Here is a 57,671-nt window from a genome sequence, read left to right on the forward strand (position 1 = left end):
TTCCAGCAGATCGTTTATCGCCTGCTGGGCGATCTGTTCAAGGCGATCGACGATCTCGACATCACGCCCGATGAAATCTGGGCCGGCGTCAATTATCTGAACAAGCTGGGCCAGGATGGCGAAGCGGCGCTGCTCGCGGCGGGCCTCGGTCTGGAAAAATACCTCGATATCCGCATGGATGCGGAAGACAAGGCAGTGGGTCTGGACGGCGGCACGCCGCGTACCATCGAAGGCCCGTTGTACGTGGCGGGCGCGCCTGTGCGCGAAAGCCTCTCGAAGATCGACCTCGATGAAGACGCAGGCGCGGGTCCGCTTGTGATTCGCGGCACGGTCAAGGGCACGGACGGCAAGCCGGTCGCGAATGCCATCGTCGAATGCTGGCACGCCAATTCGAAAGGCTTTTATTCGCACTTCGACCCGACCGGCGCGCAAACCGATTTCAACCTGCGCGGCGCGGTCAAGACGGGTGCTGACGGCACCTACGAATTCCGCACGCTCATGCCCGTGGGCTACGGCTGCCCGCCGCACGGCGCGACGCAGCAACTGCTCAACGGTCTGGGCCGTCACGGCAATCGCCCGGCGCATGTACACTTCTTCGTCACGAGCGGCGATCATCGCAAGCTCACGACGCAGTTCAATATCGAAGGCGATCCGCTGATCTGGGATGATTTTGCCTATGCCACGCGCGAGGAACTGATCCCGCCCGTCGTCGAGAAAACCGGCGGCGCGGCGCTCGGCCTCAAGAACGACGCGTACAAGCACATTGAATTCGACTTCACGCTGACGCCCCTGCTGCAAGGCAAGGACAACCAGATCGTCCAGCGTCCGCGCGCAGCGGCCGAGGCTACCGCCACGGCTTAAGCGTCCCGCACGGCGGCAGCCGCTCCGCGCTGCCGCCACCCCCGATTCCCCCGCGAGAACCGTTCGCCACCGATGCATGCGTCCCGTGCAGGGATCGGTGTATGCACAGGGAGAGGAAACATGTCCGCCATCAACGATCACGCCAACCAACTCGATCATCTGCTGGCCACCGCCGTGCAGGACGACAGGCAAGCCGGTATTTTCCGTTGCCGTCGCGATATCTTCACCAACGCCGAGTTGTTCGAACTGGAGATGAAGCACATCTTCGAGAGCAACTGGGTATATCTGGCGCACGAAAGTCAGATCCCGAACAACAACGATTACTACACGACGTGGATTGGCCGCCAGCCTGTCGTCATCACGCGGGACAAGACCGGCGAGCTGAACGCCGTAATCAATGCCTGCGCACACAAGGGCGCGATGCTGTGCCGTCGCAAGCACGGCAACAAGGGCAGCTTCACGTGCCCGTTCCATGGCTGGACCTTCTCGAACACGGGCAAATTGCTCAAGGTGAAGGACGAAAAAACCACCGAATATCCGGTGCAGTTCAACACGCACGGTTCGCATGACCTGAAGAAGGTTGCGCGCTTCCAGAACTATCGCGGCTTCCTGTTCGGCAGCCTCAATGCCGACGCGATGCCGCTCGAAGACTATCTCGGCGAAGCGCGCGTGATTATCGACCAGATCGTCGATCAGGCGCCCGGTGGACTTGAAGTGCTGCGCGGCAATTCCTCGTATGTGTACGAGGGCAACTGGAAAATGCAGATGGAGAACGGTTGCGACGGCTATCACGTCAGCACCGTGCACTGGAATTACGCCGCCACGATGGGCCGCCGCAAGGAAGAGGGCACCAAGGCCGTCGATGCGAATAGCTGGAGCAAGTCGGTCGCGGGCGTCTACGGCTTCGAACACGGCCACATTCTGCTGTGGACCGAAACGATGAATCCCGAAGTACGTCCGGTCTACCAGCAGCGTGACGAAATCAAGGCGCGCGTGGGCGAGGTGGCGGCCGATTTCATCGTCAACCAGACGCGCAATCTGTGCCTCTATCCGAACGTGTTCCTGATGGACCAGTTCAGCACGCAGATCCGCGTGGTGCGTCCGATCAGCGTCGACAGGACCGAAGTGTCGATTTTCTGCTTCGCGCCGAAGGGTGAGAGCGCAACGGATCGCGCCACGCGTATCCGCCAGTACGAAGACTTCTTCAACGTCTCGGGCATGGGCACCGCTGACGATCTGGAAGAATTTCGCGCCTGCCAGAACGGCTATGCGGGCATCACGGCGATGTGGAACGACCTCTCGCGCGGCGCGCCGCTGTGGGTTGACGGCCCCGACGAGAACGCGAAGAAGATGGGCCTCAAGCCGCTCATTTCGGGCGAGCGCAGCGAGGACGAAGGTCTTTTCGTGTGCCAGCACGAGTACTGGGTGCGTGTGATGCAAGACGCGCTGAAGAAGGAACGTGAGGAGAACGTAGCATGAGCGCCGATTATCAAACCCTGTGCGCCGTGCTCTATCGCGAGGCGCGCCTGCTCGACGATCGTCAGTGGGACGAGTGGCTCACCTGCTACACCGAAGACGTCACCTACTGGATGCCGGCCTGGGACGACGACGATCAGCTCACCGACGACCATGAAAGCCAGATCTCGCTGATGTATTACCCGGATCGCGGCGGTCTGGAAGACCGTGTGTTCCGCATCAAGACGGAGCGCAGCGGCGCGTCCACGCCCGAGCCGCGCACGAGTCACAACGTCACCAACGTGGAAGTGCTGGCTACGCGCAATAACGAAGTGGATCTGCGCTACAACTTCCAGACGCTCAATCATCGCTATCGTACGACCGATTTCTTTTACGGCACGATGTTCGTCACGTTGCGCCAGGTCGAAGGTCAGTGGCTGATTGCCTACAAAAAGATCGTGCTGAAAAACGACTATATCCGGCAGGTTCTCGACGTTTATCACGTTTAAATCAGATTTAACGTCGAACGCATCACTATCAGGTAGTTGGAGGAGGTCCCCATGTCCAGTTTCAATATTGCGCTGAATTTCGAGGACGGCGTCACGCGCTTCATCGAATGCAAGGCCGGCGAGAAAGTTCTCGACGCGGCTTTTCGTGCCCGCATCAATCTGCCGATGGATTGCTCCGACGGCGTGTGCGGCACCTGCAAATGCAAGGCCGAAAGCGGCAGCTATGATCTTGGCGACGACTATATCGAAGACGCGTTGAGCGACGATGAAAAAGACAGCGGCCTCGTGCTCACGTGCCAGATGGTGCCGCAAAGCGATTGCGTGATTGCGGTGCCGGCGTCGTCGGCGGTGTGCAAGACGGGGCAGAGCAAGTGCGCCGCGACGGTCGCGAAGATCGAATTGCATAACGACGCAGCGGTTGTGCTGGAACTGGACGTCGATACCAATGCGCCGGTATTTCTGCCGGGTCAGTACGTCAATATCGACGTGCCCGGCAGCGGCCAGCATCGGTCGTATTCGTTTTCGTCGGCACCGGGCGACTCGAAGCTCAGCTTCCTCATCAAGAAGATCCCCGGCGGCGTGATGAGCACGTGGCTCGAAGCCGCGCAGACCGGTGACAAGCTCGAACTGATCGGGCCGCTTGGCAGCTTCTATCTGCGCGACGTGCAGCGCCCGCTGCTGTTCCTCGCGGGCGGCACGGGTCTGGCGCCGTTCCTGTCGATGCTCGAAGTGCTCGCGCGCGCGAACTCGCAGCAGAAGGTGCATCTGATCTATGGCGTGACGCGCGATCTCGATCTCGTGCAGGTCGAGGCGATCGAAGCCTATACGGCGAAGCTGGCCGGGTTCAGCTTCAGCACCGTGGTGGCGGACGAAACATCGAATCATCCGCGCAAGGGCTGGGTCACGCAGCACATTCCCGCCGATGCGCTCAACGACGGCGACGTCGACGTCTATTTGTGCGGGCCGCCGCCGATGGTCGATGCGGTGCGCAAGCACTTCGACGATAACGGTGTGAAGCCCAACAGCTTCCACTACGAGAAGTTCACTCCCAACGTCGTTCAGAAGGCGGCATGAGCATGCAACGATTCTCAGGCAAGGTCCTGGTCGTGACCGGCGCGGCCCAGGGCATCGGCCGCGGCGTGGCGCTGCGCGCGGCCGCGGAAGGCGGCAAGGTACTGTTCGTCGATCGCGCCGACTTCGTCGCTGAAGTCGCTGCGCAGGCGAGCGGCGATCACACCGCGGGCTTCGTCGCCGACCTCGAAACCTACGAAGGCGCGCGCGCTGCGATGGCCTTTGCAGCGGAGAAGTTTGGCGGCATCGACATTCTGATTAACGGCGTGGGCGGGGCGATTCGCATGCGTCCGTTCGCGGAGTTCGAGCCCGAGCAGATCGACGCGGAAATCCGCCGCTCGCTGATGCCCACGCTCTATACCTGCCACGCGGTATTGCCGCATCTGCTGGCGCGCGGCGGCGGCACGATCGTCAATATCTCGTCGAATGCCACGCGCGGGATTCGGCGCGTGCCGTATTCAGCGGCCAAGGGCGGGGTGAACGCCATCACGCAGGCGCTGGCGATGGAATACGCGGAGCACAATATCCGCGTCGTGGCGACAGCGCCGGGCGGCACCAGCGCGCCGCCGCGCCGCGTGCCGCGCAATGCCGCGGGCGACAGCGAGCAGGAAAAGGCGTGGATGAGCGAGGCCGTTAATCAGGTTACCGAATCAACGTTCTTCAAGCGCTATGGCAGTATCGACGAGCAGGTCGCGCCGATTCTGTTCCTCGCTTCGGATGAGGCGAGCTATATCACCGGATCGATATTGCCCGTCGCGGGCGGAGATACGGGTTGAAAAGCGCGGCCTGAAAGCGCGTAAAAATCAGCCCTTTTTCGCGTGCGACTCGCGATCCGTCGGGGTGTGATACTCCATGCCCTCCTCGTCGTACAGGTCGTAAATCAGTTGCAGCATGCGCTGAAGATCTTCGGACTCGTCGAGCATGCGCATGCTCATGATGATCGGCGACACCAGGTTGGCGTCGTCGAGATCCTTGTAAAGCACGTCGTCGCGCTTGAGGCCATAGACGCTCTTCGGCACGATAGAAATGCCTTCGCCCGCCGCCACCAGCCCCAGCGCCACCTGCAATTCACGCGTTTCCAGCAGGCGGCCCGGTTTGAGCGCGCGGTCGTGAAAGGCCGCCAGCACCTGGTCCGCGTAGCTCGGGCGCGGCGACTTCGGGAAAATGATCAGCGTTTCGTTAGTCAGGTCGTGCAGCGACAGCACCGTCTTCGCGTCGCCCAGCACATGGCCCAGCGGCAGCGCCACGATCATGCGCTCCTCGCGCAGCACCACGCGGCGGATGCTGGGATCTTCCAGACGAATCCGCCCGAAGCCCACGTCGATGCGGCCCTCCTTGAGCGCCTTGATCTGGTCCATCGTGGACATTTCGTTCAGGCTTAACTCGACTTCGGCGTTCTGCTGACGATAGCGCCGGATGATCTTCGGCAGCATCCCATACAGCGTCGAGCCGACAAAACCCACGCAGAGATTGCGCTCGATCTTGCCGACCCGGCGTGTCATCGATTCGAGTTCGGCGGTTTGCGCAAGCAGTTGCAAGGCGTGCTGATAGAAGAAGCGCCCCGTGTCGGTGAGCTTGAGCGGGCGCGCATTGCGCTCGAAAAGCTGCACGCTCAGGATCTCCTCCAGTTGCTGGATCTGCCGGCTCAGGGGCGGCTGCGCGATATGCAGCCGCTGCGCCGCGCGCGTGAAGCTGCGTTCTTCGGCGACCGCCACGAAGTAGCGAAGATGGCGCAACTCCATATTCCAACCTCTGGGATATTGACTCGTTAAAAAAGCGCGCTAAAGCACATCTCATTATACCTTCGAGGCATGAAGCGATGCCTCGGTTCTTTCCTGATAATAGTTGAAAGTTTCAACTATTTGGCTATACTCCCGTGCGTCGCCGGCCAGGCTTGAACTGTCAGCTGGCTTTTTCGATGGGGGTGTGCGCTTGTCCACTGGTCGGCATCCCGGCTTTCTCGCCTTCAGGCTCGATCTCGCGAGCGCGCTGCTCAGCGAGCGCGCCAACGCGATCTATCGTGAACGCTGGGGTCTCGACGTGCGGGCGCTGCGTGTGCTGCGGCTCGTCTGCGCGGAAGCGGGCATCACGCCGAAGACCGTTTCGCAGCGCGCGCTGATCGAAAAGACGCTGCTGTCGAAAACGCTCGCTGAACTCGAAGCGCGCGGCCTGATCGTGCGCGACACGCGCGCACTGGATCGCCGCAGCGTTGCGCTGAGCGGCACGCCCGAAGGCGTCGACGTGGCGCAGGCATCGGCGAAAGTCGGAGTCGATCTCGAAGGCGAACTGGCCGCTGCGCTGACGGCCAGCGAGCGCAAGACGCTCGACCGGCTGCTCGAAAAGCTTTCGGACAGCCTGCTCGATGGTGCAGTCTGAAGCGAGCGCTCGACGCACACAGCCCCCAATCTTCAAGGAGTCACCCATGACCAGATTGATCGATACGCTCGGCCCCGCGATTGGCGCGCTGCGGCCCGAACTCGAAGCGATGCGCTGCGCGGCGGCCGCATGGCTCGGCCGCGAGGCCGCAAAAGAACCGATGAGCGAGGCGGCGTGAGCATGGCACTGGGCGCGCACGTCGGCGCGCATGTGAACGCCCACACGGCGTATACGGCGCTCGATCTCATCGGCACGTTTGCCTTTGCGATCTCGGGCGCCGTGGCGGCGCGGCAGCGGCGGCTGGACCTGTTTGGCATTCTCGTCGTCACCTTCATGGTGGCGTGCGGCGGGGGCATCGTGCGCGATGTCTGTATCGGCGCGATTCCGCCTGCAGGACTGTCGAACTGGGCCTACATGGCGGTGACGGTGCTCGCGGCGCTGCTCACCATCGTCGCCTATCCGCAGGTACGGCGGCTGCGGCATCCGGTGCTGTTCTTCGACGCGATTGGCCTCGGTCTCTTCGCGGTCTCGGGTGCGCAGAAGACGTGGATCTGGACCGATAGCGCGGAGACGGCCATCGTGCTCGGCATGGTCAGCGCGGTGGGCGGCGGCGTGCTGCGCGACATCCTGCTCTCGCGCGTGCCCGCGATCCTGGAGCGCGAGATTTACGCATCGGCGGCGCTGCTGGGCGCGGCGCTCGAGGTCGGGCTGACCTATATGGACTGGTCGACGTTCTGGACTCCGTGGGTCGCGACGATCGGCTGCGTGACGCTGCGCCTGGCGTCGCTGTATTTCGGCTGGCGTCTGCCGGTGTTCGCGACGCGCGAAATCAGGAAGAAAGCGCCCGCACCGGAACAGACGGTTCAGGCAGCCGAGGAGGCGCGGCGCGAGGGGCAATAGGCGTGCCGCGTAACGCTCCTTAGAACGTGATATCCGCTGTTCGCACGGCGGTGATGCGCGGGCCGAAGCTGCGCATGCTCGACAGCGTCTGATTGTGATGCTCGCGGATCATGGCCGCCGTGGCGTGCGGCTTGTCGTGGGTCGTGGGTCGTGTGCGCGTCGGCGACGAGCGTCACCGTGAAGCCATTGGCGGCGGCGCGGCGCGTCGTCGTATCGACGCAGAACTCGCTGGCGTAGCCGCAGATCACCACATGCTGGATCGCAAGCTGCGTGAGCGTCGCGCCCAGCGCCGTATTCAGGTACGAGTCGGGCGTGCGCTTGCTGACGAAATAATCGCGGTCTTGCGCCTGCGCGGCATCGGCGATTTGCCAGGCCTCGCTACCGGGCACGAGTGTGTCGTCCTCATGCTGCACGAAGATCACGGGCACCCGTGCCGCGCGGGCGCGTTGCGTCAACTCGCGCACATTGGCGCTCACGCTTGCGGCGTCCCCCGGCAGCGGATCGGTGGCGACAAGGCCCTTCTGGAAGTCGATGACGAGCAATGCAATAGTCATAACGCGGGTCCTGAGGAAAAAGCGATTCTATCCGCTCGCCTTTTCCTGAAATAGCGCCAGTCCCACGAGACTTACGATGCCACAACCCATCACATACCACGCGGGCGCATAGAAGCTGCCCGTCGCGCGCCAGAGCGCGCCCACGGCGAGCTGCGCGAAGCCGCCGAACAGCGTCACGCCCACGGCATAGATGATGCCCAGCGAAGTCGCGCGCACTTCGGGGCGCAGCGCTTCCAGAATCATCAGGAAGCCGGCGGGGCTGGTGAGCGTCATCAGGCCGATCAGCACGATGACCACGACGAGCACCGTGCCGACAGCCGGTCTTGCCGCGATTGCGGCGAACGCGGGAAAGAGCAGGGCCAGCGAGACGACAGACCCGGCGGCGAGCAGGGACTTGCGGCGCGGCAAACGATCCGCCAGCTTGCCCGCGAAGGGCGAGCCGACGAGCAGCACCAGACCCGCCGCGCAACCGCTCGCCGATGCGGCGGCGCCCGGCATATGCAGCGTGAGCGCCAGAAACGCGGGCAGGAAGAACACGATGGTGTACATCGTGCCGGTGCCGCCGATCACCAGCATCGTGCCCGCCACGATCAGGCGCAGCGGCAGCTTGCGGCGCACGGGTGCGGCCTGGACTTCGGCATGCGCTTGCGCGGGCAAGGTATCGTCCAGCCGCGCGCGCAGGAAAAACCCCAGCGGGCCGATCGCGAGACCAATCAGAAACGGCACGCGCCAGCCCCACGCAATCAGTTGCTCATGCGAGAGCGACTTCGACAGCAGCAGCGCGATCAACGCGCCCGCGAGCGCCGCGCCGCCCTGGCTCGCCATTTGCCAGCTCACCAGCAGGCCGCGCCGGCCCTCGCGGCCCGCCTCCATCAGCAGCGTGGTGGCCGCGCCCACTTCGCCGCCCGCCGAGAAACCTTGCAACAGACGGCCGAGCACGATCAGCGCGGGCGCGGCGAGGCCGATCTGCGCGTAGGTGGGCGCCAGGCCGATCAGGCCGGTGCCCAGCGCCATCAGCAATACGGTGAGGATGAGCGCGGGCTTGCGTCCCGCGCGATCCGCATACGCGCCGATCACGACGCCACCCAGCGGACGCACGACGAAGCCCACGCCGAAGGTGGCAAGCGATATCATCAGCGAGGAGAACGCGTCGTGTGCCGGAAAAAATAACTGGCCGATGAGCGCCGAGAAGAAGCTGTAGACGGTGAAATCGAAGAATTCCAGACCGTTGCCGAGCGCAGCGGCCAGCACCATCGTGCGGCTCGTGCGGTGCTTGTGGGCAGGCGTGGCGCCCTGGGTTGCTGCGCGTTCGTGTGCGACATTCATGCGGATGCCTCGATTGCTGTGGAGCGGGTTGTCAAGCCATGGCGGCGTGGGCGAAGCGTGCGCTGTGACAGGCGGCGGCCTGCTTCGCCTGCGTGCTTACTGGCTGCCCTTGATGCCTTCGTCGTCGCGAATCACGAGTTTGGTCGTGACCGACTGCACGCCATTCACGCCTTGCGCCACCGACGCGGCCAGCTCGATCTGGCTTTCACTGGCGACCACGCCTGACAGCGTGACGACGCCATCGCGCGCCCGCACGCGGATGAAGCTCGATTTCAGCCCCTGCTTGCGCGCGGCCTTGAGCGCGTGGCGCACGTTGACGGCGAGGGCGCGGTCCGCGCCCGACGATGCCGCAACCGGCGGCGTGGCGCGTTGTATGCCTGGTTGTACGCCTGGCTGTATGCCTGGCTGGGTGCCGGATACGGCGCTGGCATTGCTGCTGCCCTGTGCGTGCGCGCTCAGGCTCACGGCCACGCATAGCGCGGCGGCAACCAGGCGCAGTGGCCCGCGCGAATTCGCCTTGATCGTATTGATGCTCATCGCCTTGTCTCCCTGGTCGAAGCGAATGGTGTTCAGAATTTGTGATACATGCCCACGAGCACGAGGTGCGGCGACTGATACATCTGCGTGCCGTTGGTGCCGGTATAGCTGTTGCTGAGGTTATCGACGGTCGGCTGCTGCGACGGATAGCGGCCATAAGCCGGCGTCGTGCCCGTGTTGTGGATCACCGCGCCACGGACGTAGAGGGCCGTGCGCTTCGAAAGGTTGTAGTCGTAGCCCAGCGTGAGGCCATACGAATGGCTGCCCGTGCCGGCCACGTCGCGATACGCCAGTTCCATGCGGAAGTCATTTCGCTGCAGATAGCGATAAAGGCCGCCCAGCGTATAGAGCGAGGCGACGCGGTCGCCGTCCAGGCGCGGCGCAAGAAAGCTGTAGCCCGCCGAGAGCACGTAATGCCCGGCGTCGTAGAGCAGGCCCGCCGCGAAGTTATCGGTGCGCACGTACTGCGAGGTGGTGAGCGCGTTCAGGCCGTAGTTGCCCAGATAGCTCAGGGTGCCGAACAGATGGCCGTCGAAGTAGTTCAGCGCGGCGGCGCGCGTGACGATGGTGGGCGCGCTGGAACTGTTGTCGTGCAGCGCCAGGGCCACCTGGGCATTGAGCGGCCCGAACCACGGCGACGAATAGCTGATCGCATTCGACAGACGGCTGGCCTCGAAGCTCGCGCCGGGGCCGAGATCATAGGTCCACGCCGTCATATAGGCGACGGTGGAGACGGTGCCCACCTGGCCGAACACGTCGATGAAGAGCGGCACGCCCACATCGTCCTGCAAGCCCAGCTTCAGTTCGCCGGTTTTGGCCGAGCCGATGCTCACCCACGCCTCGCGATTGAAGAGCGTATTGGCGGTGCCCAACTGGCCGTTCGCGGCATTAAAGCCGTTTTCCAGATCGAAGCGCACACGATAGCCCCCGCCCAGATCCTCGACGCCATACAGGCCGATCTTCGACGTCCACTCCCCGCCGCTTTGCTGCACGAACGCCGTCTGCGCGCCCTTGGTGAAACCGATCGACTGGTCCACCGCGCCGTAGAGGCGCACGCCCGGCGAGTACGCGCCGGTAGTCGCGTACGGCACGCCCTGGAAATAGTCTTCGAGAAAGAGATTCGAAGCCTGGGCCTGCGCGCCGAACGAGGCGCCGCTCACGACGGTTGCGCACGCAACGAGGCGCGCACCGTGCGCAATGCGTGTTTGCCGCGGGGCGCGGCGGTTTGCGCGTGTGCCGTCGCTCGGGATAGGAGGCGTGATGCTGCTTGCTGACATTTATGGACTCTTTAGGTTGGTCAGAAACTGCGGAGAGGGCGGCGCGCGAGGCCTTTGATGGCGCCTGCGGCGCGTCGCGTCCCGGTCTCATGAGGACGCCACGCGCGCGGATCGGGGTATCGGCTGCGTCAGTCCAGGCGTAGATAACGCTCGACGAGCGCGACGAACCACGCCGCGCCATAGGGCAGCGCATCGTCGTTGAAGTCATAGCCGGGGTTATGCACCGAACAACCGCCGAAGCTGCCCACGCCATTGCCGAGCAGCACGTAGCAGCCCGGCAGCTTCTCGGTCATCCAGGAGAAGTCCTCGCTGCCCATCACGGCGTCGGGCATCATCGTCAGGCCCGCCTGCCCGACCAGCGATTCCATGGCTTCGATGGCGAGATCGGTCGCCTTGCGCTCGTTCACGAGCGGGCGCGAGATCGCCTGGTATTCCACCGTGGCCGTCGCGCCGTAGGACTGCGCCTGCGTTTGCGCGATGCTGCGGATGCGCGACTCCAGCAGATCGCGCGTTTCGCTGTCGAGCGCGCGCACGGAAAGCTGCAGCGTCGCGCTTTCCGGAATCACGTTGCCGGCCTTGCCCGCGTGAATCGCGCCTACCGTCACCACGGCGGCGCGTGTCGGCTCGACGTTGCGCGCCACGATGCTTTGCAACGCCATCACGATGCTTGCGGACGCAACGATTGGATCGCAGCCGAGTTGCGGCATTGCGCCATGCGCGCCGCGCCCGGTGACGGTGATGGTGGCGGTGTCGGAGGAGGCCAGCATGCAGCCGTGGCGCACCGCGAAATGGCCCACCGGCAGGCCCGGCGCGTTGTGCAGCGCGAACACCTGGTCGCACGGGAAGCGCTCGAACAGACCGTCGGCGATCATGCGCGACGCGCCGCCCAGGCCTTCCTCGGCGGGCTGGAAGATCACGTTGAGCGTGCCGTCGAAGGCGGCATCGGTCGCGAGGTAGTGGGCTGCCGCCAGCAGCGTGGCCGTATGGCCGTCGTGGCCGCAGGCGTGCATGGTCTGCGCAACGGTGCTGGCGTAGGGCAGGCCGGTGTTTTCCTGGATCGGCAGCGCGTCCATGTCCGCGCGCAGGCCGATGGCGCGTTCGCCCGTGCCGCGCCGGATACGCCCCACGACGCCCGTGCCGCCGACGCCTGTTGTCACCTCATAGCCCCATTCGGCGAGCTTTTGCGCGACGAGCGTGGAGGTGCGCGTTTCGGCGAAACCCAGTTCGGGATGCGCGTGGATGTCGTGGCGGATCTGCACGTAGGGCGCGCGGCGCTCGCGAAGGGTGTCGACGAGCGCGGCGCGGGCGGCGGCTGGGGTTTCGACGGCGGTTTCGGGCGAGTTGGTGTTCGGCGTGGCGTGGGATTGCGTCATGTCTGGGTTCTCTTGACTGGCCGTACGGGCGACGGCATCTGGAGTCACAGACTAAGGACGATCGGTCAAAATAAAAAAGCAAAAATGCGTATGTCGATAACCGCTGGTAATATCCACCGCATCATGAAAATCCGCTTATGAAGATCCACCAACTGCGCGCGCTGGTCGAAATCGCCGCGACCGGCAGCATCAATGGCGCGGCGCGGCGTCTGCACGTGACCCAGCCGGCCATCACCAAGGCCGTGCGCGATCTGGAGGACGAGTGCGGCGTGCGCCTCTTTGAGCGTAATCCCTGGGGTGTCGTGCCGACCGCCGAGGGCGCCGCGTTGCTCCAGCGCGCCCGCACCGTGGTGCGCGAACTCGAACGCGCCGAGGAAGACCTCGCGCACCTCAAGGGTCAGCGCACGGGCAAGCTCGTGATCGGCGTGACGCCGATCGCGGGCACGGCGGGACTGGCCGAGGCCTTTGTCGATTTCCGCCGCCACTGGCCGCAGGTGAGCGTCGAATTCCGCGAACTGGGCTTCAACCAGTTGCGCGAGAGCCTGAGCAACCGCACGCTCGACCTCGCTTTCGCGGCGTTTCCGGGCAACCCCGGCGACGAGTCGGGCACGATCCGGCGGCTGTTCGCCTTCGAGTCCGTGTTCGTGACGCGCGCCAACGGCGCGTTCGCCCAGGCGACCTCGCTCGCGCAGTTGCAGGACGCCGAGTGGATCCACACCGACGCCACCGACAGCTACCCGGCCAATATCCGTGCGATGTTCGAGCACGCCGGGCTTGCACCGCCCCAACGCATCACGCGCTGTACCTCGTACGGCCTGCTTTACGGCCTCGCGCTCAATAACGACGCCGTGTTCGCGTGGACGCGCCATACCCTGGAGGCGGCGGAGTTGGGCCGCGCGTTCGTCGAGCTGAATCTGCCGGTGCACCCGCCCGCTTTGCAGCTGTATCTCTTCGCGCCGCCCGAGGCGCAGATCACCCGGCCCGCTGAATATTTCGTCGATTGCATTCTCGCGGTGGCCGCCGAGCGCGCCCGCAAGGGCCACGGCGGCACGGCCTTAACCGGCGGTTGATCCCCCACAACTGAAGTCACGGGTTCCAGGCGCATCGCACGGCTATCGTTGCTGGTCGGTCACGCGGGCCGGACTCGTTGCGCCCGCAAGCACGTCGAGGTGCGCGGCTTCGGTGCCCGGCATCGCGCTCGCGTTGAAGATGGACGCGGTGAGCCTGGTCGCCCGTCCCGTCATCGAAACGCGGCGCGAGCGGGTGGAACTGCCGTTCTTTCCCGAGCCGCCCGCGCTGCGTTGGCGGCCGCGCTGAAATAAAAAAGTAAGGTGCGGAACGTGCTACCCCTGCAAGCCGGGTAGCGACTTGATCCATCGGCTCAGGGAATCGGGCATAACCCCGTGCGGGTTTTGCCCGATTGCGTAAAGATGGATGCGATTTTTGCCCCGGACTGCTATAGTCCGACCCCGTTGCGACCAGCCAGAAAGCACCATTCCAGATGACGCGCTATATTTTTCGGGCGTTATGTGTTTCTGCGGTACGCATCGAATAAAGCGGTGCCGCCGGGCACAGCGCGGAGCATCCCCAGCGGAGCGGGTTGAGTCGCCCCGTGACATTGCTTTCGCCACGGCCTTTTTTGGGACAACCGAACCTGGCTTCACGGACTGCAAAGGCGCTCAGTGCGCAGCGAAGCCACGCAAGTGGCCTCAGGCGGCCCGGCCGGCACGGACAACGAAAGAAGAATCCACCTGGGAGCTGACGTGAAAAATCAACTGGGCGCCATCGTCCTGCTAGCAGCCAGCACCGCCGCCTCGGCGCAATCGAGCGTGACACTCTACGGCCGCGTCGACGGCGGTGTCGAATATCTGAATCACATTGCCAACGGCAACGGCGGCACTTCGAGCCGCTGGAGCGCGGAAGGCGGCGACTGGGGCACCAGCATGCTGGGCTTCAAGGGCACCGAGGATCTGGGCGGCGGCACCACGGCGCTGTTCGACCTCGAAACCGCGCTGCAGATCATGAACGGCACCTCGGGCGGCGGCAAGCTGTTCTCGCGCCGCGCCTATGTCGGGCTGAAAAACGATACGTGGGGCCAACTGCAGGCCGGCCGCAATCTCTTCATCGACAGCGACGGCGTGTGGGAATTCGACCCGTTCGTGCAGCAGGCGGTGTCGTCGGCGTCGCTCGTGCGTGGTCGCAACTGGCAGCAGACCAGCAATAACGTCGAGTACCACAGCCCCGTGTGGCACGGTCTCGACGTGCAAGGCCAGTACGCCTTCGGCAACCAGACGAGCGGCTTCAACAATGGCGCCGACGGCGACTTTGGCCGCTCGGACGGCATCATGCTGACGTACCACTCGCCGCTCTTCGACGTGCGCGGCATCTACGACGAGCTGCGCGATTCCAGCGGCCGTTTCTCCAACATCTTCACGGCTTCGCGCGAGTACTTCGCGGGCGGCAACCTGCGCCTGGACAAGTGGAAGATCCAGGCGGCCTACACGCACTACTCGGCGCCCGATTCGCCGATGGGCGTGGCCGACAGCGCCGATCACTACTGGCTTGGCGCGACCTATCAGGCTACGCCCAAGTGGGCCGTCACGGCAGCGGGCTTCTACATTCACGTGGGCGAGGGCAGCGGCGACGCTTCGCACGATCCGGGCAGCCACGCCATGCTGTACGCGCTCGGCACCACCTATAACCTGAGCAAGCGCACCTTCCTGTACGGCACGGTCGCTTACGTGGACAACAGCAAGAACGGCAACTTCTCGGTGTTCGCGACGCCGCGCGATTCCAGCTCGCCGACCAGCCCGAACGTGGGCGAGTCGCAGACCGGCGCGTACGTCGGGATGATGCACGTCTTCTAAAGCTTTTAGAGCTTCAAAAGCAACTGGCTTTTTCGCGGAGCGTTTTCCGCATAGCCGGCCACTGCGGGCGTAGCGCAGCGGCTGGACGACTCGCCGGCGTTCGCGCCGGCGCGCCTCGCCGCAGGCATCGTGTGACAGGCGATGTAGGCGGCGTCCTCAAAAGAAGGTTGAGATCATCATGTCCAGATCAAGAGAATCATCATCGTCGCCGGGGTTCATCGGCGTCATCACCCTGCTATTTATTGCGCTTACATCGCTCTTTTTGCTGATAGGCGGGGCGTATTTGCTCTCGCTCGGCGGCTCGGCGTATTACGTCGTGACCGGCGTCGTGCTGCTGGCTGTCACGTGGCTGCTCTACCGTCGCAGTCCCACCGCGCTCGTGCTCTACGCGCTCGTGCTCGTGGGCACCGCCATCTGGTCGCTGTGGGAGTCGGGTCCCGACTTCTGGGCGCTCGCGCCCCGTTCGGGCGTGCTCGTCGTGTTCGGCGTGTGGCTGCTGCTGCTCGTGAGCTGGCGTCTCGAAGCGCCGCGCAAGCTGGGCGTGCAGTCGCTCGTCGGCGCGCTCGTGATCTGGGCCGGCGTGCTCGTGTATGCCTGCTTCAATGATCCGCAGACCGTCAACGGCACGATCGCGTCGTCCACGGGTTCGCTCGCGGCCAACGCGCAAGGCATCGACGCCTCGGACTGGCCCGCTTACGGCCGTACCCAGGAAGGCACGCGCTACGCGCCGCTGCAGCAGATCACGCCGGATAACGTCAAGAACCTGCAGGTGGCCTGGACGTTCCGCACGGGCGACATGAAAGGCCCGAACGATCCGGTCGAAATCACCAACGAAGTCACGCCGATCAAGATCGGCAATCTGCTCTACCTGTGCTCGCCGCACCAGAAGCTCTTCGCGCTCGACGCGCAGAGCGGCGCGCTCAAGTGGACCTTCGATCCGAAGCTCAAGACCGATCCGTCGTTCCAGCACGTGACCTGCCGCGGCGTGTCGTATGTCGACCTGTCGGCGAACGCCGCAGCGCCGGCCACGGCGGCTCCGGCTAGCGATGCTGCTGCCGCGGCTTCGGACGCGGCTGCTTCGGCACCGGTTGCCGCTGCCAGCGACGCGGCCGCATCGGCCGCCACGGCTGCGGCTTCCGCCACGCCGGCCAGCGACGCTGCGGCTCCGGTCGCCGCGACGACGACGGGCGCCTGCTCGCGCCGTATCTATCTGCCGGTCAACGACGGCCACCTGTACGCGCTCGACGCGCTGACGGGCGAGCGCTGCGCGGGCTTCGCCAACAACGGCGATCTCGATCTGCAGCACGCGATGCCGGTCACGACGGCGGGCATGTACGAGCCGACGTCGCCGCCGATCGTCACCGGCAAGGTGATCATCGTCGCGGGCGCGGTTGAGGATAACTTCTCGAACCGCGAACCGTCGGGCGTGATCCGCGGCTTCGACGTGCGCACGGGCGAACTCCTGTGGGCATTCGATCCGGGCGCGAAGGACCCGAACCACATCCCGGGCCCGGGCGAGCACTACACGTGGAACTCGCCGAACTCGTGGGCGCCGGCCGCCTACGATGCGAAGCTCGACATCGTCTATCTGCCGATGGGCGTGCGCACCCCGGACATCTGGGGCGGCGACCGCACGCCGGAGATGGAGCGCTATGCGAGCGGCCTGCTCGCGCTGCACGCAACGACCGGCAAGCTGGCCTGGTTCTACCAGACCGCTCACCATGACCTCTGGGACATGGACATGCCGTCGCAGCCGACGCTCGCCGACATCACGACCAAGGACGGCAAGACGGTGCCGGTCGTGTACGGCCCGGCCAAGACCGGCAATCTGTTCGTGCTCGACCGCCGTACCGGCGAAACCGTCGTGCCCGCGCCCGAACTGCCGGTGCCGCAAGGCGCGGCGCCTGGCGACCGCACGTCGCCGACGCAGCCGTTCTCGGACCTCACGTTCCGTCCGAAGAACCTCCTCACGGACAAGGACATGTGGGGCGCGACGATGTACGACCAACTGGTCTGCCGCGTGATGTTCCACAAGCTGCGCTATGAAGGCACCTTCACGCCGCCGTCGCTGCAAGGCACGCTGGTGTTCCCGGGCAACCTGGGCATGTTCGAGTGGGGCGGCATTGCGCTCGACACCGATCGTCAGATCGCCATCGCCAACCCGATCGCGCTGCCGTTCGTGTCGCGTCTGATCCCGCGCGGTCCGGGCAATCCGCAGGAACCGGAAGCGGGCGCCAAGGGCAGCGGCACGGAATCGGGCATCCAGCCGCAGTACGGCGTGCCGTACGGCGTGACGCTGAACCCGTTCCTCTCGCCGTTCGGCCTGCCGTGCAAGCAGCCGGCATGGGGCTACATCGCCGGTATCGACCTGAAGACCAACGAGATCGTCTGGAAGAAGCGTATCGGCACGGTGCGTGACAGCTCGCCGATCCCACTGCCGTTCAAGATGGGCATGCCGATGCTGGGCGGCCCGATGATCACGGCCGGCGGTGTGGCGTTCATCGGCGCGACCGCGGACAACTTCATCCGCGCGTTCGACGTGAACAACGGCAAGCAACTCTGGGAAGCCCGCCTGCCGGCAGGCGGCCAGGCCACGCCGATGAGCTACTCGATCAACGGCAAGCAGTACGTCGTGATCGCGGCTGGCGGCCACGGCTCGTTCGGCACCAAGCTCGGCGACTACGTGATCGCTTACGCGCTGCCGAACTAGGGCGCGTTGATGTAAAACACCGTGCGCCGCGAGCGAGTTCTGTGCCTCGCGACGCACGGTACAACACCGGAAGCGGCATGCCTGGCATGCCGCTTTTTTTGTCCGCTTTTTCCTGTTCTCGACATGAGCCAACTCTCCAACGCGAGCCGTGTCTCGCGCCGTTCCGGCGCAGGCTGGCGCAAGGCGCGCGACGCTTCGCGCGTGGCGCTGACCGCGCTGGCGGCCCATGCCATCGGCGCACATGCGCAAAGCTCGGTCACGCTGTATGGCGCGCTCGACACGAGCATCGAAATCACCAATCCTGGCTCGGGCTACGTCGCGCGCATGGACTCGGGCGCGTATCGCGGCTCGCGCGTGGGCCTGCGCGGCGCGGAAGATATCGGCAACGGGCTGAAGATCCTGTTCGATCTGGAAAATGGCTTCAGCTCCGGCAACGGCACACTGGCCGTGAGCAACACGATCTTCAACCGCCAGGCGTGGATCGGCCTCGGCACGCCGTACGGCACGCTGCGCATGGGCCGCCAGTATTCGCCCATCTATATTCCGTTCAAGGGCGGACTGGACGCGTTCGGCGCCGGCACGATTGCCTCGGGCCTCGACAATCTCTCGAAGATCACGCCCTACGAGAGCAATGCGATCACGTATCTCTCGCCCGAATTCCACGGCTTTTCGACCACGTTGATGGCCTCGATGCGCGATTCGACCGATGGCGACGGCAATGGCATCGCCGGCAATATCGAAACTTTCGCGTATCGCAACGGCCCGTTCCGCGTCTCGTACGCGCATCAGCAGACGCACGGCGATGGCGCGCTGCGCGCCAACCTGGGCGGCGTCTCCTACGTGTACGGTCCGCTGACGGGCTTTCTTTCGTTCTTCAACGGCGATGGCGGCACACCCGGCTATCACAACGACGGCGTGTCGATCTCGGCGCGCTATGGCGTCAATGCGCGCTTTCGCGCCTCGCTGGGTTACACGTATCTGCGCGACCGTTCAGGCGGCGACGACAACGCCGACCAGTTCAGCGCCGCCTGCGAGTACGACCTGAGCAAGCGTGTGCTGCTCTACGCGAGCGCGGGCTGGCTGCGCAATCGCGGGCAAGGCGAATTCACGCTCAAGGGTGTGAACGTGACGGGCCTCGCGCCGTCGTGGCCGGGCGCGTCGGTGCGTGGCGTGCAGTTCGGCATGATCGACCGGTTTTAAAGTCGGTGCATTCACTTCAATTGAGCGGGATGCCGGTGGGATGCAGGTATTTCGCAATGGTCAATCGAAATCTTGCCGTGACCCTGGCTAGCCCCTTCACCGAAACAGCCCCCAGCGGACGTTAAAAGTTCAGTGGAAGGTGGCGCAAAGCCGGTCGATCGGCACGACGATCAATAGACAGGACGAGAAGGCCAGGCCCACGGTGAAGGCGACTGCAGCAGTCGCGCCGCACCATGCGATAAAACGGGCGGGATCGCGCTTGCCCGGTACCTGCGTCGCAATGAGCCGCCAGGCGCGGCCCGTCCGGACGGCGATGACGATCGCCGCCACCAGCGCGACCAGCGACGCGCCATCGACGATCCGCTCGACCTGCGGCCAGGTCAGCGTACCGTTGCGCTGGAAGTCGTCGCAGCCGTTCGAGATGAGCGTCACGCACAACGCGAGATGCAGCAGCCAGATGAGCGGCACACCGGCCAGCCCGAGCCAGATAGCGGTGCGGCCGGGCTGTGGTAACTGGAGATCCTCTTCCATCCCGGTTTGTCCTTTTTGCCTGATGTTTTCGATGGGCGCAATGAAAGCCATAGCATACGGTGAGCAGATTACGTGCCCAGGACGCGTGAACCCACCTGCAACGCGCACGTCGCGCGCACGCGACAGGTGACCCCCGCCTGCTTGACCGACCGCATGGACGGTCGGCGTGTTGAGCGCCGTCGGAATCCGCGCGCAGAAGCCCGGATCGGCTCTCACATTACATAACCACGCGGCCATCCCGACGATCTGACCATTTCATCTGGTCATAACGTTAGCGCTAGCGCAATCCCCCACTGGAAACAACGTTAGAGACGGGGCGCATTTTCCCTGGCGCGCAAAGGCGCCGCAGCGTCCGCGGCCGTTCCTATAATCGGCTCCCGAAGTGCCTGCTGGCATTTCAGCTTGCTGCGAGGGAAAGCCCTGCGCAGCCGGGACGTGGTTTGGAGACAGACGAAAAATATAGGATACCTGATGAAAAGGACGCTTATTGGCCTTGCCGTTCTGGCGACGGCCTCATCCGCTGCCCATGCGCAAAGCCAGGTCACGCTTTATGGCCGCATCGACAACGGCATCCAGTACGAAACCGGCTTGCCGGGCAACAAGCACGCGGTCAGCGCGGAAAGCGGCGACTGGGGCTGCTCGTGGTTCGGGCTGGAAGGTGCGGAGGATATCGGCGGCGGCACGAAGGCCATCTTCAAGCTGGAAGGGCAACTGAATACGCAAAACGGTCAGTCCGCAGGCGCGTTGTTCGGCCGTCATGCCATCGTGGGCTTCGACAACGATCGCTACGGCACCTTCAAGATGGGCAACCTGGGCGCAGGAGAAATCTCGCAGGACAGTTGGGGCGCCGATCCGCAACTGATGCAGCGCTACGCCATCGCGACGCTGGTGCGCGGACGCAACTGGGCGAGCGCCGCGAACGGCTTCGAATACCAGACGCCGAGCTGGAGCGGCTTCCAGATGCGTGGTCAATATGCGCTCACCAACAACACCAAATGGAATGCGGCGTCGACGCCCACCGGCCAGGGCCGTACGGACGGTATCGAAGCGGTCTACTCCTACGGTCTGGGCGACTTCCGCGTGATCTACGATGAAGTGCGCGGCGCCGACGGCACCTTCAACGACGTTTATCAGCACTCGCGCTCGATCCTCGCGGGCGGCACGCTGGTGTTCGGCCCGGTCAAGTTCTACGCGGGCTACCAGCACCTGAGCGCGCCGAACGCCACCAACGCGAGCGTGGGCGTGACCGACGCCTCGCAACCGGACGGGGTTTCCGCGCCGACCGCCGTGGATCACGAATGGGTTGGCGCCGCTTGGCAGATCAACGCTGCCGCGGCGATCACGGCGGCGGTCTTCCACGCCAACGCCAACCATGGCAATGGCAACGCCACGCTCTACACGCTGGGCGGCACCTACAACCTGTCCAAGCGCACCTTCCTTTATACGGAAGCGGGTTACGTGCACAACAGCTCGACGTCGAACATCAACCTCGGCAATGGCTCGTACGGCAACAACGATTACGATCCGACGACGGGTTCGTCGGCGAACGGCAACCCCAACTACGGTCAGGGTCAGTTCGGCGTATTCGCGGGCGTGATGCATCTGTTCTGATTCGGGCAGAACGGATGTCATCACAAGTCGGTAAGCAGTACCAGCCAACCATCTGAAGATCCTCATGGACAGGCGCGGCCAGCATTGGCCCGCGCCGCGCCGGCGCGGTCGTTCTCCTCCAACCCTGACGCGCCGGCGTCCTTTTTTCACCCCTCGCGCATGGGGAATACCCCTGCCCAGGTGCGCTTGAAGCGCGTCACGATCACATGCTATCTTGCGGACGTTAGCGATAACGTTTCAGGCGCGCGACGTATCGTTGCGAATTCCGATTTGCGAAAACCATAATCAGGCGCGCCGGCAAGCTGGAGATCCCTCAATGGAAAAGCGCGTGTCCAAAGCGATGTTCAAGGCCAAGGCCTGTGAACTGTTCCGGCAGGTCGAATTGCTCGGCGAGAGCGTAGTGGTCACCGACCGCGGCGAGCCGACCATCGAGATCCGGCCTTATCGCGCGAAGCGTAAAAGCCCGCTCGAAGCGCTGCGCGCCTCCATCGTCCATTGCGATATCGAGGGGCCTGCCAAGCCTTCCAATTTGCCGCGCAGCGAATAGCGCCCGGCCATGATTGCTCTCGACACCTGCGCGCTGGTCTACTGGCTGCGCGGCGATCAGGCGTTGAGCGAGCGTGCGCGAGCCGCGATCGAAGGTGCGCTGGACGGCTCGGAAGTGCTGATCTCGGCCATCAGCATGCTGGAGGTGGCGCAGTTCGTGGAGAACGGACAGCTTGCGCTATCGATGGATACGCGACGCTGGCTGGCCACGCTCGCCTCGCTGGAGGGCGTGCGCATGGTGGCCGTGGACACGGCCATCGCGGTGCGCGCCACCACGATGTCGCCGCAACTGCCGCCACCCCAGCGCCTCATCGCCGCGACCGCCCGCACCCTGGGCGTGCCGCTCGTGACGCCTGACGCCCGCATGCGCGAGCTCACGCATCTCGACATCATCTGGTAACTGCGTGGATGCGCAGTTAATTCGACATCCTTCCTAATTTTTTGCGTGCGCGCGGCTGTTGCGCGAGGCGGCGCCGGCGCGCCGGCTGTGTTGCGGCACCTGCGCCGTGCTCTGGCGCACCACCAGTTCGGCGGGGAAGGTCGTGCGCTGCACCACGGCGTCGTTGCCCGCGATCTGTGCGAGCAGGGCGTTGACGGCGGAACTCGACATCTGCTGGAACGGCTGGCGCACGGTGGTCAGGGCTGGGTGAAACTGCTCGGCCATCGGGATATCGTCGAAGCCCACTACGGACACGTCGTCGGGTACGCGCAGGCCGGCTTCGCGCACCGCCGCGATCGCGCCGAACGCACTCTGGTCGTTGGCCGTGAAAATCGCCGTGGGCGGATCGGGCAGTTTGAGCAGGCCCGACGCCACCTCGAACGCGGTCATCTGCGAGAGATCGCCGCTCACGACCAGCGCCGGGTCGCGCGCCAGGCCTCGGCGAGCCAACGTATCGTGATAACCGCGTTGCCGGTCGCGCACGCCTTCGATCGCCTCGTCGCCGCCCAGAAACGCAATGCGCGTGTGGCCGAGCGTAATCAGATGCTCGACCGCCATGCAAGCGCCGCCGTAGTTATCGACCGATACCGAAGGGAAGCGGTTGAGCGTGCCGCGCTGATCGACCACCACCACGGGCACATGGGCGGCGGCGAGCGCGTCGAGGCACATGGTCTCGCGCGGCAGGATCACGAGCAGGCCGTCCGAGAATTGCCGCACCAGCTTGATGAGTTCCTGGTGCGAGTGGCTGTCGTCCGAAACGGTGTATACCAGCACTTCGCAGCCCGCCGCGCGCGCGGCGCGGCCCGCGCCCAGGATCAACTCGCTGGAGAACTGCGTGTCGAGCGTGGGCGTCATGATGCCGATGATGCCGTTGCGGCCGCCCGAGAGCTTTTGCGCGGTGCGGTTGACGACATAGCCGATGTCCGAGGCGATGCGCAGCACTTCGTCGCGGGTTTCGCGCGAGACGCCGGGGCGTCCGTTGAGCGCGCGCGAGGCCGTCATCTGGGACACGCCGGCCAGCCGCGCGACATCCGCCAGCGTGGGATTTTGCTTGGTCATGCGACGAGCTTGTTATGAAGGAGTGTGCAGCGCATCCAGGACGATTGCTGGTAGCGCTATCGTTACAGTGGAATTCATTCTAGCAGAAGGCCGCGCGCCCTCCCTCAGCCGTTCGCCACGTTGCTGCGCGGGCGTTGTACGGATACAGCAGTGGCGCGCAGTAGTGTATTGCTTGCGGGTTAACACCGTCTGGTGAGCCAGCCCCGATATTACTACCATGCCGTAACGTTAAGGCTAACGTTAATCGATGATCGATAAAACCAGCGACAGGAGACATCGGAATGGCGTACACGGTGGTAACGAAGACGATCGGACGGGCGGCGCGTTTTGCTCCGCTGTTTGCCCCGCTATTTGCCGCACTGGCTGCGGCGGGCATCTCGAACGTGGCACAGGCGCAGGACGCGAAAATCATCACCACCTGGGACCAGCAGACCAATGCCACGTCGAGCAAGATCCTGCGCGACGCATCGGATCGCTTCGAGCAGAAGAACCCTGGTTACAAGGTCGAAAACTCGCACATCCTGAACGACGCCTATAAGACCAAGCTCAAGGTGGCGTTCGGCGCCGGCCAGCCGCCGTGTGTGTTCGAGTCGTGGGGCGGCGGTCCGCTCAACGAATACGTGAAGGCCGGGCAGATCGCCGATCTCACGCCGTATCTGCAGAAGGACGCCGCTTACCGTGAGCGCTTTCTGCCGGCTTCGTGGAAAGCCGTGACCTTTGACGGCAAGACCTATGGCGTGGCCGCCGAAAACGCTTCGGCTGCCGTGATTTTCTATAACAAGGATCTCTTCAGGCAATACGGTCTCACGCCGCCCGCCACGTGGGACCAGCTCATGCATGTGGTGAAGGTGCTGACCTCGCATGGCGTCGCGCCGTTCGCGCTCGCCAACAAGAACAAGTGGACAGGCTCGATGTACTACATGTACCTCGTCGATCGCATCGGCGGCCCGGACGTCGTGCGCGGCGCGGTGGAGGGCGGCGGCAAGGGCTTTGGCGATCCGGCTTTCGTGGAGGCGGGCAAGTACATCCAGGACCTCGTGAAGGCGGGCGCCTTTGCGCAGGGCTATAACGGTCTCGACTATGACGTGGGCGCCTCGCGCCGTCTGCTGTACTCGGGCCGCGCGGCGATGGAACTGATGGGCGGCTGGGAAGCCTCGACCATCGCCAACGAGAATCCCGCTTTTTCCGCGAAGCTCGACTTCTTTCCGTTCCCGAGCGTGCCGGGCGGCAAGGGTGATCCGCGCGACGTGATCGGCACCGTGGGCGACGGCTTCCTGAGCATTTCGAGCGCCTGCAAGTACCCGGATGCCGCGTTCAAGCTGATCCAGTCGCTCACCGACGACACCGCCATGCACGCGCGCGTCGGCGACCGCAAAATTCCGCCGGTCAACAACGTGTCTCTCGACGATCCGTTCCTCAAACGCCTGCAAAGCCTGATCGTACAGGCGCCGAACGTGCAGCTCTGGTACGACCAGGCACTGCCGCCGCGCCTGGGCGAATTGCACAAGGACACGACGCAGGCGCTGTTCGGCCTCTCTGTCACGCCGCAGGCAGCGGCGCAGCAGATGCAGGACGCCGCGAAGGCAGGCGGCTGAACGCCGGACGATTCATTCGCCATCCTGATCGATAGCCTCGATACGCACCGCTGACAACGCTGGCCCGCACCCGCAAGGGGCGGGCACACTCATGCCCGTGAACATCGCTCTCACCGCCGCCCCCGAACGCCGTCTGCGCCTGCCGACCCAATGGCTCGTGGCCGCGGCGTTTCTCGCCCCTGCCGTGCTGCTGCTTGCCGTGTTCCTGCTTTATCCGCTCGTCTCCAGCTTGCGGCTGTCGCTGCTCGACTGGAACGGACTGGGCAGCAACGCGCGCTTCGTCGGGCTCGCCAACTGGACCAGGCTCGCCCACGACGCCGTGTTCTGGCAATCGCTCGCCAACAACGCGATCCTGGCCGCCGCGTCGGTTGTCGTCGAACTGCCGGTCGCGCTCGCGCTGGCCGTGTTGCTCAATAAAGCGGGGCGTGGCTCGCGCGTGCTCAAGATCCTGTATTTCCTGCCACTGCTGATGTCGAGCGTCGCCATCGGCGTGCTGTTCAAGAATATCTACGATCCGAATTTCGGCCCGCTCAACGCAGCGCTCCATGCCATCGGGCTCGACGGTCTCGCGAAGGACTGGATCGGCGATCCGCATTTTTCGCTGGGCTCGACCATCGCCGTGATCTGCTGGCAGAACACGCCGTTCTACATGATCCTGTTTCTCGCCGGGCTGTCCTCGCTGCCCGCCGAGATCGTCGAAGCCGCCCGGCTGGATGGCGCCTCGGAATGGACCACGTTCTGGCGCATCAAGCTGCCGCATCTGCAGGGCACCCTGCGCACCGCCGTGCTGCTGTCGATCCTCGGTTCGCTGCGCTATTTCGACCTTATCTACGTGATGACCGGCGGCGGCCCTGAAGGCGCATCCGAACTGATGGCCACTTATATGTACCGCACCGTGTTCAGTTCGTTCCAGATGGGTTATGGCAGCACCATCGGCTCGGCGATGTTCCTCATCGTGTGCGCCGTAGCCGCTGTGTCGCTGCGCTTCACGCGCCGTTACGCCGACGAGGTCTGAACGATGCGCACGCAACCTTTCAACCGAATTCGCAACATCCGCGTGGGCGTGCCGCTGCTCGCGCTGGTCTGGCTCGCCGTCACGACATTGCCGTTCCTGTTCGTGGTGGCGACGAGCCTGAAGACCCAGGACGAGACGTTTTCCTCGCCGGTGTGGGCGCTGCCCGCGCATCTGTATTTCGGCAATTACGCCGCTGTGCTCGAAGGCCCGTATTTCACGTACTTTCGCAACAGCGTATTCGTAGTGGGCGTGTCGGTCGTGCTGATCGTGATCGTGAGCGCGATGGCGGCCTATGCATTCGCACGCATGCGTTTCGCGCTCAACAGGCCGCTGTTCGGCCTGATCGTCGCGGGCATGATCGTGCCGCTGCATGCCACACTCGTTCCGATCTATCTGCTCACGCGCAATCTGGGCCTCTACGACACGCCGTTCGCACTGATCGGCCCGTACGTCGCGCTGAGTTTGCCGGTCTCGATCTTTATCCTCACCGGCTTCATGCGGCAGATTCCGCGCGAACTCGAAGAAGCCGCACAGCTCGACGGTTGCGGCCCGTTCGGTATTTTCTGGCGGGTATTCTTTCCGCTTTCGGGGCCGGGACTCGCCACCGTGGCGATCTATAACGGCATTGGCCTGTGGAACGAATTCATCTTTGCCTACATGCTCACCTCGACCTCGGAGCACCGCACGCTGCCGCTCGCGGTCTGGGATTTTCAGGGGCAATACTCGTCGAACGTGCCCGCGATGCTGGCCGTCGTCACGCTCACTTCACTGCCGCTGATCGTCGCCTATGCGTTCGGTCAGGAGCGTGTGATCAAGGGAATGATGGCGGGCTCGCTAAAGGGCTGAAGGGCTGACGCGCTCAATCGCAGGCCAACGCAAACGAAAGAGAATCACGACACATGGCAAGCATCACGCTCAACAACGTGCAGAAGGCCTACACGAACGGCCACGCGGTAATCCGCAACGCGCAGCTCGAAGTCGGCAAGAATGAGTTCTGCGTTTTTCTTGGGCCGTCCGGTTGCGGCAAGTCCACGCTGCTGCGGATGATCGCCGGTCTCGAATCGATCAGCGAAGGCGAGCTGCGTATCGACGGCCAGCGCATGAACGAAGTCGCGCCCGCGCAGCGCCGTGTGGCGATGGTGTTCCAGAACTATGCGCTCTATCCGCATATGAGCGTGTACGAGAACATGGCATTCGGGCTGCGCCAGGCGAAGATCGACCGGGCCGTGATCGATACGAAGGTGCGCCGCGCTGCCGCGGCGCTGCAACTCGACGCCTTGCTGGAACGCCGTCCCGCCGCGCTCTCGGGCGGCCAACGGCAGCGCGTGGCGATCGGCCGGGCCATCGTGCGCGAGCCGGGGGTGTTTCTGTTCGACGAGCCGCTGTCGAATCTCGATGCTTCGCTGCGGGTGCAGACACGCACGGAAATCGCCCGGCTGCATCGCGAGTTCCGCGAGGCCAGCGTGGTCTATGTGACGCACGATCAGGTCGAGGCGATGGCGCTCGCGGATCGCATCGTCCTGTTGCAGGCGGGCGAGGACATGGAGCGTCACGGCAGCATCGCTCAGGCGGGCGCGCCGCTGGAGCTTTATCACCATCCGAAGAGCCGCTTCGTGGCCGGTTTCATCGGCTCGCCGAAAATGAACTTCTTCGCGGGCACGGTGGCGCGTGCCGACGAGGGCGGCGTGGAGATCGTGCTTGAGAGCGGCGAGCGGCTACGCGCGCGCGTCGAGCCGGGACATGCGCGCGAAGGGATGAAGGTGACGCTGGGCATTCGCCCCGAGCATCTGCGTATCGCAGCGGACACGCGCACCGAACAGAAGCTTGCCTGCCGCGTGCGGCTTGTCGAGCGCATGGGCGAGCATTGCTACGTCCATCTTGCACAGGCCCATGCGGGATCGGGCACGCTGATCGCCAAGCTGCCGGGCGACAGCCCGCTTGCCATCGACGAGACCGTGCAGATCGCGTTACCTGCCGAGTCCTGTCATCTATTCGACGATCGCGACATCGCGTTTCGTCGCCTGAGCTAAGACGCTCACGGCCGGCGCGGCGCCGCGAGCGCCGTGCTGTGCCTATCGATAAGTCATGCTAATTTAATTGGAGTGCTTTGATGTCGCTCGATCACCATAGCGAGGTTCCGCTCTATCGCCGTGCCGATGCCAGCGTCACGGCACGCGTCGACGATCTGCTTGCCCGCATGACGCTGGACGAGAAAATCGCCCAGTTGCACGCCGTCTGGCTCAAGCTGCGCGCGGACGGCCAGCACGCGTGGCGCACTGAGGACTTCGCGCAGCGCGATACGGGTGTGCCGCTCGACACGCTCTTGCGCCATGGGCTCGGCCAGGTCACGCGGCCGCTCGGCACGCATACGGTGGACCCGAAGGCGGGCGTCGAGGCGTTCAACGCCTTGCAGCGCCAGATGGTGGAGGGCACGCGCCTGGGCATTCCGGTGATGGCGCACGAAGAATGTCTGGTCGGCCTGATGACGAAGGACGCTACGCTGTTTCCCTCGTCGCTGAACTACGCGGCGACCTGGAATCCCGGGCTCGTGCAGCGTGTGGGCGCGACGATCGGCGAGCAGGCGCGCTCGATCGGCTGTCATCAGGGCCTCGCGCCCGTGCTCGACGTCTCGCGCGATCCGCGCTGGGGCCGCACCGAAGAAACCTTCGGCGAAGATCCGTATCTGGTTGGCGTGCTGGCCTGCCATTACGTGCAGGGGCTGCAAGGCGAGCGGCGTGACGTGCTCGCCACGCTCAAGCACTTCGTCGCGCACTCGGCAAGCGAGGGCGCGCGCAATCACGCGCCGGTGCACGTTGGGCCGCGCGAGCTTAACGACACGTTCATGCTGCCGTTCGAGATGGCGGTCAAGCTCGCCAACGCCGGCTCGGTGATGCCCGCGTATCACGACATCGACGGCGTGCCCTGCCATGCGAACCGCGAACTGCTGCAAGGCGTGCTGCGCGAGAAGTGGGGCTTCGACGGTCTGATCGTGGCCGACTATGCCGGCGTGAATCTGCTCTACACCCACCACGGCACCGCGCACGATGCGGTCGAAGCCGCCGCGCAAACCTTCAACGCGGGCCTCGATATCGAACTGCCGGGCCACGAGTGCGCCCTGCATCTGAAAGAAGCGCTCGCGCGCGGCATCATTGACGAGCGCACGATCGATGCGGCGGTACGGCGCGTGCTGCGCGTGAAGTTCGAGATCGGCTTATTCGAGGCGCCGTATGCAGATCCACAGCGCGTGAACCTGCGCAGCGAGGCCGCAAGCGCTGTAGCCTATGACGTCGCGCTGCAATCGGCCGTGCTGCTGAAAAACGACGGCGTGCTGCCGCTCAGGAACGATGGCGTGCAGCACATAGCCGTGATCGGCCCGACCGCCGACGATCCGCTTGCGCTGCTCGCGGGCTACAGCTTCCCGGTGCACCTCATCAACAGCGGCGAGACCATCCCGTCTTCGATGACCACGCCTTTGCAGGCCTTGCGTGCATCGCTGGGAGCGTCGAGGGTCAGCTACGCACGCGGCTGCGCGATCATCGAGGAGCGTGGCGCGGGCGCGCCGGTTTTTCCCGGTGACGTAGCGATGACGATGCGCGACGTGGACGCGCATGACGCATTGCTAAGCACGGATACTTCGCAGATCGAAGCTGCCGTCGCGGCGGCGCGGGCAGCGGATGTGGCAATCGTCTTCGTCGGCGATCTGGCGGGCCTGTTCCAGTCGGGCACGGTGGGCGAAGGCTCGGATACGGACAGCCTGACGCTGCCGGGCCTGCAGCAGACGCTGCTCGACGCGGTGCTCGCGACGGGCACCCCCACAGTGGTCGTCATGACGGGCGGACGCCCCTACACGCTTGGCGCTCAGGATGCACGCGTGGCCGCGCTCGTGATGGCGTTCGCGCCCGGCGAGCAGGGCGGCGAAGCGCTGGCCGCGCTTCTCACTGGCCGCGAAAATTTCAGCGGGCGGTTGCCGCTTTCGGTGCCCACCAGCGCGGGCGCCGTGCCTTACGTTTATAACCACCGCCTCAAGAGTGCGGGTACGCCGGTGGCGTGGCACTTCGGCTCGCGTTATCCGTTCGGGTTTGGCCTGGGTTACACGACGTTCGCATACGAATCGCTTGAACTGGCCGTCGATACCGCGTCTATCGAGGACGGCAGCTTCGATTTCACGTTCACGCTGAAGAATAGCGGCGCGCGCGAGGGCACCGAAGTCGTGCAGATCTACGTGCGCGACCGCATTGCCTCCACCTCGCGGCCGGTGCGCGAACTAAAAGCGTTCGCGCGCGTGAGCGTGGCGGCACTGGCGCAGGCGCGCGTACGCGTGCGACTGCCCGTGGACATGCTCAATTTCACGGACGCGCGCGGCGAACGGATCGTCGAGCCCGGAGAATTCGATCTCATGATCGGCAGTTCGAGCCGCGATCTGCCTCTGCATGCCACGCTCACGGTCACAGGCCCCGCCACGCGAACCTTGCCGCGCATGTGGCGCATGGTCAGTGACGTGTCGGTGGAGTAAGAGGCGCAACGACTCGCTGCACTGCTGCACTGCAAGCGAGGGGCGCGCGCACGCAGTCATCGTTCGATCACCGTGGCGGTGCATAATGAAGCTCCTGCCGATCGCAGTCGATGGCCAGCCGCCCAGGAGCCCGCCATGCAAGCGAGGAACGAGGAATTCGTCGCCCATCTGCTCGCCGATCTCGTGGAATTCGCGCGTGCGCGTCTGCCCGAGCCGACCTTCCGGATCGTCGAGCCTTTCCTGCGTCACTATTACGATTTCGTCGATGCCGAGGATCTGCGCAGCCGCGCCATCGCCGATCTCTATGGCGCCGCGATGGCGCACTGGCAGACCGCGCAGCGCTTCGTGCCCGGCATGGAACGCATGCGGGTCTATAACCCCATCCTCGAACAGCACGGCTGGCATTCGGATCACACCGTCATCGAAATCGTCAACGACGACATGCCGTTCCTAGTCGATTCGGTGTCGATGGCCGTCAACAAGCTCGGGCTCGCGCTGCATTCGGCGATGCATCCGGTGTTTCGCATCTGGCGCGCTCAGGACGGCGTCATCACCCGCGTGGACGTGGGTGGTGCGGGCGCCGACGACGGCCAGTCGCAACTAGCTTCGTTCATCCACTTCGAAGTCGATCGATGTGGCGATGCAGCAAAGCTCGACGAACTGCGCCACGATATCGCCCGCGTGCTAGGCGACGTGCGCGCCTCGGTCGAGGACTGGCCGAAGATCGTGGGCGTCGCGCGCGAAACCATCAAGACCATGAAAGCGCGCGAGAGCAGCGCGGAAGAGATCGAATCGCGCGCCTTCCTCGAATGGATGGTGGCCGATCATTTCACCTTCCTCGGCCAACGCGACTATGCGCTGGTCGAGCATGAAGGCGGCTTCGGCCTGCGCGGCGTGGAAGGCTCGGGACTGGGCATTCTGCGCGAATCGCTGCGCGCGCCCGGCGTGGCCGATGTCACGCCGCTGCCGCCCGCGGCCCGCGAAATCATCGCGGGCGCATGGCCCATCTTTCTGACCAAAGCGAATTCGCGCGCGACCGTGCATCGCCCCGGTTATCTCGACTATGTGGGCATCAAGCTCGTCGGAGCGGACGGCAAGGTGTGCGGCGAGCGCCGCTTCGTGGGACTTTACACCTCGACGGTCTATATGGACTCGATCAGCGAGATTCCGATCGTGCGCCGCAAATGCGCGAACATCGTGCAGCGCGCGGGTTTTCTGCCGAAGGGCCATCTGGGTAAATCGCTCGTGACCGTGCTGGAAACCTGGCCGCGCGACGAGTTGTTTCAGGCGAGCGAAGACGAACTCTACGATATCGCGCTGGGCGTGCTGCGATTGCAGGAACATCAGCGCACGCGCCTGTTCGTGCGGCGCGACCGCTTCGGGCGCTTTGTTTCCTGCCTCGTGTACGTGGCGCGCGACAAGTACAACACGGATCTGCGCCGCAAGATCGCCCAGTTGTTGAGCGCGGCCTTCAACGGCGAATCGGTGGAATTCACGCCGCTGCTTTCCGAATCGACGCTCGCACGGATTCATTTCGTCGTCCATATCAAATCGGGAGGGATGCCCGAGGTCGATACGCGTGAACTGGAAGCGCGGCTCGTGCAGGTCACGCGCCGCTGGCAGGACGATCTCGCCGACGCGCTGCTCGACGCTTTCGGCGAAGAACAGGGCACGCGCCTGCTGCACCGTTACGCCGATTCATTCCCGGCCGGTTATCGCGACGACTACCCGGCGCGCACGGCGGTGCGCGATATCGAACTGATCGAGCGCGTGCAGGGCACGCGTCGCATTGCCATGAATCTGTACCGGCCCATCGAGGCCGGGCCGCGCGCGTTCCGCTTCAAGGTCTATTGCGCGGGCGACGCCATCGCACTCTCGCGCAGCCTGCCGATGCTGGAACATCTGGGTGTGCGCGTGGATGAAGAGCGCCCCTACGTGATACTTGTGCCAGGCTGCCAGCCCGCGTGGGTGCACGATTTTGGACTCGAACTCGCCGACGACGCCGAATTCGACATCGAACGCGTCAAGGACCTGTTTGAAGATGCCTTCGAAGCGGTCTGGACCGCGCGCATCGAGAACGACGATTTCAACCGCCTCGTGCTGCGCGCGTATCTGGGCGCGCGCGAAGTCACGATCCTGCGCGCCTATGCAAAGTATTTGCGCCAGGTGGGCTCCACTTTCAGCGATGCCTATATCGAGCGCGCGCTCACCGGCAATCCGGCCATCGCGCGGCAACTGGTCGAGCTTTTCCTGATTCGATTCGATCCGCGCTCGGGCGACGGCACCGTTGTGACGGACGCACGCACGGCGCGTATGGATCTGGCGCTCAAGGCCATCGAGGCCGCGCTCGACCAGGTGCCCAATCTCGACGAGGACCGCATCCTGCGCCAGTTCCTCGGCGTCATCAAGGCCACGCAGCGCACCAACTATTTCCGCCGTGATGCCGACGGCGCGCCGCTGCCCGCGCTCTCGTTCAAGTTCGATCCGTCGAAGGTGCCTGGCCTGCCCGAACCCAAGCCGATGTTCGAGATCTGGGTCTATTCGCCGCGTGTGGAAGGCGTGCATCTGCGCGGCGGGCGCGTCGCGCGCGGCGGTCTGCGCTGGTCCGACCGGCGCGAGGACTTCCGCACCGAAGTGCTCGGCCTCATGAAAGCGCAGATGGTGAAGAACGTCGTGATCGTGCCGGTGGGATCGAAGGGCGGTTTCGTCGTGAAGAATCCTCCGCCGATCACGGATCGCGAGGCGTGGATGCGCGAAGGCATCGCGTGCTACCAGACCTTCCTGCGCGGCCTGCTCGACCTCACCGACAATCTCGAAGGCAACGTGATTGTGCCGCCGCCCGACGTCGTGCGCCACGATCCCGACGACCCCTATCTGGTGGTCGCGGCGGACAAGGGTACGGCCACCTTCTCCGACTACGCGAACGCGATTTCGCAGGAGTACGGTTTCTGGCTCGACGATGCGTTCGCCTCGGGCGGCTCGGTCGGCTACGACCACAAGAAAATGGCGATCACGGCGCGCGGCGCGTGGGAGTCGGTCAAGCGTCACTTCCGCGAAATGGGCGTGGACACCCAGGCGAGCGATTTCACCGTGGTGGGCGTGGGCGATATGTCGGGCGACGTGTTCGGCAATGGCATGCTGCTTTCGCCGCATATCAAACTGGTGGCGGCGTTCGATCACCGGCACATCTTCCTCGACCCGAATCCCGATACGGCCGTGAGTTTCGCGGAGCGCAGCCGTCTGTTCGCGCTGGACCGGTCGAGCTGGGCCGACTACGATCCCGCCGCCATCTCGGCGGGCGGCGGCGTGTTTGCGCGCACCGTCAAGACGATTGCGCTGTCTCCCGCCGTGCAGGCGGTGCTCGGCGTCGAGGCGGTGGCGCTCACGCCCGGCGAGCTGATTCGCGCGATTCTGCAGGCTCCCGTCGATCTGCTCTATAACGGCGGCATCGGCACCTATGTGAAGGCAGCGCATGAAACCAACGCGCAGGCAGGCGACCGCGCGAACGACGCCGTGCGCGTGAATGGTGCGGACCTGCGCTGCAAGGTGGTGGGCGAGGGCGGCAATCTGGGCGTCACGCAGTACGGCCGCATCGAATTCGCGCAGAAGGGCGGACGCATCAACACGGATGCGATCGATAATTCGGCAGGCGTGGATTGTTCGGATCACGAAGTTAACATCAAGATTCTGCTGGGACTCGTGGTGGCCGATGGCGAGATGACCACGAAACAGCGCAATACGCTGCTCGCGGAAATGACCGATGAAGTCGGCCTGCTCGTGCTGCGCGACAACTACTACCAGACGCAGGCGCTCTCGATCGCGGGACGTTACAGCGCCGAACTGCTCGACGCCGAAACGCGGCTGATGCGCTGGCTCGAACGCGTGGGCCGCCTGAACCGCGTGATCGAATTCCTGCCGACCGACGAACAGGTGGCCGAGCGTCAGGCGGCGAAGCTTGGCCTGACCTCACCCGAGCGCGCCGTGCTGCTCGCCTACAGCAAGATGTGGCTCTACGACGCGCTGCTCGATTCGGATGTGCCCGAAGATCCGCTGGTCGCGGCGCTGTTGATCGACTATTTTCCGGTTCCGTTGCAGGAGCGCTTTAGCGCGCCGATGCAGCGCCATCCGCTGCGTCGCGAGATCCTCGCCACGCATTTGACGAATGCGCTCGTGAACCGCGTGGGCTGCGCGTTCGTCCACCGGCTCATGGAAGAGACCGACGCGCGCCCCGGCGAGATCGTGCGCGCCTGCATCATGGCGCGCGACGTGTTCGACCTGGACGCCATCTGGCGCGATATCGACGCGCTCGATAACCGCGTGCCCGACGACGTGCAGGCGAGCATGTTCGTCGATGTCGCGCGGCTGCTCGAACGCTCGGCGCTGTGGTTCCTGCGCCATCTGCAGGCGGGCGCGGTGGACGGCGTGGGCGTGAACACGCTCATCGCGCGCTGCCGCGACGCGGCGCAGCGGCTCGCGCCGCAATTGCCGACGCTGTTGCCTGCCGCCGACCTCGAAGTGCTGGCTGCGCGTCAGGCGGCGCGGGTCAACGCGGGCGTGGACAGCGCGTTGTCGGTGCGGGTGGCGAGCGGCGAACTGTCGGTCGCGCTGCTCGATATCGCCGATGTCGCGGCGGCCTGCGAGCGGCCGCTCGAATGGGTGGCGGCGGTGTATTTCGCGCTGGGCACGCGCCTGAACTACGGCTGGATCAGCGAACGCGCGGCGGCGCTGCCGACGCCGACGCACTGGGACACGATGGCGCGCGCGGCGGCGCTCGCGGAAATCGGACGCCTCAAGCGCGCGCTGACGATGAGCGTGCTGGCCGACGCGCCGCCGACAGCGGACGCGCAGGCGCTCGTGGACGAATGGTGCGGACAGCACGAGGCGGCGCTGGAGCGCTACGCCCATCTGCTCGCGGAATTGCGCGCGACGAGCGGCGCGAGTCTTTCGGTCCTGCTGGTGATCGTGCGGGCGATGGCGATGCTTGAAAGGCCCTGATGCGCACGCGGGCAACCCGGCGGGCTGGACGTGTGGCGGAGCGCGGATCGACAATATGCGCCTGATCGCTGCAAAAGCGCAAATTTTCGTCCATCCCGGTTTGCCACGTTAGCCATGAAAATCATCCGCAGCAAAACGTTTACCGCCGAGCGTGCCTGGGGCGCGCTCGACATCGCCAACATGGGCGGCATCACCACGCGGCTGCACTGGACCGACCAGCCGTACAAATGGCACGTCAACGACGGCGAGGAGGTTTTCGCCGTGCTCGATGGCCGTGTGGAAATGCGTTACCGCGAGGCCGGCGCCGAGCATTCGGCCGTGCTCGAAACCGGCGACGTGTTTTATGCCTCGGTCGGCACCGAGCATGTTGCGCATCCGCTGGGCGAGGCCCGCATTCTCGTGATCGAAAAAGCCGGCAGCGTCTAACGCCCTATGGCTTTTTCCGGGAGCCCCAACCGCGCGAATCCCACCGCCGCGCGCGTGTTCGCGCCGTCGGAGTTGTCGATCGGTCTGTCCAGCGACGCCCGTGTCGCTCGGCTATCGCACCGGGCGCCTCGCGCTCGTCGGGTTGAGCGGGAGTGACCACCGTGCGAACTCTGCCCGCTCAGTACGTTTCCCATCGCATGAGCACTGCGGAGATCGCTGATAGAAACGCAGTCCTAATTGACCGCGGTTGTCCCCGTTCTTGCGCGCGAACGCGACTTCGCGGCAGATGAAGCCGCAGGCGTGGCCGGGATGGGCTCAAGGAGCGCCTCGATGTCATCAGCCGAGAACTTGACGGCGCCGGCGGCATCGTCGGACAGGATCGCGTCGGCCAGCGCTGCCTTTTTCTCCTGCATCGAGACGATTTTCTCTTCGACGCTGCCGGCCGTAATCAGCTTGTAGACGAACACAGGCTTGTCCTGTCCCAAACGATGAGCGCGATCGGTTGCCTGATTTTCGACGGCTGGATTCCACCAGGGATCGTAGTGGATGACGGTATCGGCCGCCGTCAGATTCAAGCCGACGCCACCGGCCTTCAGGCTGATCAAAAAGAGCGGCGCCTCGCCTTCCTGAAAACGCCGGACCGGCGTCACGCGATCAGTCGTATCACCCGTCAGTACAACGTACGGAATCCCGGCGACATCGAGCGCGGCGGCGATGAGATCGAGCATACCGGTGAACTGCGAGAACAGCAGGATGCGGCGACCTTCCTCAATCAGTTCGGGCAACATCTCCAGCAGGAGTTCCAGCTTGGCCGATTGCTCGATGCGAGCGGCCTGCCGGATCTTCACGAGCCTCGGATCGCAGCAGACCTGACGTAATTTGAGCAAGGCTTCGAGCACCACGATGTGACTGCGCGCGAGTCCTTTCGCAGTGACCGCCTTGCGAATCTTTTCATGCATCGCGGTACGGACGATTTCATAGAGATCGCGCTGGTCGCCTTCGAGTTCGACGGTGCGCACAATGGTCGTCCGGGGCGGCAACTCGGTGGCGACCTCGTCCTTGCGCCGGCGTAGCATGAACGGGCGAATACGGCGCGCGAGCAGATCGCGCCGGATGGTGTCGCCATTTTTTTCGATCGGCGAACGCCAGCGCCGGGTGAAATCCTTTTGCGTTCCGAGAAAGCCGGGCAGCAGGAAATCGAACTGGGCCCACAACTCGCCAAGATGGTTCTCCAGCGGCGTGCCCGTCAGGCACAAGCGGTGCTGCGCGCGCAGCGCGCGGATCGCCGCCGCCGCTTTGGTGGCGGCGTTCTTGACGTAGTGGGCTTCATCGAGGATCAGCAGATGGTAGTCGTATTCGACAAGTATCGAATGATCGCGCCACAGCAATGCGTAGGTCGTCAGAATGAGATCGTGTTGGGCGATGTCATCAAAGCGCTCATGGCGCTGCGGGCCATGCAGGTCGAGCACGCGCAGATCCGGCGTGAAGCGCTGCGCTTCCTCGCGCCAGTTGTGCACGAGTGTGGTCGGCACCACGATCAAGGCTGGCTGGGTCAGCCGGCCGGCTTCCTTTTCGGCGAGGATGTGGGCGAGGGTCTGCACCGTCTTGCCGAGCCCCATGTCGTCGGCGAGCACCCCCGACAGGCCCTGTTTGCGCAGAAACTGCATCCAGCTTAGCCCCTGACGCTGATACGCACGCAATTCGGCCCGTAACCCGTTCGGTACGGGCGCCTCGTCAACGCCGGGACCGGCCGTCAGGCGTTGGGCGAGTTGCCGGATCGATGTGTCGCCGTGAAACTGCCAACCGCCAGTGCGATCCAGCGCATCGAGCCGGCCCGCATCCCACTCCGAAATGCGCAGGTGGCCTTCCCCGACGGTATCGAACAGATCGATCAGCACGCGCACAACCGGTTTGAGGCGGTCGGCGCGCAGGCGCAGCCGCTCGTTGCGGTCGGTCTTCAGGTCAACGGCTTCATCATCGGCAATCGTATCGAGCTTGCCGGACAGCCATCGAGCATCGCGCCGAAACAGGTCGGCGAGCAGCGGCTCCAGGCGCACGGTACGGCCGTTGACCGCGATTCCCATCTCGACATCGAACCAGCCGTCGCCAGACCGGCGCAGAGCACCGTCGATCGCTTCGATTTCGATCACGTTATGGCGGAACGCATCGGTCGTGGCGACCTGCCAGCCATTCTGGCGCAGCGCGGACAACGCAATTTTTGTGAAGGTGGGCCAGTCGTCGGGGTTCTGCGGGGCGAGTATGCCGTCCGGAAACGATTGTGGACCGTGGGCCTGGCCGGCGGGCACTTTCCTCAGGCCAAGCTTGTGCAGCTCCGTCAGGCGCCGCTGTTCGGCATCGAGCTGCCGCTTGATCTGGATCACTTTGCCTTCTGGCGTGCGTACCAGTGTGATGTTGCTCTGGGCGTCGAGATCATGGCCTGCATAGTCGAAGCGCACCGTCGCAAAATCCAGCCTGTTTTGCTGCGCCTTTGACGACCAGCCGGACGACCAGATCGGCAGCGTGTCGAGCAAGAGCTTCGGGATCGGCGTGACACTCACCACCTGCACGCTCGCCGGTTCAGGGACGGGCGGCAGGGGAAGATCCGGTGCTACGTCGCGCAACACATTGGCGACGAGTGCGGCTTCGTCGAGCGTAATAGCCGGCATGGCCAGAAACTCGCCGAGCTGCACGTCCGGGCAGGGCAGATCGATCGTGCCGGCCTCGCCTGATTGCGCATCCACATACCAGCATGGCTGGGGCCCGGTCAGCAGGAACGTGGCCGGAGGCTCGGTTTGCAGAACCGGCCGTATACGGGTATCCGGCAGGCCATGCCATACGATCTGCCCGCGGCGCGAGGGTCCGGTGTGCAGTGCGCACGGCGAGCCGGCACGCATGGGATTGGCCGCCGGCGAAACGAATGCGCGGCCGGTCGCGATGAGCTTTTCCAGAATCGCGGCGCCGGTTGCGCCTTGCAGCCCGAAGCTGCCGCCATATTCGCGGGAGCGGTCCAGCCACAATCCGCGCAGGATCGGCAAATCTTCTTCGGCGACAAATTTCGGCGGCTTGACGAGTGCGTTTTCCACATTCCGCCACGGATCGTCGAAGGAGCGAATCGTGCCGTCGACATTCACGCGGGCCTTGTAGAGAAAGAGCTCCGGGACGCCGCGATGCGAACCGGCGATGACATACGCGAGCGCGTGCGTGGCCTTTGCCGTCGCGGGCATTTTGCCGCGAGCATTGGCGGCGGTGCGGGTGGCGCGAAACCCTTCCAGCCAGGTCACCAGTTCAGGCCGCACACCCGATGCGGGTTGCGCCTGCAGGTGCTCAAGGCCTGCGATCAGGAGCGCCGCCACGTGCTTGCACTCGAAGCCAACCGGGCACGTGCATTCGTTTTCGATCCAGACATCGTCATCGACGTCGTTGAACGCGACCCAAACATCATAGGGCCGCGATCGCGTGCCCTGGATCTTCCCGGTAAGCATCTTGCGGTCGTCCTGCCACTTCAGATCCGAGACGGCGTGTGCATAATCGCGGGCTTTCGCCACCGTACGGGAGCCTAACCAATCCGTGATCTGTTTGCGGGTGTAGGTGACCGGCATGGGCAAAGGAATCAGAATGAAAACGTGCCCGGCATTTTACGCGGTCCACTTGCCGCTTGCCCCGGTGGTTTGCGGCGCGCTTACTTATGCATCATCGCTTCGACCAGAAAGTGAAACGGGAGCGTGAGCAGCACCGTCGCCCCGAATCCCACGCACCAGAGGATGAACATCCATTTGAGGTTGTGCAGAAAGCCGCGGCGTTGCGGTTGAGGTTGATGGTTCGATTGTTGCGCCATGATCGTTCCTCCCCTGGAATTTTATCGAGCGCCGGGCCTTAGCGTACCTCACCAGGCCAGCGCCTGACGAAACACCTGTCCGCCGTAACCGTGGACGATTTCGTCGATCTGCGCGGGCGCGGGATCGTGCGTTTCGAGCACCAGCGCCCAGCAACCCGCTTTCAGTTCGCCCTCGATGGTCTTTGTGAGCTTGCTGTCCAGATGCGCCTCGATCTCGCGCGTGCCCAGCCCCACGCCCGCGCCGATCGTCAGCCCCGCGATCGCGCCGAGCGGACCGCCCAGCAGGCCGATGAGCGCGCCCGTGGCCGCGCCGATCACGGTGCCCCAATGCGGCCGGCTGTACTCGTCGAGCACCTTCAGCATGCCCGACGGGTCTTTCTGCACCATGACGCCGCTTTCGATTTTCAGACCCTGACCGTCGGTTTCGAAGTTCTTGAAGTCGCGCGCGGCGCGCTGCGCCTCGTCCAGCGTGCCGAAGGTCGCAACGATCAATTCCTGTGACATATGAACACTCCCGACGCCTGACTGTGTGCTTCAGTCAAACCTTTAGACAAAGATAGGCAATTCGGGAGAAGAGGGAGGAGTTTTTGGCCACCTTGGCCGAAGGGACTGGATGCGGACGGGCGAGGCGGGCATGGAAGTAGCTCGACATGCCCGCCATGAGAAACGTCAGTCAAGCGATGCGTCGCACGCGCAATCGAGACTGGCAGCTTTAGCCGGTTGTCTTGACGCGGCCAAACGTTGCAGCGTCACGAGACCCAGCAGGGCAAGCCCCAAGCCCAGCAAAAAGTCCGCATGAACGCCCGCGCGGTCGACGATCGTGCCGCCCACCGCCGAGCCCGCCGCAATCGCCACCTGAATCACGCTAACGAACATGGCCGATCCGGCTTCGGGCAAATCCGTCGTGTCGCGCTGGATCCATACGCTGAAACACAGCGGCAGCGCACCGAACGCAATGCCCCACAGCAGCATGCCAACCGTCTCGCCAACCGGCGAATGTTCGAGCAACAGCATCGAGGACAGCGCCGCCAGCAGCAGCAAGACCATCGTGGCGACGGACTTTTTCAGATGGTCCGAAATCACCGTCGACGTCAGCGCGTTCGAGAAAAAGCCGATCAGGCCGAATCCCAACAACAGCAGCGTCATGGCGTTTAGCGAGAAGTCATGCTCCAGCAGCGGTGCAATGTAGGTGTAGGTCGAGAAATGCGCCCCAAAAACCAGCGCAACCATCAGCATGCTTAGCCGCGTGTGCGAGCGCCCGAGCAGTTTGCGGAAATCGGCAAGACGCAACGCCGATGCCGACGGCAGCGAGGGCACGAGCAATGCCTGCGCCACCAGCGCAAGCGCCACGAGTCCCGCCGTGGCCGCGAAAGCCAGACGCCAGGACGAAAACGACGCGATAAACGTCCCCAGCGGCACGCCGATCACCGTCGCGCAGGTCACGCCGGTCAAAATCGTCGCGGTGGCTTTGGCGGCGTCCCTGCCTTGCACGAGACGCGGCGCGGCTGCTGTCGCCAGCGTCCAGAAACCGCCCAGCGCCGCGCCGAGCAAGGCCCGCCCCGTCAGCATGACCGCAAAGCCGGGCGCGATGGCGCAGAGCACATTCGCGATCAGCAATACAGCGGTGAGAAGCAGGAAAACGTAGCGGCGATCCATGCGGCCCGCGCTCACAATGAGCATCGGCGCGGAAATCGCGGCCATGACGCCGGGCGTGGTGACCATCAGGCCCGCAACGCCGGTGGATACGCCAAGATCGTGCGCGATTTGCGGCAACAAACCGACGGGCAGAAACTCGGCGGTCACGAATGCGAATGCGCTCATGGCCACAGCAACGACAGATAGCCATTGACTCGCGGACGTGGGCGTTCCTTCTAGCGATACTGGAGTCGTAGGGGTATCTATTTGCATGACGGCCTTAATCGAGGACAGAACGTGGATCGAGGCATCGAATTTTAGGCGGGGATTTGTCCAACAAAAAGAGTCGAATTCTGAAAAGACAAGATGGCGAGGCTGAACAATCAATCGGGTAAAACGCGAAAAGGGCCGGCAGAAGCCGAAGGATCTACCGGCCCTTTTAGGGAATTCGTCTCGCGATGAACGGCAAACATCACTCACGCCGAACGCGGAGTTCAGGCCCGCGCCGTTCTCGCGAAATGCGATTATTTTCGGATATTAAATTTCCTGCAATTACGTATTGATTAACTTCCGATGGTAAAAAAACACTAGAAAAACAAGGAGTTTTCGTTTTATACCTGACAGCAAGAATCGCGCTTTCCCATGTATTTTTTTGGAAATTTAATTAGGCATTGTTTTTTTGGGACTTCGGTTTATTGCCTTCCATTGCGAATTATTAATAGCACAAAGAGATGTGCTATATTCGGCGCCAGGATTTCAATACCCATCCAATCTTCGGGGCGCGCGCCCCTCGTTCCCATGACCGACGCTTTCGTTGCGCAGATCGCGCAAGCGCAGCAGCACTTCACCGCAGGCCGTATTGACGCCGCGGAGCAAATCTTGCAATCGATCCTGCAAGCGAGTCCCGATCACGCGGGCGCGCTGGAAGCGATGTCCTTCGTCTGGGCGTCGCGTAGCGATTACGTGCGCGCGGCCGAATTCGCCTGGCGCGCCGCACTACCCACCGCGACGCCGGCAGAGCAGTTGCAGCACGCCGCCCGCATTTGCCAGCTCGCGCGACGTCACGCCGACGCTGTCACGCTCTACGACCGCCTGCTCGCGCTCGTGCCCGATCACGCCACGTCGTTGCACGGCGCGGCGATGTCGCTCGTGCAGATGGAGGAGGGTGACGCCGCGCTCGCGTATCTCACGCGTCTGGCGCGCCGTTATCCGAACTCGCCGGAAGTGCATTACAACCGCGGCACGCTGCTCGGCCAGTTGGGGCGTTATGACGAAGAACTCGACGCGTATCGGCGCGCGATCGGCCTCAAACCTGACTTTGTCGCCGTGCATGTGAATCTGGGCGTCGCCTTGCGCGACCTGCGCCGTTTCGACGACGCGTTGCGCCAGTTCAAAAAGGCCTTGTCCATCGACACGAACGACGCGGGCGCGCGCACCAATCGCGCGCAAACCAACCTGCTGCTCGGCGAGTTCGAACACGGCTGGCGCGAATATGAATGGCGCTGGCGCGACGGCACGATGTCGCACGGCTTTCCGGAGGCGACCCAATGGAAGGGCCAGCCGCTCGCGGGCAAAACCGTGTTCGTGCACTCGGAACAGGGTTTCGGCGACACCCTGCAGTTCGTGCGCTTTGTCGAGCGTCTGCACGCGCGAGGCGCGAACGTGATCGTGCGCGTCCAGGATGAGCTCGTGGAACTATTGCAGGGCGTGGCGGGCGCGGCGGGCGTGATTGGCGAATCGTCGCCGGCGCCCGAGTTCGACTATCACCTGCCGATGTTGAGCCTGCCGCACGCGCTCGCGCTGCGCGAAGCGGATTTCGCCCCGTCCGGCGCGTATCTTCGCGCTGACGATGCGGCGCGCGCTGCGTGGTCCGACGTGATCGGGGAGGGCGACGACCGGCTGCGCGTGGGCGTGGTCTGGTCGGGCAGCACGGTGCACTTGAACGATCGCAGGCGCTCGATGCCGCTCGCGCAGCTTTTGCCCCTGTTCGACGCCGATGCGCGCTTCGTGTCGCTGCAAAAAGATCTGCGACCGCGCGACCGTGCGATCGCGGACGAACTCGTGCAGCGCGGGCGGTTGATCGATGCCGGCGCGCGGCTGACGACGTTTTCGGCCACGGCGGCGCTTGTCGCGCAACTCGATCTCGTCATCGCCGTCGATACGGCCGTCGCCCATCTGGCGGGCGCGCTCGGCAAGCCCGTGTGGATCGCGCTGCCGTTCACGCCCGACTGGCGCTGGCAGATGGATCGCGACGACAGCCCCTGGTATGCCGATGCGCGTCTATTTCGCCAAACGCGCCGCGACGAGTGGAGTGACGTGGTGACGGCCTTGCGCACGGCAATCGATGCGCGAATTGCGGCGCGATAAACCACCAGGAAAAAGGTCGCGATGGCGATGCGAAGACGGCGCAAGACGCGGTGCTGTTTTCGCAACAGTCAATTTTTACGCCGGCTTACACACGCTCACGCACGATAGATCGGCGGCGCGCCTTGTCCCGCAAGGCTCCGCGTCGATTTAGTCTATTAGCGCCCAGGATCCCGTTCGCCTCCATTCCTTACCAATGGTTAACGGGCTCTCAAAAACATAAAAATTGCAATCGGAATCATTCGCATTTACCGATATCATCGCGGCCTTTAATGCATATTGGGTCACGAGACCCGCCACCACGCTGCGGATACCGATAAATGAACCGAACCCCTTTCTCCCCCGCGCAGGCGTTCCGCCTCGCGCCGCTGGCTGCCGCGGCGCTCGCCCTCGCGAGCCTGAGCGTCCAGGCTTACGCCGCCGCCGCAAGCGACGCTAGCGCCACGGACAGCGCCCAGCCGTCATCGGTTCTGCCCGCCGTGAGCGTGAAGGCGGCCCGCGACACGCTGCCGGGCGACCTCGCGCCGGCCTACGCGGGCGGGCAGGTCGCGAGCGGAGCGTCGATCGGCGTGCTCGGCAAGCAGAAGATGCTCGACGTGCCGTTCTCGGTGACGAGCTACACCTCGAAGCTGATTCAGGACCAGCAGGCGCAGACGATCGCCGACGTCGTCGCCAACGACCCGGCCGTGCGTACCGCGCTCGGTTACGGCAACTTCTCGCAGACCTTCATCATCCGCGGCTTTCAGGTGTATTCCGACGACGTGGGCCTCGACGGCTTCTACGGCCTCACGCCGCGCCAGATGGTCGACACGGGCGCCATCGAACGCGTCGATATCTTCAAGGGCGCGAGCGCGTTCGTGAACGGCGCGTCGCCGGGCGGTTCGGGCGTGGGTGGCACGATCAACGTGCAGACCAAGGTCGCCGACGACAAACCCGTCACGCGCGTGACCGTCGAAGGCAGCGCGTCGGGCGAGCTCGGCACGCACGTGGACGTGGGCCGCCGTTTCGGCGACAACGACCAGTTCGGCATCCGCGTGAACCAGACCGTGGTGGGCGGCAGCACGGCCGTGCAGAACCAGGACAACCACTCGCAGCAAACCGCGGTCTCGCTCGACTATCGCGGCGACAAGCTGCGCCTTTACGCCGACTTCCTCTACCAGAAGAACAACATCACGGGCGGCCGTCCGGGCGTGTTCGTGACGGGTGACGAGATGCCGTCGACGCCGTCCGCGAGCTACAACTACGCGCAGCCGTGGACGTACTCGAAACAGGAGGACACCGTCGGCATGTTGCGCGGCGAATACGACTTCGCGCCGAACTGGACGGCCTACGCGGGCATCGGCTCGCGCCACACGACCGAGCTTGGCGAGTACTCGACGATCGACTACGACGCGGGCTCGGCCAGCGCTTATCGCATGGGCGACGCGCTCAAGGAAAACGCGATTTCGGCGCAAGTGGGCGTGCGCGGCAAGTTCGACCTCGGCCCGGTTTCGAACCAGGTCAACGCAGGCTGGCAAATCAACCGCATCGCGGAATACGCCGCCTATGACTGGAGCTACGGCGCCGGCACCTTCGCGACGAGCCTGAACAACACGCCGAGCGTGGCTTATCCGGCGGCGACGTACGGCGCGGGCAGCTATGCCAATCCGGGCCTCACGACCTCGATCCTGATGCGCAGTTTCGTCGTGTCGGACACGCTCGGCTTCTTCCAGAACCGCTTGCTGTTCACGATCGGCGCGCGCCATCAGGACATCCTCGAAAACGGCTACGGCTACGGCACGGAAGTGCAGAACGCGGCGTACAACGAATCGGCGACCACGCCGATTTTCGGCGTCGTCTACAAGCTCCAGCCGAACCTGTCGATCTACGCGAACCGCGCGGAAAGCCTCGTCGAAGGCGGCGTCGCGCCGAGCGGCACGGCCAACGTCGGCCAGGTGATGTCGCCGTTCCGCGCCAAACAATATGAAGCGGGCATCAAGTACGACGCGAATCACTACGGCGCGGCGCTGGCGATCTATCAGATCAAGCAGCAGGTCGCGTACACCAATGCCACCACGAATATCTACGAGACGGACGGCGTCCAGCAGCATCGCGGTGTCGAGTTTTCGATGTACGGCGAGCCGGTCAGGGGTCTGCGCCTGATCGGCGGCGTGTCGTATATCAACGCGAAGCTGGTCGATACGGACGACGCTTCGGAAGAGGGCAATCGTCCGATCGGCGTGCCGGCGTGGACGTTCAATGCGAACCTCGAATACGACGTGCCGCAGGTGAACGGCCTCACGCTGATGGGCCGCGCGATCTGGACCAGTTCGCAGTACCTGGACACGGCGAACACGCAGAAAATTCCGTCGTGGACGCGCTTCGACGTGGGGGCGCGCTACAAGACGCAGATCCTTAAGCACGACACGAGCTTCAACGTGATGGTGACAAATCTGACGAACCGCTCGTACTGGTCGTCGGCGCTGGGCGGTTATCTGACGCAAGCCGAGCCGCGCACGGCCTGGTTCTCTGTGACGACGGACTTCTGATTCGAGTCGAGCGGGGCCTCACGGCCTCGCTAACTCAGCGTCTTGCGAGTTTGTGCTTTCGCCATCTATTTTGTTTATCGGATGCGATGGCGACGCCACTCTGACTGGTTTATCGAGCCGGATCGCGGATACCGTCGATAGCCATGCGTGGCGGGACTTTGGAGCATGCAATCAGCCGGAATTCCGGGCGCTTGCCGGCCTGACGAAGACGCCATCCACACGGCATTCAGGTTTACCCTCGATGTCGAGGAGCCGTGCGTTTTTTGTATCGTTGAACCTAATGCAGAGCGCATGGTTCACGGAGAAAACGCATGTTCAAGTGGTACACCGAGCTGACGCAGCCGGAAAAGCGGACGTACTGGGCGTGTTTCAGCGGCTGGGGTCTCGACGCGATGGACACGCAGATGTACGCGCTCGCGATTCCCACGCTGATCGCCTTGTGGGGCATGACGCGCGGCGAAGCCGGCTTGCTGGGGACGACGGTGCTGATCATGGCGTCGCTTGGCGGCTGGATCGCGGGCATTCTGGCCGATCGTTACGGGCGCGTGCGCATCCTTCAGATCACGATTCTGTGGTTTTCGGCGTTCACGCTGCTGTCCGCCTTCACGCATTCGTTCTGGCAACTGATGTTCACGCGCGGTCTGCAGGGGCTGGGCTTCGGCGGCGAGTGGGCTGTAGGCGCGGTGCTGATCAGCGAAACCATCCGGCCGCAGGTGCGCGGCCGCGCCGTGGGCTCGCTCCAGGCGGGGTGGGCCGTGGGTTACGGCGTGGCCGTGCTGCTCTCGACGCTGATTTTCAATACGCTCGAACCGGCGCTTGCCTGGCGCGTGCTGTTTGCGATTGGCCTGTTGCCGACGCTGCTGGTGCTGTGGATCCGGCGGCATATCGAAGAAGCGCCGGTATTCGCCCAGACGCGCGCCGCATCCGCCGCCGACCGCCCGGGCATCTGGGCCGTGTTCGCGCGCCCGCTGCGCGCCACGACGCTCAAGGCGATTCTTCTCACGTTCGGCATCTATGGCGGCAACTACGTGATGATCACGTGGCTCCCCGCGTATCTGAAACTCGTGCTGCATCTGTCGATTACGAACGTCGGCGGCTATCTGGCGATCAACATTCTGGGCTCGTTCGCGGGGGCATTCCTCAATGGCTGGATGGCCGACCGCTTCGGACGCCGCCGCACGTTCATCGTGATCGCCTGTTTGCAGGCCGTGGCGGTCGCTATCTATACGCTGACGCCGATCACCTTGCCGGTGACGCTCGTGCTCGGCTTCGTACTCGGGACGCTGCAATCGGGCACGGCTGCGGGTACCGGCGCGTATCTGGCGGAGCTGTTCCCGACGCGTATCCGCGCTTCGGCGCAGGGGTTGTGCGGCAACGCGGGCCGCGCGGTCGGCGCGATCATGCCGACGCTCGTGGGTGTGCTGGGCGCGCGCGTCGAGCTTGGCGCGGCAATGGGGCTGTGCGCGTGCGCGTCGTATCTGCTGGTGGTGACGGCGGCGCTATTGCTGCCGGAGACGCGTGGACGCAATCTTTCGCAGGTTGATGGGGATAGTGATGTTGCGGCTGCGGCGGAGGCTGGAGAGGCGCCGATGCGCAGCGTGCCGGTTCACGGCGATGTGCGCTAAGTCGGAAGCAGGCGAAAATTTACAGGGGGCGATAGCCGGTTGCGTGGTGTCGCCCAAGCGCTCGTTCAGGCAGAACAAAAATTTCCGGGCGTTGGGGGATGCTATTTTGAGGGTTTTGGTGGGTTTGTGTTTTAATTTTACATAATATAATAACTAGTCTTTTGAAACGGCTAACTTAGCTGGCGTTACACCTGTGGGAGCCAAGCCCCACAAGCGTTAGCGGGTAGCGCCAGCAGACGAAAACCCTTGGAAAAAATTTCCAGGGCGTGCATCCAAACGCCTCGCGTTTCGGCATCTTTCGCGCTCTCAACGCGCGCAGAAGCAATCACTTCCAACGGATCAATTCCGAGAATCTCTGCGACGCGAATGCAGGTCTTTTCATCGAACACTGAGCGGCCAGTTCGATAGCCGCTGATCGTGGAGCGGGTCACACCCAGCGCCTTCGCGGCCGCGTAGTCAGACTGCAAATCGAGCCGCGCCTTCGCGGCGTCGAGCCATTCAATCGTGGTTCTCATTTAAAAACCCCTTACAAATCAAATTCAACCTTGGCGTCAAGGTTAGTCGAACGCTCGACCTGCTGCAACGTTGGTCTAATTTGAACGTACGAGTTGTCTTGACTAGTACGAGTAAGATCAACTATTCTCCGTCCGTCGCCCTTGCACCTGGCCCTCAACCCCGCCAGTGCTGGATTTGCTACCCGGCCGCAGGGGCGATGTTTCGCAGAATTCATCGCTCTTGGGGTTGAGTAGGGGGTCGGAAAATGCAGGTTTCGCAGCAACAATCGGTTACAGCTCTCACTGGTTCGCAACGATTCGCGGCAGTCAATAAGGGTTCGATCGCAGCAATTCGCACCCGTCGCAACTGCTCTCTGAAAACCGTCGCGCCGGTTCACCCGGCGGCACTCGGCGGGTTCACCATCGAAGGCCCGTTCTATCGTCGACCGTCGCGCGTAGCTCGTGCGCTCGACCGCTTTTTCTACTGGCTGGGTGCGTAATCGCTATGCGCAAGGCAACCGCTTTCGACGAAATCGCGGGGCGCATTGAAGACGGCGATATCGGCTATGCAGGCGATTCGCACCTGTCTTTCAAGCCACAGCCCGCGCCTAGCGTCGCGCATATCCGCGCTACGGCGCGCGGCGATGCAGAGCTGTCCCGCATCAAATCCATTCTCACCACGGCCAAGGCAGCGTACGGCGCGGCGCAAAACACGACGCCGCGCCGCGTGAACGTGACACCTGATGCGTATTGGGCTGCAATCTCCCGCACCGTGCGGGGTTTTGCGTAATGCTCGGCGCAAACGACGTATGGGCCGCAGGCCTCGTCGCGCCGTTCCCGCGTCGCTGGCAGGCCAACATGATGCGCGAGTGGGATCGCCGCCGCGCGTCCTTCAATTCGAAGAAGGTCACCGCGCAGAATGATGCGCAGCGCGCAGCGAACGTCGCTTTGCGCGAGACAGTCGCGACGCTCGCCGGACATGCAGTAAGTGACGAGTTGCCCCTCGACGCGCAGGATCACGACGTAATTGCATACGCGCAGGAATGCGCGGAACAGGCGCGCGTGCGCCTGCTTTCGCTTGCCGCGTGGCAGGAAGCAGGGCGATGCGGCACACAGGCGGCCGGCATTACAGCGGTGGAACTGGCACCGCTTGAGACGCAGGAAGCGCGCACGATGCTCGCCAATTTCTGCGAGTCGCGCAGCGTGAAGCCAGCAACGGGCCGGATTTCAGACGAAGGCGCTGTGCGCCGCATGATCGCGCCGAAGTGGTGGACGATGCGCCTGCGCCGGGCGCACGCGCGCGCGGTTGAATCGGCCGCAATCGACTTCGGCCTCGTGAACCGCACGCGCGACGTGTACGTGTCGAATGAAGGCCTCACCGCGCGCCGCGCGCAGAACGACCGCAATGCGCAAATGCTAGAAAGCACGATCGCGCGTAACCTCGACACCGACCAGGAATTCACGCTTGCCGAGCTGTCGGCGAAAGGCCCGGCAAACAAGGCCATTCGCCGCGCGGAGCTGATGACGCGTATCGCCGGCTTCGAACGCATTGCGATTGCCTCTGCGCATACCGGCCTGTTCCTGACGCTCACGTGCCCTTCGAAAATGCACGCCTTCAAGATGTCAGGCGCGCGTGCGATCCGAAACAAGCGTTACGACGGGACGAAGCCCGACGAAGCCCAAGTCTATCTGCGCGGCGTGTGGGCGCGTATTCGCGCATCACTCGCGCGCCGTGGCATCACGCTCTATGGCTTTCGCATTGCCGAGCCGCAACACGACGGTACACCGCACTGGCACCTGCTCGTGTTCTACCAGCCGGCACACGATGAAATCGTTGAATCGACCGTGCGTCGCTACGCGCTCGAAATGGACGGCGACGAAGCCGGCGCGCAGGAGAAGCGTTGCGATTTCAAGCGCATGGATGCAGCTCTAGGCACGGCCGCAGCCTATATCGCGAAGTACGTAGCGAAGAATATCGACGGCTACAAGCTCGACAAAGACCTGATCGGAAACGACGCGCTGGAAACGTCTGCGCGCGTCGAAGCGTGGGCGTCGCGCTGGCGCATTCGCCAGTTCCAGCAGATTGGCGGCCCGCCGGTGACGATCTGGCGCGAGCTGCGCCGCGTCGAATCCGTTCCGGCCGACGCGCCCGCGCATGTGCGCGCGGCACACAACGCAGTGAACCGCGTCGCCAAGCTGGAAGGGCGCGAAAACGCGTCAGTGGCCTGGGATCACTACGTCAACGCGCAGGGCGGCGTGCATTGCGGCCGCGACTACCGCGTGCGCCTGGCCACGTTTCGGGATGGCTCGCGAACGGCCTACGGCGAAGAGTCGGCCGCGAAGCCGGTCGGCATCGAGTATTTCGAAATCGCCAAGGTGCGCGACGCGATCGGCAACTGGATCGACGTTTTGCCGCGCACCGTGACTGTCGATTCGAAGCGATATCAGTGGGAAGTCGTGCGCGCGGGATCGCGCACGCAGGCTGTGGGTTGGGAGCGCGCGCTGCGCGCGCCTTGGACTCGTGTGAATAACTGTACGCGACCGGCCGTAGAGCCGGATTTTCAACACCATACGGCCGCACCGTTCGATGACGAATTCGACGGCGCAGCCATGAGTTTCGCCGGGGGCGGCGCAATTTGTACTGACCGGAGACCGGAATGACGACCATGAAAATCGAATGTCCTTGCTGCGATGGCGAAATCCACGCTCGGCACACGGAAGGTCTGTCGGACACCATGCGGCGCATGTATTTCGTCTGCGAGGACTGCGGCTATCGCACGCCGGCTGGCTTCGAAATCCTCTTTTCGCTGTCGGCGTCCGCGAAGCCGCGCGCCGACGTATCGCTCGAAGTCAGGCCGTCGCCACGGCTTCGCGGCGGCGTCAATGCGCGCACGACGCGCGCGCTCGCGAGGGCGACATGTTGAGGTTCACCATCAAATGCCCGCATTGCCAGTCGCACGGCATCGCACGCGGCATCGAGAAGGTATCGCCAACGTCGTGGCTGCTCGATTTTCAGTGTGACGACGTGACATGCGGCCACTCATACCGGACGCGAATCGACATGTTTCCGCCGGAAACGCCGATACCGCGCCGCGTACGGCGCGAAACGGCATCGCTGCAATTCAACGAATAGCGCGCCGCGCGCAAGCACTCTGGCCGATTTCGCCTTGATATGGACCCAATGTCTCATTCTGCTCGGGGGAGCATATGGCAACGAAAACAGTAGTGGTGGGCAGCTCGAAGGGCGGCACGGGGAAATCGACGACCTCGCTCCAGTTCTCAATCGGGCTGGCACGCGAAGGCGCTCGCGTGTGGCACGTCGACGGCGATCGCCAGCAAACCAGCGTTACGGCGATTACTTTGCGGGCAGAGAGCGGGCGGCCAACAATCGCGGCATCGGCGTATGCCGATGGCCGCACGCTGCGCACCCAGGTGCTCCAGCAGCGTGATGCGTATGACTATGTGGTGATCGACGCCGGCGGCCGCGATTCGAGCGCGCTGCGCGCCGCTCTCACGGTCTGCGATGCCGTCGCGATTCCATGCCTTCCGCGCACGTTCGACGTGTGGGCCATGCAAGACATGATGCAGCTCGTCGACGAGGCGCGAGCCGTGCGCGAGCTAACCGCCTATGCCTTCCTGAATGCCGCCGATGCCGGCGGCGCAGACAATCGCGACGCCGCAGCAGCGCTCGCAGAATTCCCACAAGTTGAGTTGCTTCCTTTCCGCCTGGGACGGCGCAAGGCGTTCGCGAATGCCTGCGGTGCCGGCCTGCATGTCGAAGAAATGCCGCGTCGCGACCTGATTGCGTGCGCGGAAATTGATCGTCTAACGGCCGCCATTTTCGGCCTTTAAGCACATATCAATTTGCCATCGTAACGATATCGGTCAGATGGCAAGTTGATATCAAACTGATATCAACTAGGGGGAGAAAATGGCAATCACGAAACGGCCGGACGCCTCGAAACAGGCAAGCGATGCGGAGAAATTCATCGCGGGTGCGCCCGATGCATCGCATGTGCCGGGCGCGTCGCCGGGCCGCCGGCGGAAAGAGGTGATAAGCCCGAGCGTCGACGTCGATCTGTTGAAGCGATTCGACACCCTCGCCGCCGAGCTGGGGCTATCCCGTGCTGCGGCGATCAACCTCGCGATGGCGAAGTTCATCGCTTCGCAGTGAATCGGTCGCGTCGCGTGAGCAATCCAACATTTGTCCGATGTTTACGTTACGATTCGCTTCCAAATCTTTCTTGGCATTACAAGTGCCAGAACAAACAAGAATCGTTACGATAGACCGGGGTTAGATGATCGTGAAAGAGGGGCGACACTTGGATTTAGGTTGCGGAATGAAACCCCGCAATCCGTATGGTTTTACGGGGTTGGCCGGCATTGACGTGCACGGCGGCTTTTTGGAAGAAAGTCCGTTCGAATACCGAAAGGCAAATCTCGCGCTGGAGTCAATTCCGTTCGAAGCGGACTCGTTTGACTCGGTTTCGGCGTTCGATTTCATTGAACACGTTCCGCGCCAACTCGCTGTGGACGGGCAAATACGTTTGCCGTTTGTCGAGCTGATGAACGAGGTTCATCGCGTGCTGAAACCGGGCGGCAAGTTCTATGCGATGACGCCGGCTTTCCCGTCTCCGAAGGCGCTGGTCGATCCAACCCATGTGAACATCATCACCGAAGAGACGCACGAATATTTTTGCGGCGCGGCGGCGTACGGCCGAAACTACGGCTTTCGCGGAAACTTTAAACCCCTACGCGTTGAATGGGTCGCGGAAAAAAACGCACATATTGCCGGACGTTCGTTCCGAAAGAGCGTGCGGAATCTGCATCGGCGTTTCTTTAAAGGCGGCCTCTCTCATCTTCTGTGGGAGCTGGAGGCGGTCAAGTAGGGGCGCAGGTAGATTGCCTTGTGAAATCGGACTGCGCCGATAGCGTAGCGCCTTACCAGCATCGAATCCATCAGGCCGCCTGCGTAGAAATACGCGGCGGCTTTTTCATTCCTTGGATTTGGTGTTGCCCTTTCGCCGCGCCGCTTCTAGGCCTGCCACAATTTCATCGACTGCCGCCTGCTGCCTCGGCGTGGGCGGATCGGTCAGACATGGTTCGGCCGCAAGCTCGCGCTCGAAGCATTCCTATACTGTAGACGGCACAGCTCCGTGTCCCTCACCGATAAAAAGCCGAATCTGGTTCGCGCGCCGGATCGTTGAGCGTAGCCGATGTATTTCCCAAAGCAACTCAAGCACGAGCGGAGTGGGGCTCTCGTCCCAAATTTCCGCGAGTCGGACGGCGGGCAAGGGTGGGCGGTGGCGCATGAGTAATTCAACATATGCTGTATGGATATACAGTATAGCGATCGGTGGGGAGAGGGAACAAGGAACGGCGAGCCGATTTGAGGCGCCAGGAGCCGATAGCGGGGTGCTCCGTCATCCAGAACACGCCCAACGGCTGGCAAGCCCCTGAGAAGCCGAGAAAGCAGGGGGGCGCACGTTCGCGTGGTATTTAGGGCTAGATATGAAACACAAGTGTCCAGCGTGAACGCCAAAAACGCAGTCCCCCTCCCCGCCTGCCGACTTCTAAATGGGCGCGTTTTGATGCAGGCACTAAAACCGCCCGAACCCGCGCTGGAAGCGGGCAGCGGCTGCCAATACGAGCGACGCGGTTAACGCAACTTGGCGCAAAAAGATGCGGGTTGACCGCCTAGACTTGGCTCAAAGTCGGGGTGTGACAAAAAATATGCAAAATGATGTTAAAAATTACAAAAAGTCAGGCAACAAAGTCAAAAAACAACTTTTTTTTGTTGTATTCTCCATCTCGTTCACTAGGAGAGTACCTTGATTCATTCCCTGACGATTGAAAACTTCATGTCGGTGCGCGATCGGCATGTGATCGACCTGGGCATAGGCGCCGCTGTAAATGACAACGCGGAACGTTACGCTGACGCTTGGAGCGGATCGGCCAAACGTGTGCCGAAGGTAGTTGCGTTCTTCGGACCTAACGCAGCCGGGAAATCAACTGTCTTGCGTGCGATACAGCACATCACTTGGTTCGTCCGCGATAGTTTCCAATTTCAAGCGAACACAACTCTTCCTATCGAGCCGTTTTGGGGCGCTGGCCTCGAAGGCGAGCCTATCAAGCTGGCGATTGAGTTTGACACTAGTGAAAAGTGGTGGCCGGCGCCGGACAATTTGCCAGGCCTGCAAGTCTCACCGGAAACTTGTCGTTACTCTTATGAGGTTCAGTTCGAGTACAAAAATTTCAGACGCTCGGTTCTAAGTGAGGCGCTTTATTCATGGCCGTCGTATGCAAAGCGAAAAATTCGTCTTTTCGAACGTGACGCAAATGGAGACGTTAGCGCATCGATCGAATTCGGGTTGGCCAAGCACAAAGCTGTGTTAAAACAGATTCTTCGGGATAATGCCAGTGTAATATCTACCTTGGCGCAGCTTGACCACGAACCGTCGAAGCTACTACAAACTGCATCGCGGCGGATTAACTCGAATATCTTTATCGAGAAATCCGTCGTCAATGAACTGGCCATGCTTCAATTTTTTCAGGCGAATCCAGATTTCATCGAATCTGCAAACCGAGATTTATCGAACATCGATCTTGGGATTCGTTCAATGTCTGTCGCGTCAGGTCCGCATGGGCCAATTGCGAACTTTGCGCACGAAGGTCTATCTAGGCCAGTTCCGCTTCCGTTAGAAAGTCACGGCACGCGGCAATTCCTACACGTATATCCGCACCTTGCGCATACATTGAAGAATGGTGGAATCGCTGTTATCGACGAGCTTGATCTCGCCATTCATCCGCTTGTCCTACCAGAAATTTTACGTTGGTTTTACTCGCCAGAGCGGAACCCTTTCAACGCGCAGCTTTGGATAACCTGCCAGAACGTGTCGTTGCTAGAGGAACTAACGAAAGAAGAGATCTATTTTTGTGAGAAAGACGCAGCTGGTGGAACCAGCATTTATGGTTTGAAGGATATTCAAGGCGTCCGGCGAGTCGACAATTTTTATCGTAAATATATGGGAGGTGCTTTTGGCGCAGTCCCTACTATCGGGTGACGAAAGATGCCGAAGCAGAAAATTGCCATACGACATCGCGTCTTCATCGGTTGCGAGGGAGAAAGTGAGCGCAGCTATGTTGCACTCTTGCAGCAGTTAATGGGGTTGCGTACTCGGCATCATCTTATCCCTGAACTGCTGAATGGCGGCGACCATTTGGCGAATATCGAATCCGCGAAGAAGGCCCTTAGAAAGCACAATGAACAAGGGCGCGGTAAATTCGTAGCGAAATATGTGCTTCTCGACAGCGACCAGCGGGGCAGGAACGCACAGCACGACGCCGAGTGTGACAGGCTCGCGCGCGAAAACGACTTTCGTCTGATTTGGCAAGACCCGTGTCACGAGGCCTTACTTCTTCGCCACTTAGATAGATGCTCCAATCGACGACCACCGACTACGCCCGTTAGCGAACAACAACTGGTCGCCGAGTGGCCTGAGTATCAAAAGAACTTCGGCCGCGACAACCTCGGCACACGAATCGACATTAACGCACTCGAACGGGTGCGTCGCGTCGAACCCGTGCTGGGAGAGTTGCTTGTACTCGTTGGACTGGTGCCCAATTGACCGGTCGTATTAGACATCCAAGGTGTACGATGAAAAACGTACGATTTCGTCGCCGGCCCAATCATTGAACGCGAGAAATTGATTCTGTAGTGGCGTGATCTCATTGCGCCCAAACACCTTCGCCGCCGTATCCGCCGCGCCGAAACCGCCCGTGTTGCTCGGCACGATGCCGAGTAATTGAGGCGGTACGCGGTGCGCTGCAAGCAAATCGTCGCGAGTGATGTTCTTGATGTTGAAAAACTCGTCCTTCGCAGCGACCTCAGACACCGGGATAAGCTGGAGACCGTCCTTTTTTCCATTCGGAGCGTAGTAGAACAGGTTCCGGAAATTGCCCGGCCCCTTAGCACTCTTGAGGGCGTCACGCAGCGCGTCGACATCATCCTGACTTTGTGCAGCGTCCGTCAGGTACAGGATGAAGCCCGCATGGCTTCCGTTCTCGTAGTAGCGCCGGCGGAAAAGCGTCGACGACTCGTTTAGCCAGGCGGCGTGGAGGGCGCCCAGATATTCGGGCATACCGTAGACCTCTTGATTCACGTCGGGCTCAATCAGGTGATGCACGGCGCCAGCCTCGAATTCGTGCACTACTTTCCAGCCATCGGTTTGCGCGTAGCTCACCATGTCGACTCGGCGGCGCATGTACTTGCCGGGCGCGGCTTCAAATTTCAGCGTGCCGCCGAGTCGGTTTTTCTGCCGCTCGACATAGCCATTCCCGAACATCAGGAAATCGAGCGCCCACCGCCGGAAGGTGTCGCGCGAGAGAAGCCTGTGCGGGATAAATGTCGACGCGAGCACGTTTCGTTTGAAGTAGAGCGCAGACGCGTGGTGCGTGCCAGCTCTGAACGACTTCGCAAGGCCGGCAAGACTGATTGGCGGTTCATACCAGCCGTTGTAGCTCACCAGCTCGGCATAATCGAGTAGATCGGCGCGGTTCATCACCGGCATCGGATCGCCAAACGTGAACGCGCTCGCGCCCGCCGGGGCGCTGCTTGCGGTGACGGGTGCAGTTAGCTGTTCAGTCTGTGCGCGCTGCTGCGCGCGTCGGTTTCTCTCTTTCATACGGAAATCTCCATAAATCCGGAAGTGCGGGCCGCCATGCCTTCAAGCGGCTCGTTTGAAATTGCGTGCAGGACGGCCCAGGCAAGGTCGGCGTGTCCAACTTCTTCGCTGCGGCCAGCCTCATAGGTGACATGCCGACCGCTCGCCGTGACAGTCTTTTTGATCGCCATGAAGGCAGCAGCCATATCCGTCCAGCCCGCGTCGAACTGGAGCCGAGCGCCGTTCACCACAGACAAGCCTTTGAGTACAAGACGGCCTTTGACCTCGGGGGAATAGTTGAACGCCACGGCGGCCGGGTAGAACTGGCGCACGAGCTGATAGACGCCCTGGCCGATGCCGGTCGTGTCAATGGCCAGGTAAGCGACGTTGTAGCGCTGCGTGATTTCCTTGATTCTCTCGGCCTGCGCCTCGAAATCCATGCCGCGAAACTGATGCTTTTCGAGCACGCGCAGCGGGCCACCAGGAACCACTGGCGGCGCGACGACGACGAGCGCCGCGGAGTCACCCGTTAGCGCCGGGTCATAGCCGACCCACACCGAACGGAAACCAAACGGGCGAAGCATCAGCGGCTCAACGTCGTCCCACACCTCCCACGAATCGACCATGCAGCGCTGGAGGTTTGCCAGCGTGAAAATCGACGCCGTATCGTCGATAAACTGGCACATCAGCAGATTGGCGAAATCCTCGGGGCTGTACTTGCGCCGCAATTCCTCAAGGTCGAACAACGTGCAGCCGCCACGCACGGCATCCTCTACCGTGA

51 protein-coding genes (1 of these 51 running past the window's edge) are annotated in these 57,671 nt (G+C 63.2%); 36 read left to right on the plus strand and 15 right to left on the minus strand.

Features of this window, described 5'->3' with window-relative positions; translation table 11 throughout:
• From catA to benD, 5 genes are all read left to right on the plus strand, one after another.
• On the plus strand, positions 1-861 hold an 861-nt coding region (gene catA, locus B0G62_RS26425; RefSeq protein WP_103707134.1), incomplete at its 5' end, for a catechol 1,2-dioxygenase.
• A gap of 120 nt (positions 862-981) precedes the next feature.
• Positions 982-2,340 carry a Rieske 2Fe-2S domain-containing protein gene (locus B0G62_RS26430; RefSeq protein WP_103707135.1) on the plus strand — a complete coding sequence of 453 codons (1,359 nt, stop codon included), beginning with the start codon at positions 982-984 and terminating at the stop codon, positions 2,338-2,340.
• Positions 2,337-2,825: a benzoate 1,2-dioxygenase small subunit gene (gene benB, locus B0G62_RS26435; RefSeq protein WP_103707136.1), complete on the plus strand. Its 489-nt coding sequence runs from the start codon at positions 2,337-2,339 to the stop codon at positions 2,823-2,825. Before B0G62_RS26430 ends, benB begins: the two co-directional genes overlap by 4 nt.
• A gap of 51 nt (positions 2,826-2,876) precedes the next feature.
• Entirely contained in the window at positions 2,877-3,899 is a 1,023-nt protein-coding gene (gene benC, locus B0G62_RS26440) for a benzoate 1,2-dioxygenase electron transfer component BenC (RefSeq protein WP_103707137.1), read from the plus strand.
• Positions 3,896-4,672, plus strand: a complete 777-nt coding sequence (gene benD / locus B0G62_RS26445) for a benzoate diol dehydrogenase BenD (protein WP_103707138.1) — start codon at positions 3,896-3,898, stop codon at positions 4,670-4,672. Before benC ends, benD begins: the two co-directional genes overlap by 4 nt.
• 27 nt (positions 4,673-4,699) lie before the next feature.
• Here the strand turns inward: benD and B0G62_RS26450 are convergent, their stop codons facing one another.
• Positions 4,700-5,638, minus strand: coding sequence for a LysR family transcriptional regulator (locus B0G62_RS26450; protein WP_103707139.1), 939 nt, complete (start codon positions 5,636-5,638; stop codon positions 4,700-4,702).
• Between the two features lie 190 nt (positions 5,639-5,828).
• On the opposite strand from B0G62_RS26450, the gene B0G62_RS26455 reads away from it, so the two are divergent.
• The 3 genes from B0G62_RS26455 to B0G62_RS26460 are packed head-to-tail and all read left to right on the plus strand — an operon-like array spanning position 5,829 to position 7,172.
• Complete coding sequence (locus B0G62_RS26455; protein WP_103707140.1) at positions 5,829-6,272, plus strand: MarR family winged helix-turn-helix transcriptional regulator; 444 nt, start codon at positions 5,829-5,831, stop codon at positions 6,270-6,272.
• Positions 6,273-6,318: 46 nt separating this feature from the next.
• Positions 6,319-6,450: a hypothetical protein gene (locus tag B0G62_RS32535; protein ID WP_279629771.1), complete on the plus strand. Its 132-nt coding sequence runs from the start codon at positions 6,319-6,321 to the stop codon at positions 6,448-6,450.
• Between the two features lie 32 nt (positions 6,451-6,482).
• A complete protein-coding gene (locus B0G62_RS26460; RefSeq protein ID WP_103707196.1) occupies positions 6,483-7,172 on the plus strand; it encodes a trimeric intracellular cation channel family protein in 690 nt (229 codons plus the stop codon).
• Here the strand turns inward: B0G62_RS26460 and B0G62_RS26465 are convergent.
• From B0G62_RS26465 to B0G62_RS26485, 5 genes are all read right to left on the minus strand, one after another.
• On the minus strand, positions 7,136-7,726 hold the full coding sequence (locus B0G62_RS26465) for a cysteine hydrolase family protein (RefSeq protein ID WP_322789245.1): 591 nt from the start codon (positions 7,724-7,726) through the stop codon (positions 7,136-7,138). The two genes, B0G62_RS26460 and B0G62_RS26465, sit on opposite strands and share 37 nt — an antisense overlap.
• Positions 7,727-7,753: 27 nt before the next feature.
• Positions 7,754-9,052: an MFS transporter gene (locus tag B0G62_RS26470; RefSeq protein WP_244193381.1), complete on the minus strand. Its 1,299-nt coding sequence runs from the start codon at positions 9,050-9,052 to the stop codon at positions 7,754-7,756.
• 96 nt (positions 9,053-9,148) lie between these two features.
• Positions 9,149-9,589, minus strand: a complete 441-nt coding sequence (locus B0G62_RS26475) for a BON domain-containing protein (protein ID WP_244193382.1) — start codon at positions 9,587-9,589, stop codon at positions 9,149-9,151.
• Positions 9,590-9,621: 32 nt separating this feature from the next.
• A complete protein-coding gene (locus B0G62_RS26480; RefSeq protein ID WP_103707141.1) occupies positions 9,622-10,866 on the minus strand; it encodes a porin in 1,245 nt (414 codons plus the stop codon).
• A gap of 128 nt (positions 10,867-10,994) precedes the next feature.
• Complete coding sequence (locus tag B0G62_RS26485) at positions 10,995-12,239, minus strand: M20 aminoacylase family protein (protein ID WP_103707142.1); 1,245 nt, start codon at positions 12,237-12,239, stop codon at positions 10,995-10,997.
• A 137-nt stretch (positions 12,240-12,376) separates the two neighbouring features.
• Here B0G62_RS26485 and B0G62_RS26490 point away from each other — a divergent pair, with 137 nt between their 5' ends.
• The 5 genes from B0G62_RS26490 (at position 12,377) to B0G62_RS26505 (ending at position 19,016) form a co-directional block, all read left to right on the plus strand.
• Complete coding sequence (locus tag B0G62_RS26490; protein WP_103707143.1) at positions 12,377-13,309, plus strand: LysR family transcriptional regulator; 933 nt, start codon at positions 12,377-12,379, stop codon at positions 13,307-13,309.
• Between the two features lie 112 nt (positions 13,310-13,421).
• Positions 13,422-13,556, plus strand: a complete 135-nt coding sequence (locus B0G62_RS32540; RefSeq protein ID WP_279629772.1) for a hypothetical protein — start codon at positions 13,422-13,424, stop codon at positions 13,554-13,556.
• A gap of 446 nt (positions 13,557-14,002) precedes the next feature.
• Positions 14,003-15,106, plus strand: coding sequence for a porin (locus tag B0G62_RS26495; RefSeq protein WP_244193383.1), 1,104 nt, complete (start codon positions 14,003-14,005; stop codon positions 15,104-15,106).
• A 178-nt stretch (positions 15,107-15,284) separates the two neighbouring features.
• Positions 15,285-17,816 (plus strand): glucose/quinate/shikimate family membrane-bound PQQ-dependent dehydrogenase, encoded by a 2,532-nt coding sequence (locus tag B0G62_RS26500; RefSeq protein WP_103707144.1) that lies wholly within the window; start codon positions 15,285-15,287, stop codon positions 17,814-17,816.
• A 123-nt stretch (positions 17,817-17,939) separates the two neighbouring features.
• Positions 17,940-19,016 (plus strand): porin, encoded by a 1,077-nt coding sequence (locus B0G62_RS26505; protein ID WP_103707145.1) that lies wholly within the window; start codon positions 17,940-17,942, stop codon positions 19,014-19,016.
• Positions 19,017-19,145: 129 nt separating this feature from the next.
• On the opposite strand, the gene B0G62_RS26510 is transcribed toward B0G62_RS26505, so the two are convergent.
• Positions 19,146-19,547, minus strand: a complete 402-nt coding sequence (locus B0G62_RS26510; RefSeq protein ID WP_146055365.1) for a hypothetical protein — start codon at positions 19,545-19,547, stop codon at positions 19,146-19,148.
• 471 nt (positions 19,548-20,018) lie between these two features.
• Here B0G62_RS26510 and B0G62_RS26515 point away from each other — a divergent pair, with 471 nt between their 5' ends.
• From B0G62_RS26515 to B0G62_RS26525, 3 genes are all read left to right on the plus strand, one after another.
• Positions 20,019-21,158, plus strand: coding sequence for a porin (locus B0G62_RS26515; protein WP_103707147.1), 1,140 nt, complete (start codon positions 20,019-20,021; stop codon positions 21,156-21,158).
• A 316-nt stretch (positions 21,159-21,474) separates the two neighbouring features.
• Positions 21,475-21,705, plus strand: coding sequence for a type II toxin-antitoxin system Phd/YefM family antitoxin (locus B0G62_RS26520; RefSeq protein ID WP_103707148.1), 231 nt, complete (start codon positions 21,475-21,477; stop codon positions 21,703-21,705).
• A gap of 9 nt (positions 21,706-21,714) precedes the next feature.
• Complete coding sequence (locus B0G62_RS26525) at positions 21,715-22,104, plus strand: type II toxin-antitoxin system VapC family toxin (protein ID WP_103707149.1); 390 nt, start codon at positions 21,715-21,717, stop codon at positions 22,102-22,104.
• A 33-nt stretch (positions 22,105-22,137) separates the two neighbouring features.
• Here B0G62_RS26525 and B0G62_RS26530 read toward each other — a convergent pair whose 3' ends face one another.
• Positions 22,138-23,202, minus strand: a complete 1,065-nt coding sequence (locus B0G62_RS26530; protein ID WP_103707150.1) for a LacI family DNA-binding transcriptional regulator — start codon at positions 23,200-23,202, stop codon at positions 22,138-22,140.
• 281 nt (positions 23,203-23,483) lie between these two features.
• Between B0G62_RS26530 and B0G62_RS26535 the strand changes: the two genes are divergently transcribed.
• From B0G62_RS26535 to B0G62_RS26565, 7 genes are all read left to right on the plus strand, one after another.
• Positions 23,484-24,797 carry an extracellular solute-binding protein gene (locus B0G62_RS26535; RefSeq protein ID WP_103707151.1) on the plus strand — a complete coding sequence of 438 codons (1,314 nt, stop codon included), beginning with the start codon at positions 23,484-23,486 and terminating at the stop codon, positions 24,795-24,797.
• 91 nt (positions 24,798-24,888) lie between these two features.
• Positions 24,889-25,812: a carbohydrate ABC transporter permease gene (locus B0G62_RS26540; protein ID WP_103707152.1), complete on the plus strand. Its 924-nt coding sequence runs from the start codon at positions 24,889-24,891 to the stop codon at positions 25,810-25,812.
• Between the two features lie 3 nt (positions 25,813-25,815).
• Positions 25,816-26,658 (plus strand): carbohydrate ABC transporter permease, encoded by an 843-nt coding sequence (locus B0G62_RS26545; protein WP_103707153.1) that lies wholly within the window; start codon positions 25,816-25,818, stop codon positions 26,656-26,658.
• 53 nt (positions 26,659-26,711) lie between these two features.
• A complete protein-coding gene (locus tag B0G62_RS26550; protein WP_103707154.1) occupies positions 26,712-27,842 on the plus strand; it encodes an ABC transporter ATP-binding protein in 1,131 nt (376 codons plus the stop codon).
• An 80-nt stretch (positions 27,843-27,922) separates the two neighbouring features.
• Positions 27,923-30,325, plus strand: a complete 2,403-nt coding sequence (locus B0G62_RS26555; RefSeq protein ID WP_103707155.1) for a glycoside hydrolase family 3 N-terminal domain-containing protein — start codon at positions 27,923-27,925, stop codon at positions 30,323-30,325.
• Between the two features lie 135 nt (positions 30,326-30,460).
• Positions 30,461-35,320 carry an NAD-glutamate dehydrogenase gene (locus B0G62_RS26560; protein WP_103707156.1) on the plus strand — a complete coding sequence of 1,620 codons (4,860 nt, stop codon included), beginning with the start codon at positions 30,461-30,463 and terminating at the stop codon, positions 35,318-35,320.
• A gap of 114 nt (positions 35,321-35,434) precedes the next feature.
• The gene (locus tag B0G62_RS26565) at positions 35,435-35,746 is read left to right on the plus strand and encodes a cupin domain-containing protein (RefSeq protein ID WP_103707157.1); all 312 of its coding nucleotides are present in this window, start codon (positions 35,435-35,437) and stop codon (positions 35,744-35,746) included.
• A gap of 233 nt (positions 35,747-35,979) precedes the next feature.
• Here the strand turns inward: B0G62_RS26565 and B0G62_RS26570 are convergent, their stop codons facing one another.
• From B0G62_RS26570 to B0G62_RS26580, 4 genes are all read right to left on the minus strand, one after another.
• On the minus strand, positions 35,980-39,345 hold the full coding sequence (locus B0G62_RS26570) for a DEAD/DEAH box helicase (protein ID WP_103707158.1): 3,366 nt from the start codon (positions 39,343-39,345) through the stop codon (positions 35,980-35,982).
• Positions 39,346-39,425: 80 nt separating this feature from the next.
• Positions 39,426-39,581: a hypothetical protein gene (locus B0G62_RS31815; RefSeq protein WP_167401345.1), complete on the minus strand. Its 156-nt coding sequence runs from the start codon at positions 39,579-39,581 to the stop codon at positions 39,426-39,428.
• 48 nt (positions 39,582-39,629) lie between these two features.
• Positions 39,630-40,085 (minus strand): DUF1269 domain-containing protein, encoded by a 456-nt coding sequence (locus tag B0G62_RS26575; protein WP_103707159.1) that lies wholly within the window; start codon positions 40,083-40,085, stop codon positions 39,630-39,632.
• A 165-nt stretch (positions 40,086-40,250) separates the two neighbouring features.
• Entirely contained in the window at positions 40,251-41,489 is a 1,239-nt protein-coding gene (locus B0G62_RS26580; RefSeq protein ID WP_103707160.1) for an MFS transporter, read from the minus strand.
• Between the two features lie 525 nt (positions 41,490-42,014).
• Here B0G62_RS26580 and B0G62_RS26585 point away from each other — a divergent pair.
• The 3 genes from B0G62_RS26585 to B0G62_RS26595 all read left to right on the plus strand — a co-directional run bounded on the left by B0G62_RS26585 (position 42,015) and on the right by B0G62_RS26595 (position 47,733).
• Positions 42,015-43,583: a tetratricopeptide repeat protein gene (locus B0G62_RS26585; protein WP_103707161.1), complete on the plus strand. Its 1,569-nt coding sequence runs from the start codon at positions 42,015-42,017 to the stop codon at positions 43,581-43,583.
• Between the two features lie 317 nt (positions 43,584-43,900).
• The gene (locus B0G62_RS26590; protein WP_103707162.1) at positions 43,901-46,108 is read left to right on the plus strand and encodes a TonB-dependent receptor; all 2,208 of its coding nucleotides are present in this window, start codon (positions 43,901-43,903) and stop codon (positions 46,106-46,108) included.
• A gap of 311 nt (positions 46,109-46,419) precedes the next feature.
• Positions 46,420-47,733: an MFS transporter gene (locus B0G62_RS26595; RefSeq protein WP_103707163.1), complete on the plus strand. Its 1,314-nt coding sequence runs from the start codon at positions 46,420-46,422 to the stop codon at positions 47,731-47,733.
• Between the two features lie 185 nt (positions 47,734-47,918).
• On the opposite strand, the gene B0G62_RS26600 is transcribed toward B0G62_RS26595, so the two are convergent.
• Positions 47,919-48,248 carry a helix-turn-helix domain-containing protein gene (locus B0G62_RS26600; RefSeq protein WP_027818867.1) on the minus strand — a complete coding sequence of 110 codons (330 nt, stop codon included), beginning with the start codon at positions 48,246-48,248 and terminating at the stop codon, positions 47,919-47,921.
• 245 nt (positions 48,249-48,493) lie between these two features.
• On the opposite strand from B0G62_RS26600, the gene B0G62_RS26605 reads away from it, so the two are divergent.
• From B0G62_RS26605 to B0G62_RS26650, 10 genes are all read left to right on the plus strand, one after another.
• Positions 48,494-48,727, plus strand: a complete 234-nt coding sequence (locus B0G62_RS26605; protein WP_103707164.1) for a hypothetical protein — start codon at positions 48,494-48,496, stop codon at positions 48,725-48,727.
• 5 nt (positions 48,728-48,732) lie between these two features.
• Positions 48,733-49,017, plus strand: coding sequence for a hypothetical protein (locus tag B0G62_RS26610; protein WP_103707165.1), 285 nt, complete (start codon positions 48,733-48,735; stop codon positions 49,015-49,017).
• Entirely contained in the window at positions 49,017-50,888 is a 1,872-nt protein-coding gene (locus B0G62_RS26615; protein WP_103707166.1) for a replication endonuclease, read from the plus strand. Before B0G62_RS26610 ends, B0G62_RS26615 begins: the two co-directional genes overlap by 1 nt.
• Positions 50,885-51,151, plus strand: a complete 267-nt coding sequence (locus B0G62_RS26620) for an ogr/Delta-like zinc finger family protein (RefSeq protein WP_167401346.1) — start codon at positions 50,885-50,887, stop codon at positions 51,149-51,151. Before B0G62_RS26615 ends, B0G62_RS26620 begins: the two co-directional genes overlap by 4 nt.
• Entirely contained in the window at positions 51,145-51,360 is a 216-nt protein-coding gene (locus B0G62_RS26625; RefSeq protein ID WP_244193384.1) for an ogr/Delta-like zinc finger family protein, read from the plus strand. Before B0G62_RS26620 ends, B0G62_RS26625 begins: the two co-directional genes overlap by 7 nt.
• A 74-nt stretch (positions 51,361-51,434) precedes the next feature.
• Positions 51,435-52,079: an AAA family ATPase gene (locus B0G62_RS26630; RefSeq protein ID WP_103707167.1), complete on the plus strand. Its 645-nt coding sequence runs from the start codon at positions 51,435-51,437 to the stop codon at positions 52,077-52,079.
• 79 nt (positions 52,080-52,158) lie between these two features.
• Positions 52,159-52,401, plus strand: coding sequence for a CopG family transcriptional regulator (locus B0G62_RS26635; protein ID WP_103707168.1), 243 nt, complete (start codon positions 52,159-52,161; stop codon positions 52,399-52,401).
• Positions 52,402-52,525: 124 nt separating this feature from the next.
• A complete protein-coding gene (locus B0G62_RS26640) occupies positions 52,526-53,116 on the plus strand; it encodes a methyltransferase domain-containing protein (RefSeq protein ID WP_103707169.1) in 591 nt (196 codons plus the stop codon).
• 942 nt (positions 53,117-54,058) lie between these two features.
• A complete protein-coding gene (locus B0G62_RS26645; RefSeq protein WP_103707170.1) occupies positions 54,059-55,291 on the plus strand; it encodes an AAA family ATPase in 1,233 nt (410 codons plus the stop codon).
• Positions 55,292-55,297: 6 nt separating this feature from the next.
• Complete coding sequence (locus B0G62_RS26650) at positions 55,298-55,855, plus strand: RloB domain-containing protein (RefSeq protein WP_103707171.1); 558 nt, start codon at positions 55,298-55,300, stop codon at positions 55,853-55,855.
• 9 nt (positions 55,856-55,864) lie between these two features.
• Here B0G62_RS26650 and B0G62_RS26655 read toward each other — a convergent pair whose 3' ends face one another.
• On the minus strand, positions 55,865-56,911 hold the full coding sequence (locus tag B0G62_RS26655; protein WP_103707172.1) for a phage portal protein: 1,047 nt from the start codon (positions 56,909-56,911) through the stop codon (positions 55,865-55,867).
• Positions 56,908-57,671, minus strand: partial view of a terminase ATPase subunit family protein gene (locus tag B0G62_RS26660; RefSeq protein ID WP_103707202.1) — the end only. 1,003 nt of this gene lie beyond the right edge of the window; the window shows 764 of its 1,767 coding nt (coding positions 1,004-1,767); the start codon falls outside the window, past its right edge; its stop codon occupies positions 56,908-56,910. Before B0G62_RS26660 ends, B0G62_RS26655 begins: the two co-directional genes overlap by 4 nt.

The sequence above is a fragment of the Paraburkholderia eburnea genome (assembly GCF_002917095.1).
GTDB lineage: Bacteria > Pseudomonadota > Gammaproteobacteria > Burkholderiales > Burkholderiaceae > Paraburkholderia > Paraburkholderia eburnea.

What these genes read in the sequence shown, in the direction of transcription:
- B0G62_RS26430 (WP_103707135.1), top strand. Translation starts at nt 982, where the DNA reads ATGTCCGCCATCAACGATCACGCCAACCAACTCGATCATCTGCTGGCC.
- benB (WP_103707136.1), top strand. Translation starts at nt 2,337, where the DNA reads ATGAGCGCCGATTATCAAACCCTGTGCGCCGTGCTCTATCGCGAGGCG.
- benC (WP_103707137.1), top strand. Translation starts at nt 2,877, where the DNA reads ATGTCCAGTTTCAATATTGCGCTGAATTTCGAGGACGGCGTCACGCGC.
- benD (WP_103707138.1), top strand. Translation starts at nt 3,896, where the DNA reads ATGAGCATGCAACGATTCTCAGGCAAGGTCCTGGTCGTGACCGGCGCG.
- B0G62_RS26450 (WP_103707139.1), bottom strand. Translation starts at nt 5,638, where the DNA reads ATGGAGTTGCGCCATCTTCGCTACTTCGTGGCGGTCGCCGAAGAACGC.
- B0G62_RS32535 (WP_279629771.1), top strand. Translation starts at nt 6,319, where the DNA reads ATGACCAGATTGATCGATACGCTCGGCCCCGCGATTGGCGCGCTGCGG.
- B0G62_RS26465 (WP_322789245.1), bottom strand. Translation starts at nt 7,726, where the DNA reads ATGACTATTGCATTGCTCGTCATCGACTTCCAGAAGGGCCTTGTCGCC.
- B0G62_RS26470 (WP_244193381.1), bottom strand. Translation starts at nt 9,052, where the DNA reads ATGAATGTCGCACACGAACGCGCAGCAACCCAGGGCGCCACGCCTGCC.
- B0G62_RS26475 (WP_244193382.1), bottom strand. Translation starts at nt 9,589, where the DNA reads ATGAGCATCAATACGATCAAGGCGAATTCGCGCGGGCCACTGCGCCTG.
- B0G62_RS26480 (WP_103707141.1), bottom strand. Translation starts at nt 10,866, where the DNA reads ATGTCAGCAAGCAGCATCACGCCTCCTATCCCGAGCGACGGCACACGC.
- B0G62_RS26485 (WP_103707142.1), bottom strand. Translation starts at nt 12,239, where the DNA reads ATGACGCAATCCCACGCCACGCCGAACACCAACTCGCCCGAAACCGCC.
- B0G62_RS26490 (WP_103707143.1), top strand. Translation starts at nt 12,377, where the DNA reads ATGAAGATCCACCAACTGCGCGCGCTGGTCGAAATCGCCGCGACCGGC.
- B0G62_RS26500 (WP_103707144.1), top strand. Translation starts at nt 15,285, where the DNA reads ATGTCCAGATCAAGAGAATCATCATCGTCGCCGGGGTTCATCGGCGTC.
- B0G62_RS26505 (WP_103707145.1), top strand. Translation starts at nt 17,940, where the DNA reads ATGAGCCAACTCTCCAACGCGAGCCGTGTCTCGCGCCGTTCCGGCGCA.
- B0G62_RS26510 (WP_146055365.1), bottom strand. Translation starts at nt 19,547, where the DNA reads ATGGAAGAGGATCTCCAGTTACCACAGCCCGGCCGCACCGCTATCTGG.
- B0G62_RS26515 (WP_103707147.1), top strand. Translation starts at nt 20,019, where the DNA reads ATGAAAAGGACGCTTATTGGCCTTGCCGTTCTGGCGACGGCCTCATCC.
- B0G62_RS26520 (WP_103707148.1), top strand. Translation starts at nt 21,475, where the DNA reads ATGGAAAAGCGCGTGTCCAAAGCGATGTTCAAGGCCAAGGCCTGTGAA.
- B0G62_RS26525 (WP_103707149.1), top strand. Translation starts at nt 21,715, where the DNA reads ATGATTGCTCTCGACACCTGCGCGCTGGTCTACTGGCTGCGCGGCGAT.
- B0G62_RS26530 (WP_103707150.1), bottom strand. Translation starts at nt 23,202, where the DNA reads ATGACCAAGCAAAATCCCACGCTGGCGGATGTCGCGCGGCTGGCCGGC.
- B0G62_RS26535 (WP_103707151.1), top strand. Translation starts at nt 23,484, where the DNA reads ATGGCGTACACGGTGGTAACGAAGACGATCGGACGGGCGGCGCGTTTT.
- B0G62_RS26540 (WP_103707152.1), top strand. Translation starts at nt 24,889, where the DNA reads ATGCCCGTGAACATCGCTCTCACCGCCGCCCCCGAACGCCGTCTGCGC.
- B0G62_RS26545 (WP_103707153.1), top strand. Translation starts at nt 25,816, where the DNA reads ATGCGCACGCAACCTTTCAACCGAATTCGCAACATCCGCGTGGGCGTG.
- B0G62_RS26550 (WP_103707154.1), top strand. Translation starts at nt 26,712, where the DNA reads ATGGCAAGCATCACGCTCAACAACGTGCAGAAGGCCTACACGAACGGC.
- B0G62_RS26555 (WP_103707155.1), top strand. Translation starts at nt 27,923, where the DNA reads ATGTCGCTCGATCACCATAGCGAGGTTCCGCTCTATCGCCGTGCCGAT.
- B0G62_RS26560 (WP_103707156.1), top strand. Translation starts at nt 30,461, where the DNA reads ATGCAAGCGAGGAACGAGGAATTCGTCGCCCATCTGCTCGCCGATCTC.
- B0G62_RS26565 (WP_103707157.1), top strand. Translation starts at nt 35,435, where the DNA reads ATGAAAATCATCCGCAGCAAAACGTTTACCGCCGAGCGTGCCTGGGGC.
- B0G62_RS26570 (WP_103707158.1), bottom strand. Translation starts at nt 39,345, where the DNA reads ATGCCGGTCACCTACACCCGCAAACAGATCACGGATTGGTTAGGCTCC.
- B0G62_RS31815 (WP_167401345.1), bottom strand. Translation starts at nt 39,581, where the DNA reads ATGGCGCAACAATCGAACCATCAACCTCAACCGCAACGCCGCGGCTTT.
- B0G62_RS26575 (WP_103707159.1), bottom strand. Translation starts at nt 40,085, where the DNA reads ATGTCACAGGAATTGATCGTTGCGACCTTCGGCACGCTGGACGAGGCG.
- B0G62_RS26580 (WP_103707160.1), bottom strand. Translation starts at nt 41,489, where the DNA reads ATGCAAATAGATACCCCTACGACTCCAGTATCGCTAGAAGGAACGCCC.
- B0G62_RS26585 (WP_103707161.1), top strand. Translation starts at nt 42,015, where the DNA reads ATGACCGACGCTTTCGTTGCGCAGATCGCGCAAGCGCAGCAGCACTTC.
- B0G62_RS26590 (WP_103707162.1), top strand. Translation starts at nt 43,901, where the DNA reads ATGAACCGAACCCCTTTCTCCCCCGCGCAGGCGTTCCGCCTCGCGCCG.
- B0G62_RS26595 (WP_103707163.1), top strand. Translation starts at nt 46,420, where the DNA reads ATGTTCAAGTGGTACACCGAGCTGACGCAGCCGGAAAAGCGGACGTAC.
- B0G62_RS26600 (WP_027818867.1), bottom strand. Translation starts at nt 48,248, where the DNA reads ATGAGAACCACGATTGAATGGCTCGACGCCGCGAAGGCGCGGCTCGAT.
- B0G62_RS26605 (WP_103707164.1), top strand. Translation starts at nt 48,494, where the DNA reads ATGCAGGTTTCGCAGCAACAATCGGTTACAGCTCTCACTGGTTCGCAA.
- B0G62_RS26610 (WP_103707165.1), top strand. Translation starts at nt 48,733, where the DNA reads ATGCGCAAGGCAACCGCTTTCGACGAAATCGCGGGGCGCATTGAAGAC.
- B0G62_RS26615 (WP_103707166.1), top strand. Translation starts at nt 49,017, where the DNA reads ATGCTCGGCGCAAACGACGTATGGGCCGCAGGCCTCGTCGCGCCGTTC.
- B0G62_RS26620 (WP_167401346.1), top strand. Translation starts at nt 50,885, where the DNA reads ATGACGACCATGAAAATCGAATGTCCTTGCTGCGATGGCGAAATCCAC.
- B0G62_RS26625 (WP_244193384.1), top strand. Translation starts at nt 51,145, where the DNA reads ATGTTGAGGTTCACCATCAAATGCCCGCATTGCCAGTCGCACGGCATC.
- B0G62_RS26630 (WP_103707167.1), top strand. Translation starts at nt 51,435, where the DNA reads ATGGCAACGAAAACAGTAGTGGTGGGCAGCTCGAAGGGCGGCACGGGG.
- B0G62_RS26635 (WP_103707168.1), top strand. Translation starts at nt 52,159, where the DNA reads ATGGCAATCACGAAACGGCCGGACGCCTCGAAACAGGCAAGCGATGCG.
- B0G62_RS26640 (WP_103707169.1), top strand. Translation starts at nt 52,526, where the DNA reads ATGATCGTGAAAGAGGGGCGACACTTGGATTTAGGTTGCGGAATGAAA.
- B0G62_RS26650 (WP_103707171.1), top strand. Translation starts at nt 55,298, where the DNA reads ATGCCGAAGCAGAAAATTGCCATACGACATCGCGTCTTCATCGGTTGC.
- B0G62_RS26655 (WP_103707172.1), bottom strand. Translation starts at nt 56,911, where the DNA reads ATGAAAGAGAGAAACCGACGCGCGCAGCAGCGCGCACAGACTGAACAG.